The following is a 44790-nucleotide window of genomic DNA, read 5'->3' as shown; positions in this document are numbered from 1 at the left end:
CGGGGACTGCCAAGCACCCGGGCCAGGCTGCCGCCCCGCGCCTTCACCCAGGCCTCGGTCAGGGTCCAGCGGTCGCGAAAGCGCGCGGCGGCCTCCGCCGCCGGCAGCGCGGCCATAAGCTCCGCCTCCGCCGGCCCGAAACAGCGCGTGGCCAGCCGTACCAGGTCCCGCACCGGCTGCGCACCCTCGAGATCGATACCGAGGCCCATGGCCGGCGTCGACGCCGGCAGCGCCAGCCAGGCCAGGGCGGCCCAATCACCGCTGTGACTGAGGTTGAAGCAGAGCTGCGGCGCGCCGGCGACGGCGGGTTTACCGCTGGCGCCACGCTCGAAGCGCAGGGCGCTGGGGGCCACAGCGAGCACCCGCGCAAGCTCGATCCGCGCGAGGCCCCGGGCCAGCAGCATCGCCCGTCGCCGCGGCGGAGGCAGACGGTCCACCCGGTCACGGTCGGCGTCGTCGAGCACCGCGTAGTAACGCCGGGCCAGCGCCGCATCGAGGTCGCCGGCCCGGCCGAGTCGCACCTTGACGTCCATTGCTACCCCGGCAAGGAGAAAAGCGGGCATTATTACACTCCCCGGGGCGCAAGACAGGTTCAGCGGAAGCGATCGCGCCCGCGCTGTGATACTTTCGTCGACCCAGGCGATCACAGTGATTTCGCGCATGTCCCGACTCCTGCCGGCTCTGCTCTGTCTGCTGGCGGCCTTCATGGCCCCGGCAGGGACGGCCTTTGAGCTGCCAGCCTGGCAGCAACTGGCCTTCGAGCAGCGCAACTTCTGGGCCACCGCCCGGGGCGAACTCAGCCTGAAGCATGGTGTGGCGCCGCTGTTCCCCGAGAGCGAAGCGGCCCCCTTCCTGCGCCTGGAGGTCCAGAACACCGTCGGCAGCACCATCGAGTCCATCGTCGTTGACCTGAATGCCGGCGATGCCGCCAGCATCGGCCGCTGGCGCCTGAGCCGCGGCCGCGATCAGCGTCTGAAAACCCATCAGTACCTGCCGGACCTCATCAAGCGCCAGCGCCGGGAGCCCGCCGCAGACGGCAGCGGCCCCGGGGGCGGTGTCGGGCAAAGCGGCTGGGTAACGAGCGGGCCCGGCGAGGTTGAGCTGCCGCCGGAGGCTGCGGGCCGGGTGATCATTGCACCGCACGCCCTGTTCCTGCTCCTGCCGGCACTCCTCGAGGATCCGTCCCGGGCCGAGGGCTACCTGGTTCACACAGACCTCAATTTTTACCGCCTCGTGGCCAGCCCCGGGGCTACGGAAACGATGCGAGCTGACTTCCGCCTTGACGAGGGCCGGGTCGAAGGGCGGCGCAGCACCCGCACCCTGGAGCTGCGCACCGAGCCCCTCACCGGGAACCCGGAGGGGCAGGACTTCGAACTCATGGGGCTGTCCGGCCCCATCGTGTTCTTCGTCGACCGTGCGACGGGACTACCCCTGCGCGTTCGCGGTGAAGCGCCCCGCATCGGCGGCGCCGAGCTCAATCTGGTCGAGGCCCTCTCGCGTCCGGCGCCGGCGAGGACAGCGCCGGCCGCCGCGATACCATGAGGGACGGCGGTGCGGGGATCGGCATCATCAGCAACCCCGCCAGCGGCCACAACCGGGACCACTTCCCCGCCCTGCGCCGGGAGCTGGAGCGCTGCCCGGGCGCCCTGCATCGGGTGACCGGCAGCCCCGGCGATGTGCCGGCGGTGCTTGAGGAGTTTGCCGGCGCCGGCGTGGAGCTGCTGGTGATCAACGGTGGCGACGGCACCGCCGCCGCCGTCCTCGGCCAGCTCCTTGAGCGCTCTCCCTTCGCCCGGCTGCCGCTGGTCACACTGCTGCCCGCCGGCACCGCAAACATGAACGCCGGCGATGTCGGCGTCCGCGGCAGCCTGCGCCGCGCCGTCAGCCGCTTCCGGCGCTGGGCGGAAGACCCCTCGCGGCCGGCGGAACGGCTGCAGCGACGGCTGCTGCGGGTGAGCATCGACGATGAGCCCGCGGCGCACTACGGGATGTTTCTCGGTGCCGGGGCCGTGGTGCACGGCACCGAGTACGCGCACCGGGAAATCCACGCCCGCGGCCTGCGCGACGATTTCAGCCTGTTCCTCGGCACACTGCGCACGGCCTGGGGAGTCGTCCGCGGCGAAGAGGCCTTCACCCGGCCCACGCGCCTGGGCCTGACCCTCGACGGGCGCGCCGCCGGCGAGGCGGACGCACTCATCCTCGCCGTCTCCACGCTGGAGCGCCTTGCCTTCGGCATGCGACCGTTCTGGGGCCGGGGGCCCGGGCCGCTGCGGCTGACCCTCATTGAACAGCACGCGGCGCGTTTCCTGCCCACGTTCCTCTCCATTATTGCCGGCCGGCCCTCACGGCGGGCGCGCGCAGACGCCGGCTACCACAGCCACAACGCGCAGCAGCTCGAACTGGCCCTGGCCGGGGACCTGAACCTCGACGGCGAGCTGCTCACCGTACGCCGCTGCGCCCTGATCGAGGCGAGCGCAGCGCTCGTTTTCCTGCGGCCGTGAGCCCCTGGCCGGAGGTCGCCGGACCCTCGCCGGCAGAAGAGCCTGCCCTGGCAGCACTGCTCGCACGACTGCGCGCCGAGCACCGGGACGCGGTCCAGGCGGTGCTGCTCTACGGGTCCTGCCTGCGCAGCGGCGATCTCTTCGACGGCCTGGTGGACCTTTATCTTGTCGTCGACAGCTACCGGGATGCCTACGGCGCGGGCTGGCTGGCGCTGGCAAACCGCCTGCTGCCGCCGAACGTTTTCTATGCCCAGTGCGAGGTCGACGGCCGGGTCCTGCGCAGCAAGGTGACGGTAGTCTCACTGGCGGACTTCCGCCGCGGCTGCAGCCGGCGCTGGTACCAGTCTTACCTCTGGGGTCGCTTCAGCCAGCCCGTGCGCATCATCCACGCCCGCAACGACGCCGTAGCCGGCGCAGTGTCAGAAGCCTTCCGCCGGGCGGCGACCACACTGCTGACCCGGGCCCTGCCGGCACTCCCGGCCAGCGGCACGCTGGCAGACCTTTGGGAGCAGGCCCTGGCTCTCAGCTATGGCACGGAGCTGCGCACGGAGCGCCCCGGACGGGCCCGGGAACTCGTGAGCGCCGCCCTGCCCTTCTACGCGGCGGTGACGCAGCTGGTGGCCCCGGACCTGCCCCACACACTGTCCCTCAGCGACAGCGGCGAACGCTGTCGCTACCGGGCGACGGTGGCAGCAGGTCAGCGCCGCCTGGCGCCGGTAGCCTGGGGTCTGCGCCGCCTGCAGGGCAAGAGCCTCTCCGTGGCCCGCCTGGTGAAGGCTCTTTTCACCTTCTCCGGAGGCCTCGATTACATCGCCTGGAAGCTGGAGCGACATTCCGGCGAGCCCATCGAGATACCCCCGCGGGTGCGCCGGCATCCGCTGCTGTTCAGCTGGGGGTTTTTCTGGCGCCTGTACCGCCGGGGGGTCTTCCGCTAGTGTCCACGGTCATCGCGGAGCAGCGGGACGCCATGGGCACGGCGGGCCTGTATCTCTTTGCTTTTTCGGCCTGGTCCCTGCGGCCCCTCGCCGTTGTCGGCTGCCTGCTCATGCTCTGGGCCCTGTGGGCGGACCGGGCTGCCTGCTGGCCCCGGCTCCGCCGCGATCCGCTGACCTGGGTCCTGCTGGCGATCGCCGGCTACGCCGTTGTCTACGCGCCCGTGGCGGCCCTGGGCGGTCCGGACGCCTGGGAGCAGCAGGTCAAGCACGCGGCGCGGGTGGCCTACTACGCCGGGGTGATCCCCGTCGCCTGGTACCTGCGCGGCGACGAGGGGCGAATCCTCCGGACCTGGCTGATCGCCTCCGCGGGCTTCCTCCTCACCCGTCTCTTTTTCATCGGTGAGCTCGACAACCTGGACGGCCCCTGGTGGGAAGCCCGCCTGGGGCTGGGGCTGGAGCCGATTTCCTTCGCCTATTACGCGGGCACGGTGCTTCTCGCCCTTCTTGTCTTTGCGGGGCGGTGTCTGCGCTTCCTGAACGGGCGCCGCCTTGTACTGGCCATCGCCGCCCTGGTGGTGCTGGCCACGCTGCTGTTCGAAGGCGTCGTGCTGTCCCAAACGCGCGCAGCCTGGCTCGCGCTCCTGCCGCTATTACTGCTCGTCGGCGCCGTCGGCATCGCCCGCGCGCTACGCACCCGGGATGTAAGAGCCCTCGTCGCCCTGAAGGCAGCGGTTGTGCTTGCCGCCGGCGTGCTGCTGCTGGCGCTGCCCATGATCGGTGAGCGCCTGGCGATGGAGCAGCACACGCTGGCAGCGCTACAGGCGGGCGATTTCGACCGCATCGCCACCGGCGACGCCCGGGGGCACCCCAACAGCATCGGCACCCGGGTCGTCATGCTCCGGGAGGGCCTCGCCCGCTGGCGCGAGGCGCCGCTTTTCGGCCACGGTCCCGCAGCCGCCAAGCTTACGCTGCGTGACAGCGACGTCTTCCTGCTGTCGCGCTTCAATGACTATCACAACGTGCAGCTCGATATCCTGGTGCGCTACGGCGCGGTGGGTCTCGGCCTGTTCACGGCGGCCCTGCTGCTGACTCTCGGCGGCTTCTACCGCGGCTGGCGCACCGGCGCTCTCAGCGGCGACACGATGCTCTTCCTGGGCTGCGTCATGGCCCTCCTCCTCGCAAGCACGCTCACCAACGTGCGCCTTCTGAACTGGGACTTCCGCTACTGGGTTTTCCTGGTCGCCGGGCCCATGGCCAGCTACCGGTACTATTGCCGCCCGTAACCTCCCACATAGAAAACGGCTGCGCCTTGCTTTATGCTCGCCGCCAGACAGCTACCCCGGAGTCCTCATGAAAGCCGGCGTCTTCATCCAGACCAACCACAAGCAGCTCACCGGCGCCATCGTCGCCGAGCATGCGCTGCGCCGCTATTCATCGAATAACGACAAGTTCGATGTCACCATCATGGACCTGGGCGACTACCCCTTCTTTGCCGAGCACGAAGGCAGGGAATACCTGCGCGACGGCGTGCACCGGGTCTGGCTCAACGACGACCTGCAGTCTTTCACCCCCACCCGCTTCCTGCCGCCGAAGCTCATGGGCTATGAGGGCCGCGCCGTGGTCATTGACCCGGACATCTTCGCCGCCGCCGACATCTGGGAGCTCCTCTCCCGCGACATGCACGGCAAGGCGATCATGTGCCGCATGCGCTCAGGCCCGAAGGGCCTCGTCGACAAGTGCATGGCCTCGAGCGTGATGCTGCTGGACTGCGCGAAGCTGACGCACTGGGACCCGGAGAGCACCTTCCGAAAGATGTTCACCTTCGAGCAGGACTACCAGCCCTGGATCTGCCTGAAGGATGAGCCCCGGGACAGCATTGATTTCTTCGAGGCCGAGTGGAACGACTTCGACAAGTTCACGACCGGGACAAAAATGCTGCACACCACCCGCCGCCGCACGCAGCCCTGGAAGACAGGCCTGCCGACGGACTGGCGCCCCGCGGAGCGCTTCCGTCTGTTCCCGCCGGCAGCATGGATTCTTCGCGCCCGGCGCAAACTGTTCGGGGAATACGCCTTCCTTGGCAACTACAAGCAGCACCCGGACCGGAACCAGGAGCAGTTCTTCTTCGGCCTGCTGAAGGAGTGTCTCGCCGAGGGCAAGCTCAGCGAAGACTTCCTGCGCGAGGAAATGGCAAAGAACCACGTGCGCCATGACGCCTTCGAGGTTCTCGCGCGCACCCCGGACCTGCCCCCGGCGCCCACGCACCCCTTGGCGGGCTTATCGCAGGCGGCCTGAGCCGCGGCAGCAGAAGCGCCGCTTGCGCCATGCGGCGCGCGTTCAGCCCCCCTGAAACAGGGCGCGCACCGCCGCCGCCGAGGCAGCCAGCTCCGCGGCGCAGACCCCGTCATTGGCGGCAACGGCGGCTGGAAGCGGCGCCGAAGCAGACGCCTCGTCCAGCCACTGTGCTGCCCCCGAGGCCACCAGCGCCGCCTGGATACAGCCGATATCCCGGCGCATGCGCTGCGGAGCAAAGCGCATGGCAAGGCGATGACTCAGGGGCTTGTAGCGCCAGCCGTGGGGCAGGCGCCACCAGGGCGTTGCGCCGTCGCCGGGGTCGAAGATGTAGACCGGCCGCCCCCGGGTCTGCGCCTCCGCCAGCATCGACATGGATTCGCCGGAAACCACAAACGCATCTGCCAGAGCGAGGGCACCCCGATAGGGGTTCTGCCCCTCGCCCCAGTGGTGAACCAGCCCCGGCCTGCGAAGCTCGCCGGCGAGGGCGTCGAGGGCCGCCGGCGGGGTTCGCGGGCTGCCCATAACCAGTAGTGATCCCTCATTCGTCGCCGCGAGGCGTTCTGCCAGAGCACCGAGGCGCTGCCCCTTTGCAGCGGTGTAGACGTATTTTCCGCTGTCGCCTCCCACGAGGACGGCAATCCAGGGCCGCGGCAGCGACGCCAGCTGCGGCGCCAGTGCCTCGCCGGCGGCTGCGAGGGCCTCGGCCCCGAGATCGCAGAGCGGCAGGGTGTTGTGGCGGATATTCGGCGCAGCGGGCAGGAAATACTGGGGCGTGGTAACGACCAGGTCCCAGCTGCCGGGGGGCGCCCAGGGGCGGCCCAGGTGCACGAGCCGCGTGGCGCCGCCGCTCTGGCGGCGAAGCCAGCGCGCCACCGGTTCGTTGCGCCGGCCGGCCGTCAACACCAGCTCCGGCCAGGGGGGCTCAAGCCTCGACGAGGCGCCGCGGTCGATCCCCGCCAGGGTGACACCCAGGGCAAGGTGCGGCAGCAGCTCCCAGGGGTGCGCCACGATATGGCGCTCCTCCCAGGGCCAGCCGAGGGCGCCGGCCAGCGCCATCACCTGCGCGTTGTCGCCGGCCTTGCGGCCAAGGAGGCACCAGGTGCGCGGGGCGCGCCGGGGCGGCGTTTGCAGCAGGTCGTTCATGAATCGTCCGGGCCGGGGTCAGGAATATTGCCAGCGGGCGTCGTTCAAGTACGCAGCTGGCGCGCGTAAACTAGCACGATCGCGACCGCAACGGGGCAGGCCACCGTGAAACCGACCGTTTTCATCCACACTAATCACAAGCAGATGCTCGGCGCCCTCGTCAGCCGTCACTCGCTGAAGAAGCGCTCTGCGAACCCGGATGCCTTCGACGTACGCTTCATCGAGGTGAAGGACTTCCCTTGCATGGCTGAGCGCGAGGGCGACCTTTACCTGCGCGACGGCGACAAGCGCCCGTGGCTCAACGACGACCTGCAGTCCTTCACCCCACTGCGCTTCGCACCGCCCGGCCTCATGAACTACGAAGGCCGTGCCGTGGTCATGGACCCGGATATCTTCGCCGTCGGCGACATCAACGAGTTGCTGAACCGCGACATGGACGACAAGGCCATCGTCTGTCGCCCCAAGGCCGGCGCCAAGGCCCGCAAGGGCGCCTGGGCCTCGAGCGTCATGCTCCTCGACTGTGCCAGGCTCACGCACTGGGAGTTCGAGCGCGAGTTCAACGAGATGTTCATCCCCGCAAAGCGCGACTACATGGACTGGGTCTCGCTGAAGCTCGAGAACCCCGCCACTATCGGTCTCCTCGAAAGCGGCTGGAATGACTTCGATCACCTCGACGAGCACACGAAGCTGCTGCACAACACCAAGCGCAAGACCCAGCCCTGGAAGACGGGCCTGCCCATCGACTACCGGCCGGCGGACACGTTCCAGCTGTTCCCGCCCCGGCACTGGCTGCGCCGCGCCCGCCGCGTCCTCTTCGGCGACTACAAGTTCGCCGGCCGCTACGCGAAGCACCCGGACCCGGCGCAGGAGCGGTTCTTCTTCGATCTGGTGCGCGAGTGCATGGAGGACGGCGTGATCACGGAGGACCAGCTGCGCGACGAGATCCGGCAGGGGCATGTGCGGGAGGATGCGCTGCAGCTGGTGGGGGCCTGAATCAAGGGCCGTTTTCGACCGGTGGTGGCGCCGTCGCGCCCAGAGCGCCGGTCGGGACAAGCTACAAGCACGTCCCTGTGCACTCGACGCGGGCCATCCCTGGCCCGCGACGGTCCCGACCGGCCCTCCGGGCGCGACGGCTTCGCTCCGACCGTTTCGGCCAGCCCGACCGGACTGCTCGTTGAGAGTTCATAAGGCGGCATGACTGATCCTCACTATCTGGACCAGTGAGCTACAGCGCATTAGCGTTGGAGCGAAGCCGAGGGTCCCGGAAGATTGACCGGGACCGTCGCCGGCCAGGGACGGCCGGCGTCGAGCGCACATGGATGTGCTTGTAGCGTGTCCCGGTCAATCTTCCGGGAGCTTCGGCGCCACCCATGCCCATGGAGCTTACGGCGTAAAGCATTCATCCCTGTCCAGGGACAAATGAACATCCCGCCGATCAATGATACCCGTACAGCGGATCCAGAGACTCGGCCAGCTGCCGATCGATGGCCTCGGCTTCCTCGTCGCTGAAGTAGTCTCGATAGCCGCCGACCTTGGCGCGGCGGACCTTGTAGGAATCCGGGTTGTCCTTGTCGCGGGCGCGCATGCGGCCGGCGAAGCGGAAGGTGTCCGAGCTTTCCATCTTCTTCATGTTCTCGAAGGACGCATGCTCGATGGCCGACGCCTGTTCCTCGGGGGTGGCTTCCACGCCCATGAAGGCGACGAGCTTTGCCAGCTCGCCCTGCGGGTCCACGCGCAGATCCTCGTAGCGCAGGAGGTGAAAACGCTGGATGTGCTCGCGCTCGGCGGCCCAGGTGTTCAGGTAGTCGACCACCGCGCGCAGGCTGCCGCCGTCGTTATCGCCGGTGACGAAATCGTAGACGCTGATGTCGTCATCGCGCGAAGGGTAGTTGTTGAGGACGACCTTGTTCGGCTTCAGGCGGAACCTCCACTGGAAGAACTGCGAGACCGCCACGTCACGCGGGTCCCGGGCCATGAGCACCACCGGCTTGTCGTAGAACGGCGCCTTGCTGCCGGGCTCGCCCGTGTAGTCCTTGATGTAGTTGTCGTGGGTAAAGAAGATCTTTGGCACGGCCGCGTTCATGGAGTGGAAGTTGTCGAAGCCGAGAAGTGCGTTTTCGGGCAGGTCGTGGCGGATCCGGAAGAGCTGCGACAGCATCACCCTGAGCCAGGTGCGGCCGCTCTTGCCGAAGGAGACGATGACGATATCCGCCTCGCGCAGGCGGGCGAGCTGCTCCCGGCCACGCAGCCGTCGCTCCTCGGCGATCAGCTCGGCCTGCGGCCGGTTGCGGTTGCGCCAGTTGAGGAGGCGCCGTGCCGCCTTTTTGCGCAGCGTGTTGGCCGCGTGGCGCAGCTGCTGCAGGGCGTACTTCATGCCGGCGCCTGCTCCGGCACTTGCCCGTAGCCAAACTGCGGGTCGAGCTTCGCCACCATGGCGTCGAGCACCGCGCACTGTGCGTCGTCGAAGTGCTCCCGATAGCCGCCGACCTTGGCCTTGCGTACCTTGAAGGAGGCCGGGTTATCCTTGTCGCCGGGCTTCACCCGGGCGCCGGAGCCCTTGAAGTACTGCTCCTGCTCCATCTTCTTCATGTTGTCGTAGGCGGCGAACTGCACCGCCTCGGCCACCTGCGCCTCACTCACGGCGGTGCCGGTGAAGTCGAGAATGCGCTTGAGCACCGCACCGGGGTCGGCACGCATGTCCTCGTAGCGCACCACCAGCAGGTCATCGAGCTGATCCCGGGAAGCAGCCCAGTCGTTGAAGTAGTCGACGATGCGCGGCACACCCACCGCCGGGTCCTGCACAAACTGCCAGACGTCGACGTCACTGCCGTCGGCCGGGTAGTCGTTGATGAACTTCTTGCGCGGGCGCATGCGGTACTGCCATTGGAAGAACTGCGATACCGCGACGTCCCGCGGATCGCGCACCAGCAGCACCATGCGCCGGCCGGCAAAATGCGCCTTGCTCTGCCAGTTGCCCGTGTAGTCGCGCAGGTAGTTATTGTGGGTGAAGAAGACCGCCGGCAGCTGCCGGTGCTGCGCTTTGAGATTGTCGAAGTCGAGGAGTTCGCTCGCCGGCAGGTTGCCCAGCTGCGTGTAGGCCCGGGACAGCATGACCCGCAGCCAGGTGCGGCCGCTTTTGCCCCAGCTCATGAGCACCCAGTCGGCGCGCTGGAGCTTCTTGTACTCCTCGCGGCCGCGCAGCCAGCGCTCCAGGGCCTTGCGCCGGGCGGCGGGCAGCCAGCGTAGCAGCGAGAGTATGACGAAGCGTGCGGCGACGCGAGCCTTGTCGGCCATGCGGTGCGGGCCTTCGGAATGCGGTTGGTAAGAGGATCGCGATCATACCCGATTAGCCGCCCCGCCGCAGCCGGGCGGCATTTTTCACGTTTCCTCCGGGCAACCCGACCCTGCCGCCGGGCGGCGCCAGGGAGTATCATGCAGCCCATGAATTACGCCAACCTTGAAGCGCTGCGCGCCGCGCCCCTGTCGACAGACCCGTTCCCGTTTCTTGTGGCCCCGGGCTTTCTGTCACCGGAAGGTCTCGCGGCAGTAAACGCAGACTATCCGGTCATCGATTCCGCAGCGAACCACGCCCTCGAGGACCTCAGCTACGGACCGGCTTTCGCCCGCTTGGTCGAAGATCTCGAAAGTGAAGCCTTCGCCCGCGTCCTCGGCGAGCGCTTCACCATGGCCCTCGCCGGCCTGCCATCCACGATCACGGTGCGCAAGTTCTGTGAGCGCACCGATGGCAATATCCATACGGATCACAAGAGCAAGATCATTACGGTGCTGGTGTATTTCAACGAGCACTGGGACAGCACGGACGGCCAGCTGCGCATGCTGCGCGGCAAGGGCGATATCGAAGACTACGCCGCCGAGGTGCCGCCCCTTGGCGGCACGCTCCTGGCCTTCAAGCGCACGCCCCACTCCTGGCACGGCCACACCCGCTTCGTCGGCGAACGCCGCATGCTCCAGCTCAACTACCTCGACCGAAGCCCTCTCGCCATCGCCACGCAGCGCATGGCCCGCGCCGGCACCCACTTCGCCAAGAACGTCCTGGGGGTGCGGTAGGTCTCTCGCTACAACGGCCCTGCGCTTCAGTTGACGTCGTGGCTTGGCAGTTCTGCGTTGACGATGGAGGCTTGGAGGTTCTGATTTGGCGGTGGTGGCGCCGCCACCGCCGGGAAACCCTGGCGGAACCGCTACAAGCACATCCATGTGCGCTCGACGCGGGCCATCCATGGCCCGCGACGTTCCGCCAGGGTTTCCCGGCGCCGTCGGCTTAACGACAGACTTAGGTGATCGTAGCTACGCAAGTGGGCCCGAGTCGTTGGGACTTGACTAAAGCCAGGGGCAGCACCCTTTCCACGGAGGTAAGTTGGTGTTGTAGCGGTCGAAATGAAGCCGGCGGGCCGGGGGAGGCCCTCCCGGACCGTCGGCGGCCATGGATGGCCGACGTCGAGCGCACATGGATGTGCTTGTAGCGTGTCCGGGAGAGCCTCCCCCGGATCGCAGGCGCCACCCGCACCCGCCTACGAAGCCGCAGAAGAACCCTCTGGAAACAACGCCCGAACCCGCGCTACCGCCACCGAGAGGTCATCCGGCAACTCGCCGGCAGGCTCCACCAGTGGCTGGCCGGCCCACACCGCCAGCCCATGGTCGATCAACAAGCGGTGGAACGCCTGGAAATCCCGCGTGGAGGAGAAGAGCTTGAAATAGTCGACCCGGTAGATCGCCCGGGCCAGGCGCTGGCGCCAGCGGTCGGCGGGGGTGGTGCAGCGGGGATTGTTGAGCCAGCTGGCGAAACCGCGGCGCCAGAGATCCGGGGCGCCGAAGCGGCCTGCGGGGAGCGGGAAGATGGCCAGGGGCCTGCGCAGCCGGGCGACCTCCACCTGCATCGAGATACTGTCGCCGGTGACCACGAAGGCATCGGCGCTGCCGAGGAGTGCGCGGTAGGGGTTGTCGGCCGGGGGGGCCTCGGCGGACCACGTGAACAGGCGGGCCTGCGGGGGCAGGTCGCGCTCGAGGACCGCGACCACGTCGGCGGTCGTGCGCCGGCTGGTCGTGATCCAGGGGGTGCCGCCGTCGGCGACCACGCGCTTCGCCTCAGCGACCAGGCCGTGGGCGACGCGCTCGTCCATGACGAAGGGGTTGGTCTCGCCGCCAACCAGGAACGCGACCAGCGGCCGCGGCAGGTCGGCAAAGCGCGGCGCCCAGGCCACGGCCGCCTCGCGGACCGCGTCTTCAGCCACCTGCATGAACGGCAGGGCCGTGACCAGCACGTTGGGCAGCGGCGGCATCTGGTTCTCGCCGCTGGCGATCACCAGGTCGAAGTCCTCGAGGAGGCCCGAAGGCTTGCCGACCAGGGCGATCTTCGTGCGACCGCCGCTCTGCGCCTTGACCCAGAGCGCGGCCATGGAGGGGCGACGGCCCACCGTAAGAATAAGCTCCGGCCAGGGCGCTGCGAGAGCATCGGAGCGCGAAAGGTCGAGGTGGTCCAGGGTGGGCCGGTAGCGGGGCTTGCCGTAGACCCACTGCGGCAGCGGCTGCACGAAGCGGTGCTCTACCGGCCAGCCGAGGGCATCGACGATTGTTTCCACCTGGCCGTTGTCACCCCGTTTGTCGCCGAGGATGACCCAGGTGCGCGGCGCCATGGCTCAGCCCTGGCCGGCGGCGCTGCCGTAGCCGAGCGCGGGATCGCTGCGGGCGTCGAGGAGGGCCTCGAGCTCTGCGACCTGCCCGGGGGGAAAGTCCTCGCGATAGCCGCCGACCTTGCCGCGCCGGACCTTGTAGGTCGTCGGGTCACCGGCATTCACCAGCTTCATGCCGCCCTGGCTGAAGGTGCCGCTGGTCTCCAGCTTGCGCAGATTGTCGAAGGAACCCCAGTCCACCGCTTCGCGGATTTCCTCATCACTGAAGATCTCACCGACGTGGGCGAGGACCCGGCCGAGGGTTTCCACGGGTTCGGCGCGCAGGTCTTCGTAGCGTATCAGGAGGCCCTGCGGCAGCGCGCGCACGTTGCGGGCCCAGCCGTTCTCGTAGTCGATAAGGAATTCAAGGCCGATGTCCGAGTGACGCACGAAGTCCCAGAGTTCGACGCTGCGGCGGTCGATGGGATGGTCGATACTGGCGTTGATGAGTTCCTGCTTGGCCCGGGACTGGCGCTTGGTGAACTGGTGGTACCAGGACACGGCGATGTCGATCGGATGGCGGGCAAGGAAAACCACAGGCTTGTGCCGCAGCGGGTTGTCCGGTGCGCCTTCGGCAAGCAACCTGCCCACCTCGCCCTCGTAGCTGTAGCAGCCGTTGGTGGCGGCCAGCCGCGGGATCTCCGGGATCTTGCGGGCAAACTCGTCGGTGTTGATGAGCTTTGATTCCGGCAGGTTATAGCGCAGCTGGTACAGCCGGCTGATCATCGCCTTGAGCCAGGTGTTGCCGCTTTTCGGGTGTCCGATGATCAGAAAGTTGGCCCGGTGGGCCTTGGAGAGCTCCAGCTGCGCGAGGTACTTCCGCCGTAGAGCGACCCGCGCGCCGGCGGGCAGCAATTCCGTGGGGGCAATGATCAGCGCCTTCTTGACGCCGTCGCTCAGGTTCAGCATGACGATTCTCGGCCCGGGGGCCGTCAGAGCGGCCGGAAAAGCCGCGAATTATGCGCCATGGGGCCGCCCTTCGCCACCGGCGAGCCTGTTAAATAAGACCGCGCGGCGCCCGCGGGGACGCGGATCGGGCTACAATCGCCGCCATGATCATCGAGCGCTACCTGAGCCGGGAGATCCTGCACCCCTTCGGCCTCGGCCTGGGGCTGCTGGTGCTCGTGTTCGTGGGCTACTCGCTGGCGCAGCAGCTCACGCTGGCCGCCGCCGGCCAGTTCGACCTGCTCACCGCCGGCCGGCTGGTGCTGCTGCGCACCCTCGTGGTACTCGAGGTGCTGCTGCCCTCGGCGCTGTTTTTTTCCGTGCTCGCGGGCCTTGGACGGCTCTACCGCGACGGCGAGATGAGCGCCCTGTATGCCGCGGGCGTCAGCCGGGGCCGGATCCTCGCGGCGGTGTTCGGCCTCGGCCTGGTCATCTCCGCGGTAACCGGCCTGATCTCTGTCGAAGGGCGACCCTGGGCCTACCGGGAGAGCTACCGGCTGCAGGCACAGGCCGCGGCCGAGTTCGACCTGAAGAAGATGGCTACCGGCGAGTTCGTCACCATGGGCGAAAGCGACTACACCTTCATTGCTGATGATCTCGACCTCGAACGCGGCCTGCACAAGGCCGTCTTCCTGCAAAAGCCTCACGAAGACGGCGCCCGGGCCGAGCTCATCTACGCGGCCAGCGCCGCCCTGCCCACCCTGAACCCCAGCGAACCGCTTACCGCCACCTTCTACGATGGCTACCATTACCTGCTGGACAATCGGGAGCAGCTGGATGTGACCATGAACTTCGGCACGCTCACCATCCGCCTGCCGGGGACCGAGGCGCAGGAGCGCTATCGTCGCAAGGCCGAGCCCACGGAAGCCTTGCGCCGCTCCGATCGCCCCAAGGACATCGCCGAGTACCAGTGGCGTATCACCACGCCCCTGGCCACGGTGCTCCTCGCCCTCATCGCCGTGCCCCTGGCACGCTCGGCGCCGCGGGAATCGCGCACGCGCAGCTTCCTGGTCGCCATCGCCGCCTATGTCTGCCTGTTCGCGATCACCAGCGCCGTGCGCACGGGCATGGAGCAGGGCACAGTGCCGGACATGCCCGGGCTCTGGGGCACCTATGGGGTCTTTGCGCTGATCCTGCTGGTTATGCTCCGCCCACCGCGGCTGCGCCGGCGCCGGCGCCCATGAGCATCCTCACCCGCTACATCACTGCAGCGCTCCTGCGCGGCTGGTTCATCACCTTCCTGGTGGTGGCCGCCGTGTTCGGGCTGCTGGCCTTTATCGACGAACTCGACGCGGCCCACGGTGATTACGGCGCGGTGGCTGTCGCACGGTTCACGCTCATGGTGCTGCCGCAGCAGCTGCTCTCCCTGGCGCCGGTTATCCTGCTTCTGGGCACGATCATCGCCCTGGCGGGACTGCAGAAGGGGTCCGAGCTCACGGTGATCAGCTGCGCCGGCGTGCCCATCAGCCGCCTGCTGCTCGCCATCGCCGTGCCCACCGGCGTCGTTACCCTGCTGCTGTGGGTAGGCATGGAGACCGTGACCGCGCCCCTGCACCAGCGAGCCGAGGCCCTGCGCCTGGCGCTGCGCTATAACAACCCGCACACCCTCCCCGCCGGCGGCGTCTGGTCCAAAAGCGGCCGCCGCTATATCCACCTGGGTACCATGCGCGACGAGCGCGTACCGGCAAACATCGCGCTTTACGAGTTTGACGCCGAGGGACGTCTTGAGCGCGCCATCCACGCCGCCACAGCGACCGTTGGCGACGACCGGCAGTGGCGCTTCGAGTCAGTGCAGGAAAAACGCCTCGAGGGTGGACAGCTGGTCACCCGCCGCCTCGACAGCCTGGCGATAGACAACCTCTGGGCCCGGCGCGAACTGCCGGTGCTATCCCTGTCGCCGGAGAGCATGCGCCTGTCGGTGCTCTATGGCTACGGCACCTACCTCGCCGCCAACGCCCGCGATGCGCGCAGCTATCTGAACACGTTCTGGCAGCGCCTGGCGCTGCCGCTCACTGCCGCCGCCATGGTGCTCCTCGCGACACCGATCAGTGCCCAGCTCGGGTCGCGGCGCGGCAGCGCTGTGGGCGTCAACCTGGCCATCGGCGCGCTCATCGGCATCAGCTTCTACCTCGGGTCGCAGATCATCTTCGCCCTGGGCACGCTGCTCGGCCTGCCGCCGCTGCTGGTGGCCCTGCTGCCCGCGCTGGCCACCGCTGCCTGCGCCGCCCTGCTGCTGAAGCGCATGCACTGGTAGACTGACGCCCCCGCCCAGCAAGGACCCGCCTCACCATGCGCCTGATGCTCAGCTTTTTCCGCAGCTACCGCGGCCCCACGCTGCTTATGCTGCTGGCGCTGCTGCTTTCGGGGCTCGCCGAGGGGGTGGGCCTGTCGGCGCTGCTACCGCTGCTGAACATCGCCCTGGGCAGCGGCCGCGTCACCGGGGAGGCCAGCGCACCGCCGTCCGGTTATGAACAGGTGGTGCTCGATGCCCTCGGCGGGCTCGGCATTGCCATCACCCTCGGCAACATGCTGCTGATCGTGCTCGCCGGTGTGTTCCTGAAGAGCCTCTTCCTCCTCGTTGCCCAGCGGCAGGTCGGCTACACCGCGGCACAGGTGGGCACGGACCTGCGTCTGCAAATGCTGCGCGCGGTATTGCGCAGCCGCTGGGAGTACTTTCTGCACCAGCCCGCGGGCAAGCTCACCAACGCCCTCGCGACGGAGGCGGAGCGCTCGTCCCAGTCTTTCGTGCATGGTGCAACGGCGATCACCTTTCTCATTCAGTCCCTCATCTACGGCAGCATCGCCTTCGCCCTGTCCTGGCGGGCGTCGCTGGTGGCCATCGTCGCCGGCGCCATCGTCATCGGCCTGTCTCATTTCCTCGTGCGTATCACCCGCCGCGCCGGCCGCAAGCAGACCCGCATGCTGACCTCCCTTGTGGGCAACCTCACGGACATCCTGCAGTCCGTGAAGCCCATCAAGGCCATGGCCCGGGAAGAGCGGGCGGACCAGGTGCTCGCCGAGGACACGCGGCAGCTGAACCGTGCACTGCGCCGCCAGGTCCTGGCCTCGGCCCTGCTCGACTCGGCACAGGAACTGATGTTCGCGATTTTCATCTGCCTGGGCATCTACGTGGCCCTTGAGGTCTACCAGATGGAACTGCCCAAGGTCATGGTCCTGGTCGTCGCCCTGGGGCGGGCCTTTTCCTTCCTCGGCAAGGTGCAGAAGCAGTATCAGAAGCTCATGCAGGGCGAAAGCGCCTACTGGGCCATGCTCGACAGCATCGCCGAGGCCAGTGGCGCGGCGGAGGCGAGCGGTGGCGCGGACCCGGCGCCCCTGGCCGAGGGTATTGCGTTTTCCGGCGTCGGCTTTGCCTACGACGAACGGCACCCGGTCTTCGACGGCCTGAACCTGGAGATTCCCGCCGGCTCCCTCACCACCCTCGTCGGGCCTTCCGGGACCGGGAAGACGACCCTCGTCGATCTCACCATCGGCCTGCTGCAACCGTCTTACGGCGAGGTCTGCATCGACGGCACCGCCCTGGCAACCCTCGATGCCCGGGCCTGGCGTCGACAGATCGGCTACGTGCCCCAGGACACGGTGCTCCTCCACGCGACCATCCTCCAGAACGTGACCCTCGACGATCCGGCCCTCAGTCGCGAAGATGCGGCGCAGGCGCTGCGCGACGCCGGCGCCTGGGAGTTCGTCACGGCGACGCCCCTGGGCATGGACACAGTCGTTGGCGAGCGCGGCGGCAAGTTGTCCGGCGGTCAGCGCCAGCGCATTGTCATCGCCCGCGCGCTGATCAACCGCCCGCGGCTGCTGATCCTGGACGAGGCCACCAGCGCCCTCGATCCGGCCAGCGAGCAGGCGGTGCGCCAGACCATGGAGCAGCTTAAGGGCCAGCTGACGATCCTCGCTATCTCCCACAACCGGGCCATGATCGACGCCGCGGACCGGGTCTACCGGTTGCAGGACGGGCGCGCGGAGCGCGACGGCCTGGCCTGACAACCGCACCTGGCGCACGCCCTGTGGCAGGTGCGTCCTCGCGCCGACGGGGGCCGGTAAACGGTCCTGAGAAAGGTCACGGTGAGGACGCGGGTCCCACAGCAAGCCATTACCGGCAGTCGTCGTTCCCGGGCGGAGCGGCCCCCACCAGTTCGCAGATGCGTACCACGGCCCGCTCGAGGTCCGGGGAACGCGCGGCCGCGCGCACACCGGGGGCGGCGACCACGGGCCCCACGTCTTCCAGCCACTCGGCGCGGCCTGCGTCTACGAGGGCGCGGTGTACCAGGGTGATGTCCCGGCTCAGCGGCTGCGGAAACCAGCGCATGAGCACACGGTAGAGCGCTGCGCCAGGGCGCCGATCGACGGAGCCGGCCGCCCCGCTGGCCGCGCCTGCGTCCCGGCGCATGCCGCCGAGGTCGAAGAGGGCCATGGGGCGGCCCGTGCCACAGGCCTCGGAGAGCATGGCGATGCTGTCGCCGGTCACCACGAAGGCATCGGCAAGGGCGAGAATACCGGCGTAGGGATTGTCCGGGGACGCGCCATAGCGGTGCAGGAAATGGGGGCAGGCATCCACACCGCCGCTGCCCGCCAGGCCCCGCTCCAGCACCTCGCTCACCGCCGGCCGGGTGCGGGCGCTGGTGGTCACCAGCAGCGAACCCCCGCAGTCCCGGGCCCGGGCCACCGCCCCCTCGAGGAGCCGCACCGCCGCACGCCGGCCGAGGGTATAGGGGCCGCTGTCGCCACCGACCAGTACGCCGATCCATGGCCGCGGCAGCGGTGCGAAGCGCGCCGCCCAGGTCTCGCCGGCACGCTGCAGCCGCTGACCCTCGAGCCCATGCACGGTCAGCGCATTGTGCAGGACCCGGGCATGTACCGGCACGCGATACTGGGGCGTGGTAACGAGCAGATCGAAATCATCGAGGCGCCCCCAGGGCTTGCCCACGTGGATGTAGCGCGTCGCGCCGCCGGAGGCGTTGCGAAGCCAGCGGCCGAGGGGCTCGTTGCGCACGCCGGCAGTGATCACCAGCCCGGGCCAGGGGGGAGCGAAAACACAGCGCGAACGGTGCTGCAGGCCGGCCAGGGACGTCTGCCGGAACAGGTGCGGCCAGACCGCCCAGCTGCGGTACCGCGGGGTGATTGTTTCCAGCGGCCAGTCGAGCGCCGCCGCGGCGGCCTCGGCGAGAGCGCGCACCTGCCCGCGCTCACCGGCCCGGTACGCGTCGATCAACCAAATGGCTGGCATTGGGGGAAGTCCATGGGTATAGTCGCCGGAATCTAGCGCCTGGGCGGCGCCTGCGCAACCCGCGCAACCCGCGCAAGGAGGACGGCCGTGGCCGATTACCAGAGCTGCCTCGCGTTCCTGTGTGAGCTTCTTCAGAAGTACAACCGGAAGCGCGTGATGATCAACGAGAACACGGGACTGGTCACTGACCTGGGCCTGAGCTCTCTCGAGGTCATGGAGGTAATCGAGCAGATCGAGGACCACTACGATATCTCGATACCGCTCAATATCCTGCCGGACGTCAATACGGTGGCGGACTTGGCCCGTAAAATCCGCGACATCAACTCCTGAGCCGCCCGGCGCCCTCAGCACCCGGGCGAGGGCAACACCATGCTTCTGGACAAATTCAAGGAAATGGCGGCGTTCCAGGCGGAGCTCCGTGACCGCAAGCTGAAGGCCTTCGGCGCCGTCACCGAAGAGCTTCTTTCCGCCACCGAGGGCGTCGTTGAGGGCCGCCGGGTCATCCTCGCGGGCACCAACAACTATCTCGGTCTGTCTGCGGACCCGCGCTGCATCGAGGCCGCCCGCGAGGCGACCAGCCGCTGGGGAACCGGGACCACCGGTTCACGCCTTGCCAACGGCAGCTTCAGCGAACACCAGGCTCTCGAAGCCGAACTGGCGGCTTTTTTCGGCGTCGGGCACGCCATCACCTTCTCCACCGGCTACGCGGCGACCATGGGCACCTGCGCCACTCTCGCGGGCCCCGGCGATGTCATCCTCCTCGACGCCGACAGCCACTCGAGTATCTACTCCGGGGTGAAACTCTCGGGCGCGGAGGTCATCCGCTACCGGCACAGCGACCCCGCCGACCTCGCCAAACGCCTGCGCCGTCTCGGCGACCGTGCCGCAAACACGCTCATCGTCGCCGAGGGCATCTACAGCATGCTCGGCGACATCGCACCGCTTCAGGAGATCGCCGACCTCAAACGGCAGTACGGCGCCATGCTGCTGGTTGACGAGGCCCACTCCTTGGGCGTGCTCGGCGAGCGCGGCCGCGGCGCCGCGGAGGCGGCTGGCGTTGAGGACGCGGTGGACTTCATCGTCGGCACCTTCTCCAAGAGCCTCGGTGGCATCGGAGGCTACTGCGTCAGCCAGCACGCGGAGCTCGAGGACGTACGCTACTGTATCCGCGCCTACATCTTTACCGCCTCGCCAACGCCTTCGGTGGTGGCCTCGACGCGTCGCGCTCTGCAGATCCTGCGCGACGAACCGGAACTGCGGGAGCAGCTCTGGGACAATGCCCGGCGCCTCTACGACGGGCTCAAGGCCCTCGGCCTCGCCGTCGGCCCGGCGCCGAGCCCGGTCGTGGCCGTCGAGTTCGAGGACCGGGAGGCAGCCATGGCGGCCTGGCAGCAGCTCTTCGACAACGGCGTATACGTCAACCTGGTCGTGCCGCCGGCCTCGCCGAGCACAAACTACCTGCTGCGCAACAGCATGAGCGCGGCACACACCGCGGAACAGGTGGACCGGATCATCGGCGCCTACCGCGACCTCATCGACGCGGGCCTCGTGACCCCCAGCGCCGCCTGATGGACCGACTCCTCGTTACCGGCAACGGCCCCCTCGCCGGCGAGGTGGCCATTGCCGGCGCCAAGAACGCCGCCTTGCCCGTTCTCGCCGCTGCGCTCCTCGGCAGCACGCCGCTCACGGTAAGCAACGTGCCCGCCGTCCGGGATATCGACACAGCCCTGCGGCTGTTGGAACTGCTCGGCTGCCGCATCGACCGGGATGGCAGCACGGTGCAGATCGACGCGGGCAGCGTGCACAGCGTGCGCGCTCCCTATGAGTTGGTGAAAACCATGCGCGGGGCCATTCTCTTTCTTGGCCCGCTGCTCGCCCGCTTCGGCAGCGCCGATGTCTCCCTCCCCGGCGGCTGCGCCATAGGCTCGCGGCCGGTGAACGAGCATATCGAGGGGCTGCGCGCCATGGGCGCGGAACTCCGTATCGACAGCGGCTATATCAAGGCCAAGGCCAGCCGGCTACGCGGCTGCCACTATGCGTTTGACGTGCCCTCGGTCACCGGTACGGAAAACCTGATGATGGCCGCGGCCCTCGCCGACGGCGAAACGGTGCTCGAGAATGCCGCCATGGAGCCGGAGATCGGCGACCTCGCACGCCTGCTCACGGCCATGGGCGCGCGCATACAGGGCGCCGGCTCCAGCGTTGTGCGCATCGAAGGGCGGCCGTCCCTCACCGGCGCCAGGCATCGGGTGCCGCCGGATCGCATCGAGACCGGCACCTTCCTCGCCGCAGCCGCCGCTACACGAGGCAGCGTTACGCTGCGCAATACCGACCCCTCCTTCCTGCAGCACGTGCTGGCCAAGCTGCAGGCCAGCGGCCTCGAACTCAGCTGGGGCGAAGACTGGATCACCCTCGATAGCGGCGGCCGCCGCTGTCGGGCGATGCACATCTCCACCGCGCCCTACCCGGGCTTTCCCACGGACCTGCAGGCGCAGTTCATGGCGGTAAATGCCCTGGCCGAGGGCAACGCCACGGTGGTGGAGAACATCTTCGAGAACCGCTTCATGCACGTGGCGGAGCTGAAGCGCATGGGCGCCGCCATCGACCTGCAGGGCAACACCGCCATCGTCCAGGGCCGAGAAGGGCTCCAGGGCGCCCCGGTGATGGCCACGGACCTCCGCGCCTCCGCCGGCCTGGTCATCGCGGCGCTGGCTGCCGACGGCGAGACCACCATCGACCGGGTCTACCACCTGGACCGCGGCTACGCCGGCATCGACGACAAGCTCGCATCCCTCGGCGGCATGATCCGCCGAATCCATTGACCGGCAAGCCGCGGCTGTGGCCCAGAACTTCATCCATCTCTCCGACCTGCACCTGACCTCCCTCGCCGGGGTGCAGGCACGGGAGCTGTTTTCAAAGCGTTTTCTCGGCTATCTCTCCTGGCGCCGCCGCCGGCGCCTCGAGCACCGGCGGGAGCGCCTCGATGCGCTGGTTGCCGACTTCGCCGGTGACGGTGAACCGGAGCTTGTGATCACCGGAGATCTCACCCACATCGGCCTGGAGCGTGAGTTCCAGGCTGCCGCCGAGTGGCTGGCGGCCCTGGCGCCACCATCGCGGGTCGCGCTGGTGCCGGGCAACCATGACGCCACCGTGCCCGCAAGCCTGGACTACCAGGCGCGCTACTGGGGGGCTTACCTCGCGGGGGACGACGGCCCCGGGTACCCCACGCTGCGGGTACGTGGCACCCTCGCCTTCATCGGTCTCAACAGCGCTGTGGCCACGGCGCCGGCGCTGGCCACCGGCCGCGTCGACGGGGCCCAGCTCGCCCGGCTGCCGGCGCTGCTCGCCGCTTGCCGGGAGCGCGGACTGTTCCGGGTGGTGTACCTGCACCACTGTCCCCTCGCGGGGGTAGACTCCCGGCGCAAGCATCTGGTGAATCATGCGGCGGTCGCCGGGACCCTCGCCGCAGGCGGTGCGGAACTTATCCTGCACGGCCACGGCCACCGGGATCAGCGGCACGAGCTGGAAACCATCGACGGCGTAGCCCCGGTCATGGCGGCGCCGTCGGCCTCTGCCGCGGGCCGCGGCGACAAGCCGGCAGCGACCTATCACCGCTTTGCGGTGACCCGGGGAAAGGCTGGCTGGGAACTGGCGATCACTACCCGCGGCTTTGCCGCCGGCGCGGAGACCGTGGCTACGCTGGCCGAAGAGAGCCGGACGCTCAGCCGTTCTCGCTGAGCGCCTCCCCCAGGGCCCCGACCAGCTGCTCGATCTCGTCCGGCTCGATCACAAAAGGCAGGCCGAGGGCGATGCAGTCGCCGCTATAGCGAACGTAATAGCCCTTCTCCCAGAGGCGCATGGCGATCTCGAAGGGGCGGCGGGTGGGGTCGCCGTTCTTCGGTGCCAGGGTAAGCGCCGCGGCGAAGCCATAGTTGCGGATGTCCAGCACGGCGGGCCTGCCCTTGAGGCCGTGGATCGCGTCCTCGAGCACTGGCGCCAGCGTGGCCACCCGCTCCGGCAGTTTCTCCTTCACCAGCAGGTCGAGCGCGGCAAGACCCGCCGCACACGCTACCGGGTGCCCGGAGTAGGTGTAGCCGTGGGCGAACTCCAGGGCGTGGTCGGGCAGGTCCTGACCCATGAAGGTGTCGTAAATTTCCTTGCTGGCAATCACCGCCCCCATGGGCACGGCACCGTTGGTCATCTGCTTGGCGACGTTCATGATGTCCGGCACCACGCCGTAGGCCTCCGCGCCGGTCATGGCGCCGCAGCGACCGAACCCGGTGATCACCTCGTCGAAGATCAGCAGGATGTCATGTGCCGTGCACAGCGCCCGCAGCCGCTCGAGATAACCCACCGGAGGCGGAAGCACGCCGGCAGAGCCGGCCATGGGCTCGACGATCACCGCGGCGATGTTGCTGGCGTCGTGCAGCGCGATGAGATCCGCCAGTTCGTCGGCAAGGTGCGCGCCGTGAGCGGGCATGCCGCGGGAAAAGGTGTTCTCCGGCAGCAGCGTATGCCGCAGGTGGTCTGCCTCCACAGCCTGGCCGAACATCTTGCGGTTGGCGCCGATGCCGCCGACGGAAATACCGCCGAAGTTCACGCCGTGATAGCCCTTGATGCGGCCGATGAGCCGGGTCTTCTCGGGCCGCCCCTTCGCCCGCCAGTAGGCCCGGGCCATCTTCAGGGAGGTATCGGCGGACTCGGAGCCGGAGTTGGTGAAGAAGACGTAGTCCAGCCCGGCGGGCGTGAGCCCCTTGAGCACGTTGGCGAGCTGGAAGGACAGGGGCTGGCCGAACTGGAACCCCGGCGAGTAATCGAGAGTCTTGAGCTGCCGGTAGACCGCCTCGGCGATCTCCGGCCGGTTGTGGCCCAGACCACAGGTCCAGAGCCCGGAGAGACCGTCGAGAATGCGCCTGCCCCTGTCGTCGATGTAATGGATGCCCTCGGCACCGACGATCATGCGCGGATCGTTCTTGAATTGGCGGTTGCCCGTGTAGGGCATCCAATGCGCTTCGAGATCCGCCCGGGTCAGGGCCGGGCGGGTGTTCGGTACCGAGGTCATGGGCGGCCCTCCCGCGGAGGTTTCGGCTGATAAGCCAAGCCTAGCGCAAGGCCGGGGCGAGAGACACTACTACTCCGGGGGGAGGCCCCGACGCCTCAGCGCGGGTCGTCGATGGTGGTCTTGACCAGGTCGAGATCGGCGATGGAATCAACGTCGATGGCGGCGTTGGCGTAGGGCAGCACCACTGCACGGATGCGCAGGCCGAGACGCTTGCCGAGTTTGGCAAGAGCCTCTTCCAGCGGCAGCAGGCCCAGGCGGTAGCGGATCACGGCCCACCAGCCCAGCATACTGATGACCCTGAGCGGTTTCTTGCGCTGCTGCTCGATACGGCGCCAGAAGTTGGCCACGCTGCGCCCCTCCGGCGTGAGAAAGGCAAAGAGGTTGCAACCACAGAACTCGCCGTCGCTGAAGCGCAGCACGGTTTTGCGGATGCCCGGGTAGGCCTCGAGGACCAGCGCGTGGGGCGCCAGGCCCACGGTCACATCAACGTCAGCGGCAAGGCTCTGCCGGGCAAAGGCATCGACGATCTCGGCAGTAAGTAAGGGATGATCAGCAGTGGTGAGGAGAACCGGCTCCTCTGCGGGAAGCTGCTGCATGACCTCGAAGGCGCTGGTGCTCGGAGAGAGCTGCGGCGGCTGCCACTCTACCGCGGCCCCCTCGAGGTACTCGACAAGCGCCGGTGCACGGTCCACCGCCTCGCGTTCCGGCCCGGCGAGCACCACCCGGCGGACTCCCCGGGCCTCGCCGAGGGCGCGCAGTACACGCAGGACCATCGGTTCGCCACCAAGGTCAAGCAGCGCCTTGGCACCGGCACCGGAGCGCTCTACCAGCGCATCGCTCTTGCTTCGGTCGCCGGCAAGGACGACGGCGGTCATGGGGTCTTGGCCTGGGTCGAAGGGCATGGGGCTCACAGATCCTTTTCATAGACGCGATAGCGCTTGTACGCTTCGCCGCCAATGGTTTCGATGATATTGCGCATACCGGCATTGTCCTCGAGGATCCAGCCCATCTCCACCGCTGTCACGCCGCGGCGATGCAGCGCCTTGCGCACAGCGTCGATAATCATGAAGGCGACGGTGGGGCCGAGGCGTGAATGCTGGTAGGCCCGGGTCACACCCATGAGAGGTACCCGGGCGCTCTTCACGCCGCTGACCTTGAGGCGCCAGAGGAATCGGAGCCAGCCGAAAGGCAGCAGCCGGCCGTCGAGATCCCGCGCCGCCTCGTTGAGGTTGGGCAGCGCAACGATGAAGGCGATGGGCTCGCCGTCGACCTCGGCAAACTGGATGTAGTCCGCCGGCAACAGCTTCGCCAGGGTCTTTACCGTATCCGCCCAGCCCGCAGGGTCCAGCGGCGCGAAACCCCAGTTGTTTACCCAGGCGTCGTCGAAGATCCAGCGCATGGTCTCCGTTTCGGCGTCCAGTGCGCCGCGACGGAGGCTGCGGATGCTGACCCGGCGCGAGGCGCGCTCGGCCAGCCGGCTCATTATCTTCGGCGCCGCAAAATCGGGCCGCGTGCGGTAGGCGAGGAGGTCTTTGACGCCCTCGAAGCCGGCCTCGCGCAGCGCCCCGTCGTACCAGGGCCTGCCGTGGCCCATGAGGACCACCGGAGGCGTGTCGAAGCCCTCTACCAGGAGCCCCACCTCCTCGTTGATGTGCAGATTGAGGGGCCCGCGGACCCGCGTCTTGCCCTCGGCACGCAGCCAGGCTGCGGCGGCCGCCACCAGCGGGGCGACCGCATCGGGACGGTCGGCCTCGAGCATGCCGAAATAGCCGAGCGCGGGGTCGCGCTCGAGGCTGTCAACCTGGGCAGTGATGCGGCCCACAGGACGCTCGCCCGCCAGCGCCAGCCAGCCCTGCCAGCGCGCATGGGCAGCGTAGGCACTGTCGGGCGCAAAGCGCTGGCGCTGTTCGACGGCGAGCGGCGCAATAAAACAGGGATCGTCGGCGTAGAGCTGCCGCGGCAGGTCAATGAAGCGATCGAGGTCGCGGCGACCCGCCAGGGGCACCACGGTCAGGGACCGGTTACCTGCCTGTGTCTGCGCGCTCACACCCGTCTCCCGCGTCGTCGAGGCGCCGAGTATACCCGCCAGCGTAGGGAATTGCCGCCGCCCCCGGAACTTTCCCGGCAGCCGTGCTGTCACATCCCCCTAGTGCGTTGCCACCCTCCCCCGCCGGCAACGCCAGAGGGGGCAGCCAGGCTGCCGGAGAAGTTCATGTAGAGCTTCCCTGGATCGAGATAGGTTATTGACTGGCTTGGTATTATTTCCTGTTTCCGCAGCTTGGCGGAATGCTAGTATGGCGGCCCGAGACGAAGTGTTATGACGTTGCGTTCCCGCGGGATCGCAGCGGCAGAGGGATATTGCAGCAGCACGTCCCGCCGGCGCGCGCATCATGGCGTCGCGAGACGAAGTCAAGACCGAAGGGAGACGGATCGTTGCACATTTCAGCCACACCCACGGAACAGTCGCTGCCCTTCCGGCCGGCAGACTTCGCCACCCTGACCGAGGCTCTGGATTACGCCGCGCAGGGGGAGACGGGCTGCAATTTCTTCAATGGTCGCGGGCGCATCTATGATCGCCTGAGCTATCGCAAGCTGCGCGAGCAGGCGCGTGCGCTCGCCCGGCAGCTGCTGGGGCTGGGGCTCGCCCGCGGTGACCGCGTCGCCCTCGTCGCCGAGACCGATCCTCACTTTGTCCGCTTTTTCTACGCCTGCCAGTATGCCGGTCTCATCCCGGTCGCACTCCCCGCCTCCGTGAAAATCGGCGCCCACGAGGCCTACGTGGCCCAGCTGCACCGCCTCCTCGAGGCCAGCGACGCCAACGTCGCCGTGGCGTCCGAGGGCTACCTCGGCTTCCTCAAGGAAGCCGGTGAAGGCCTGTCCGTGCGCATGGTCGCCACGCCGGAGGCCTTCTATGCGCTGGAGGAGCCGGCCCTGGAACTCCCGACCATCGAGGCCGGCGATATCGCCTATCTGCAGTACACCTCCGGCAGCACGCGCTTCCCCCGGGGCGTGATCATCCGCCACCAGACCGCCATGGCGAACCTGCACGGCATTGTCGCTCACGGTTTGCACATCACCGGCAAGGACCGTCTTATGTCCTGGCTGCCCTTCTACCATGACATGGGTCTGGTAGGCTTTGTGCTGACGCCGGTCGCGGCACAGATTTCCGTCGATTATCTCGACACACGCGAGTTTGCCATGCGGCCGCGGCAATGGCTGAAGATGATGACCCAATCGAAGGCCACCATCGCCTTCGCACCCAGCTTCGGCTACGACCTCTGCGCCCGTCGCGTGCGCCCCGGCGACATCGCCGAGTACGACCTCAGCCACTGGCGCGTGGCCGGCATCGGTGCCGAGATGATCCGCCCGCAGACTCTCCAGCACTTCGCCGACATACTCGAGCCCGCAGGTTTCGACCGTCGCGCCTTCGTCGCCTGCTACGGCATGGCCGAATGCACTCTCGGCGTGAGCTTCTCGCCGCTCTGGCAGGGCTTCAGCACCCACTACATTGACAGCGATCACCTGTCCGACCAGCACGAGGCCGTGCTCATGGACACGGGCGAGACCGAGGGCCGGGGACGCCACTTCGTCAACTGCGGCGTGCCCCTGCCGAGTTTCGAGGTTGAGGTGCGCGACGACGACGGCAACGCCCTGGCCGACTGGCAGAGCGGCGTCATCCATCTGCGCGGCCCGAGCGTCATGTCCGGCTACTTCAATCTGCCGGAGGAAACGTCTGATGCGCTCTGCGGCGGCGGCTGGCTGAACACCGGTGATATCGGCTACCTCGCCGACGGCATGCTCACGATCACCGGCCGCAAGAAGGATCTCATCATCATCCACGGCCGCAACATCTGGCCTCAGGATCTCGAGCACCTCGCCGAGACCCAGCCGGAAGTCCGCGTCGGCGATGCCCTCGCATTCTCCGCGCCGGATCACGAAGGCGAGGAGATGTGCGTGCTGGTCGTCCAGTGCCGCGAGCGCGACCCGAACAGGCGCCACAGCCTGGTCCGCCGGTTGACGGCCATTGTGCGCACGGAGCTCGGCCTTGATTGTTACGTCGAGCTGGTGCCCCCGCATTCGCTGCCCCGCACCTCCTCCGGCAAGCTGTCCCGCGCCAAGGCGCGGCTCGACTTCATCGCCGCCCATGACGAGGAGCGCCTGAACGCGGTCGCCGAGGAACTGCGCGTTCGGGTCGCCACGGCCTGAACACCCTGCCAGGGCCCCGGCCGGGGGCCCGCATTGCCCTTACCGGGGCCACCGGTTTCATCGGCCGCAATCTTGCTTTGACCCTGCGCCACCGCGGCCACCCGGTGCGTGCGCTGGCTCGCCGACCCGGCAGCGCCGGCGAGCTCGCCGCCGCCGGCTGCGAGCTCCTTCGCGGCGACCTGAACGACCGCGATGCCCTGCAGGACCTTGTTCGCGACTGCGACTACGTGGTTCACCTCGCCGGTGCTGTGCGCGGCGCGAGCTACCGCGCGTTTCACCGTGTGAACGTCGAGGGCAGCCGCAACCTCTTTCTTGTGCTTGCCGGCCAGCCCGCGCCGCCGCGGCTGCTGTTCTACTCCTCTCTTGCCGCCCGGGAACCGCGGCTGTCCTGGTACGGCCGCTCCAAGAAAGCAGCCGAGGATGCGCTGCGGGAAACAGCGGTGGCCACGCTCCCGTGGACGATCCTGCGGCCGCCGGCGGTCTACGGCCCCGGCGACCGGGAGCTCCTCCCCCTGCTGCGCACCATGGCCCGCGGTGTTGCGCCGCTGCCCGGCGCAGCGTCGTCCCGGGTTTCACTGCTGCATGTCGATGACGCCGTGAGCGCCACCCTTGCCTGCCTTGGCGCGGACGGCGCCCTCGGCGGGACCTTCCCCCTCGACGACGGCCGCGAGGGTGGCTACAGCTGGCGCGACATCGCCGAAACCGTAGGGGGACTCAGGGCGCGCCGGGTTCGGCTGCTGTCTCTGCCGCGGCCGCTGCTGAACCTGGTCGCCGGCGCCAACCTGCTCAGCGCCCGCCTCCTGGGCAGCGCGCCGATGCTTACCCCCTCGAAGCTGCGGGAGCTGCGCCACCCGGACTGGGTCGCGGACAACGCGGCGATCAAAGCCGCCACAGGCTGGCAGCCCACGATCGGCCTCAGCGCCGGACTAGCGACGCTGCCGGGGATCGGCTGATGGCGGAGTTCATCATCGGCGCGCCCCTGAAAGGCCCCGCGCAGCGCTACCCCTGGCTGCGGCGGCTGCTCTGGCGCATCGATTTCGTTTTTGTCTGGCTCCTCCTCCGGGCCTTTCGGCTGCTGCCTGTGGACCTCGCTTCCCGCCTCGGGGCGCGGCTTGGCGGCTGGATCGGACCGCGGCTGAAGAGCAAGCACCGGCTGGTGCGCAACAATTTCGCCATTGCCTTCCCGGCACTCAGCACCGGCGCCCTCGAGCACCTGGCCCGCGACTGCTGGCGCCAGGGCGGGCGCATCCTCGCCGAGTATCCGCACCTGGACCGCTTCGCCCGGGAGGCGGAGCGTCTCAGCATCGACACCGCAGGCGTCAACCCCGTTGAGCTGCAACCCTGCGTCATTGCCTGCGCCCACCTGTCCAGTTGGGAAGTGGTCGGCAGTGCCCTTACGCGGCTGGGGATCCCCAACGCAACCCTCTATTCGCCGCCCAGCAATCCCTACCTGAACCGCATGCTGCTGAGCTCCCGCGCCGTACTCAACTGCGAACTGGTACCCCGGGACAACAGCGCGCGGGCCCTGGTCCGTGCACTACGCGGCGGGCGCAGTGTCGGGGTAGTGGTCGACCGCCGGGTCGACGACGGCGAGGACGTGACCTTCTTCGGACAGCCGAAGGCGACTTCCATGATGCCGGCCAAGCTCGCCCTCAAGCAGGGTTGCGCCCTTGTGCCCGCGCAGGTGCGGCGCCTGCGCGATGCCCGCTACCAGGTCAGCTTCCACGCCCCCATCACCCCGCAGAACCCGACTGCCAGTGAGCGTGAGCAGGCTCTGGACATGATGCAGCAGTTGCACAACCGCTTCACCGAATGGATCCGCGAAGAGCCCTCGGACTGGCTGTGCAGCAAACGCCTCTGGCCCCGGGGCACGGTGCCACACGCCGCGGAGGACCGCTGAACAACCTGCTTCGTGCAAAATTGCCGAAGGCACCGGGCCCCGGCGGTCGTTTCGGCGGCCAACTAGGGGTAAAATACTGGACTGGTCAATTACTTACACGCCGCGAGGGCGCAATGGCGAACACCCGGCACGAATCCATCCGCCTGTTCGAGAACGACCTGCTCGAGCGGCTTTCCCATGTGCACCCGCTGACTCCGCTGGTGTTCTGGGGCCCCATTGCCACCTGGCTGCTGTGGAGCGGTCTGCACAGCGACGCCCTGTCCCCGGGCGTCGTTGCCATGCTGGCGCTGGCGGGCATCGCAACCTGGTCTCTCACCGAGTATCTTCTGCATCGCTACCTGTTCCACTTCCCGGCGAAGAGCCGCTTCGGCAAATGGCTGGTCTTTCTGTTTCACGGCAACCATCACGATGATCCGAAGGATAAGACCCGCCTGGTCATGCCGCCCGCAGGCGCGATCCCCATCATGGCCGTGCTCTACCTGCTGTTCCGCGCTGTGCTGCCGGCGCCCTGGCTGGCGGTGTTCACCGCTTTTTTCATTGTCGGCTACCTGGTCTATGACTACATTCATTACGCCACGCACCACTTCCCCATGCGCAATCCGGTGGCGAAACACCTCAAGCACTACCACCTGAAGCATCATTTTTCCGGCCAGGGCGGTCGCTACGGCGTCAGCAGTCCTTTGTGGGACATCGTTTTCGGTACCCGGCCGGCGGAGCCCCCCCGCGCCGGCCGCTGAGGCGCGCCGTGGCACAGTATTATCTGGTCCCCAAGCCCCTGGCCGAACGCTTCCCGGCGCTCGGGCGCACCGCCCAGAGGCTCGAGGCGGCTCTCCTTAAGAGCCTGTTCTGGTGTGTACAGCGCCTTGAGCCCGAGCGCGCGGCCCGCGTCGCCGGTGCTCTTTTCGCTGCCGTCGGCCCCTGGACGCAGAAAGCCCGCAAGGCCGATGGCAACCTGGCCACCGCCTTCCCGGAGCGGAGCGCCGCCTGGCGCAAAAGCACCGTCAGGGAGGTCTTCCACTCCCTTGGCGTTGCCGCGGCCGAACTGTTGAAACTCGAGCAGCTGTGGCAGGAGCGGGACCGGCGCATCGCTTTCGCCTGGTCCGACGCCGCCCTCGCCGCCACCGGACCCGGCAAACCGGCAGTCTTCGTCTGCGCCCATGTGGGCGCCTGGCAGCTCACCAACCTCATTGCCCAGGAGCGCGACCTGCGGATCAGCACCGTCTACGCACCGGAGTCAAACCCGGCCGTGCACGCGCTGGTCCAGAACCTGCGCCAGGCCTTCGGTGTGCGCCTGGTGCCTACGGACGCGGGGGTCCGTCCGCTCCTGGGCGAACTCAAAGCGGGCCACGGTGTCGGCCTCGCTACCGACACGCGGCTCGCCAGCGGCGAGCTGCTGCCGTTTTTTGGCCGCGAGGCGCTGACCAACACCACCGCCGCGCGCCTCGCCCTGCGCACGGGCGCCGCGCTCATACCGATCCGCTGCGAGCGCCTCGGCGGCGCCCGCTACCGCGTTGAAGTCCTGGACCCGCTTCAGCCGACCGAACCGGACGCGGACCTCGACACCCGCGCCCTGGACCTGTCACGCCAGATGAATGCGCAGTTTGAGGCCTGGATTGGCGAAACGCCCGGACAGTGGATCTGCCTCAAACGGCGCTGGCCCAAGGCACACAAGTTGTGAGCCAGTACCGCCCTGCCCTGTATCTTGCGCTTCTCACGGCCCTTGCCGGCAACGCCGGCGCGCTCCCCGGGGACAGTGAACAGCCCATCACAATCCGCACCGACGAGGCCATCCGCGACGAGACCCGGGGAAAGACCCTCTACCGCGGGGACGTCGAATTCCGCCAGGGCAGCCTGCTGATCCGCGCGGACGAGGTCACTCTCGTCGAGCGCGCACGGACTGCGGCACGCCCTGGATCACGTGACCCCCTCGCCGGGACCGGTGTCCTTAACATCGAGGCTCGCGGTGCCCCCGCCTATCTCACCCAGCAGTTCACTGCCGAGGGAGAGCCCGTGCAGGCCAGAGCTCGCGTTGTGGAGTACTTCCAGCCCAGGGCCCTGGTGCGGCTGCGCAACGCGGCCCGGATCCGCCAGGGCAACATGACGTTGCACGCGGCCCAGGTGGACTACTACATCGACAAACAGGTCATCCGCGCTTTCAGCAACCCGGCCACGGGCAGGCGGGTGACAACCAGCATCCCGCCCGAGCGGCTTCCCGGAGACTGAGCGGCCGACCCGGGGGCCGCTCTGGGCCCGGGGTGTTGACGCGGGCGCCCGAGGTGCCAGGTTACCCTCAGGGGTCCAGCTGGACGCTCTCGTCAGCTGCACGTTCAACCCCCGGGCAGGAGCACGCCATGTCTGAACGCCTGATCATTGTCGGCGGCGTCGCCGCCGGCGCGTCTGCAGCTGCCAAAGCGCGCCGCATGAACGAGGCCCTTGAGATCGTCATCTTCGAGGCCGGCCCCTACCCCAGCTTCGCAAACTGCGGCCTGCCCTACTATGTGGGCGGCGAAATCACCGAGCGGGAGCAGCTCTTCGTAGTCGACCCGGCGCTTTTCGGCAACCGGCTGGCGGTAGACCTGCGCCTCAATACTCGTGTGACCGGCATCGACCGCGCCAACAGCCAGGTCACCTTCACCGATGCCGAGGGCGTGCCGGGCACCCTGGGTTACGACCGCCTGGTGCTGGCAACGGGCACGGAGCCGCTGGTTCCGCCGGTACCGGGCATCGATGGCGACACTATTTTTACCTGCCGTACCGTACCCGATGTCGACGCCATCAGCGCTCGGCTGACCAGCGTCACCGAGGGCGGTGCCGACCGCCCGGAGATCCTCATCATCGGCGGCGGCTTCATCGGCCTTGAATGCGCCGAACAACTCATCGGCCGCGGCTGCCGGGTGACCCTCGTCGAGCTGGCGCCGCAGGTGATGGGCCCCCTCGATCCAGAAATGGCCTGGCCCCTGGAAGAGGCATTAACGGCTGCCGGCGGCACGGTGATCACCGGCGACGCTGTGCAGGCAATCGAGCACAGCGACGGCCGCAGCGTTGCCATCCTCGGCAGCGGCCGGAAGCTGCCTTTCGCCTTCGCCGTGCTCGGCACGGGGGTTCGCCCCAACGTGGCCCTGGCCAGAGCCGCGGGGCTGGAGCTGGGGACCACCGGCGCACTCCGGGTGGATTCGCAGCAACGCACCTCGGACCCCGCCATCTACGCCGCCGGCGACAACGCCGAAGCCGTCTTCCTGCCCACCGGTACGCCGGTCAACATCCCCCTCGCCTGGCCGGCCAACAAGCAGGGCCGCGTCGCCGGCTGTAACGCGGCGCTGGACCTCGCCGGGGCACCAGCCGACGATCCGTTACGTCTGAGGAGCACAGCGATCAACGGTACCAGCATCGTGCGCGTCTGCGGCATGAACGCCGGCGGCACCGGCCTGACCGAAAAGCAGGCAACGCAGCTTGGACGCACGGTAGCAGTGGTCTATCTCGGTGGCCCGCATCATGCCAGCTACTATCCCGGCGCGAAGCCGATGATGATCAAACTCATCTATGATCCCGCCGATGGGCTCGTTCTGGGCGCCCAGGCCTATGGCGAGGGTATCGACAAGCGGCTGGACGTCTTCAGCGTGGCCATCCGCGGCGGGCTCACGGTAGAGGACCTGGAGGAGCTCGACCTCACCTATGCGCCGCCCTTCGGCAACGCCAAGGACGCGGCGGTACTCGCCGGCTTCGCGGGCGCCAACGCCCGCCGGGGCATCGCCCCGGGGCTCGCTCCGATGGATTATCTCGAAGGCCGGGGCCTCGACGACGCCACGGTGGTGCTCGATGTGCGCAGCGCCCGGGAGTTCGACGAGGACCCCCTGGAAGGCGCGAAGAACATACCCGTCGATGAACTGCGGCAGCGCCTGGATGAAGTGCCGAAGGGACGGCCCCTGGTGGTCGTCTGCGCCAGCGGTCAGCGCAGCCACCTGGCGCAACAGCTTCTGCGACACCACGGCTTCCAGGATGTACGCAATCTCTATGGCGGCTACCGCCTTCTCAGCCAGCTCCACAGGATGGCAGGCTGAGCAGCGCAACGGGGGCCTGCGGCTCCCGCGGCTCCCCCGTCCCGTGTCCCGGGGCGTGCGGTGCAACGGCTTCGACCGGCGCCTGAACCCGCGCACGATCCGCTTCCCGGTCACCGTCAACGGACGCATCCCCCGCGAGGACCGGCGCCGCCGGCCTTGACTTGCCCGCGAGAAATGGACAGAATTCGCGTCCCTCGCCGAGGGTGGCGGGGCCGGTGCACGATCGTGGCTACGTAGCTCAGTTGGTTAGAGCACAGCATTCATAATGCTGGGGTCGCTGGTTCAAGTCCAGCCGTAGCTACCACCTTCTTCCCGGCACCACGCCACCCCGGGGCACCCGGACAGTTTCACCCGGGGCCGCGGCAATCTCCCGGAGACTACCCATCGACACCCGTGTCCTCATCGTCGACCCGGAACAGCCGGATGCCGGAGCCATCGCCGAGGCCGCACGCATCCTGCGTGCCGGTGGCCTGGTAGCGTTTCCTACGGAGACAGTCTACGGCCTCGGCGCCAACGCCATGGACGCGGTCGCCCTGAACCGTATCTATGAGGCCAAGGAGCGCCCGGCAAACGACCCGATCATTGCTCACATAGCCCGCCCCGAGCAGCTCGACGAGCTGGCCCGGGACATCCCGCCGGCGGCGCGCCACCTTGCCAACGCGTTCTGGCCCGGCGCGCTGACCCTGGTCCTGAAACGCGCGCCCGGCGTGCCGGAAAACATTGCCGCGGGCCGCGACACTGTGGCCGTGCGCATGCCTGCCCACCCCCTGGCCCGGGCCCTGCTGCTGGCAGCCGACGTCCCCGTGGGTGCGCCGAGCGCCAATACCTTCACCCGGCCCTCAGCCACCACCGCAGCCCATGTACTTGAGGACCTCGATGGCCGTATCGACCTCGTGCTCGACGGCGGGCCCACGACCATCGGCGTCGAGTCCACGGTACTGGACCTGACCGGCACCGCGCCGGTGGTGCTGCGCCCGGGCGGCGTGCTGCTCGAAGAGCTGCAGGCGGTGCTCCCGGAAACCACCCTCGCCCCGCGCTACCTGGCCGAAGACAGCGCCAGCGACGCGCCCGGACAGCTACTCAAGCATTATTCGCCACGAGCGCGGGTACGACTGTTCACCGGGGAGCCGGCCGCAGTACGTGCGCGCATGCGCGCCGAAGCCAATGCCCTGATCGCGGCCGGGGAGACACCGGGCCTGCTCCTCGCCGAGGAGGACATCACCGAGCTGGGAGCCTTCACCGATCGGGAAATCCTGGGCAGCGAGCGGGACCTCGCCGCCGTCAGCCGACGCCTTTTCGAGGCCCTGCGCGCCCTGGACCGACGCGGGGTTGATGCGATCCTCGTGCGGGACTTCGGCCGCGAGGGCCTCGGCGCGGCACTCTGGGACCGCCTGCTCCGGGCCGCGGAAGGCCAGGTCATCGACACAGCCGCCTCCACACCCGGCGCCGGCTTCACGGCTGACGAAGGCTAGTGTCCTGAGGCAGCAGCCAGCTTTTGACTCAGGAAGCTAGCGCCGCTGGTAGAGTCCCACGTGCACATAGGGCGCCGGAGCCGGTTCCCCCTCCGCCACCGGCGCAGGTACCTGGTGCGGGTTGGGCGCAAGGCGCTTCAGGTAGCGGGCAATGGCCGTTGCATCCTCCGGCGTGAGCCGGGCGTAACTTTGCCAGGGCATGACCGGCAGCGCGCGGCCACCGTGACGGCCCATACCCTCCAGAAGCAGGCGGACGATGTCTTCCTCGGGCCATTCGCCGATGCCCGCTTCCGGGTCCGGCGTCAGGTTCGGCGGGTAGACCACCGCGGGGTAGCGCACTCGCAGTGGATCTGAAATGGCAATACCCACGCCGGAGCCGGCGAGGGCCCTGGCCTCCTCCGGTGCGCCGAGGAGCGCACCGTCCGTATGGCAGCTGGCACAGCCGAGAAGGTTGACGAGGTAGCGGCCGCGCTGCACCGCCGGATCGGCGGCGTCCCGCGCCGGCGCGGGAGCGGCAACCACAAGGGCATTCTCGACCGGCTCATAATCATCGAAGGGGTCGGCGGCGAAGGCGGGCAGGGCCGCTGCGAGCAGGCACAGGCTGAGCCGGCGCATGGCAATCTCCTCGGTCGGGTAGCTCTGCGCTACTGTAGCGCCTGAGCCCCGGCGGTACCACCGGGGGCTCCCTCAGAAATCAATGTGGTCGTAGCGGGCCGGGATCTCCGCCTCAATGCCCAGTTCGCCACGCAACCGGGCCGCCAGCGCCTGCTGGGCCCCTACCTCGCCGTGGACGAGCACGGTGCGCGGCGCCGGCTCGAAGGCCCCGAGCCAGGACACGAGACCGCTCTGCCCGGCGTGCGCCGAGAGGCCGCCCAGGGTCTCCACCCGTGCCTTGACCACGAAGTCGTCGCCGAAGAGGCGGATGCGCGGCACACCATCGACAAGGAGGCGCCCGAGCGTACCGGCAGCCTGGAAACCGACGAAGACCACGGTATTGCGGGCGTCCCAGATACGCTGCTTGAAATGGTGCCGGATGCGGCCACCGGTGCACATGCCGCTGCCGGCGATAATCAGAGCGCCGCGGTCGATACGGTTGATGGCCATGGAGGACTCCGTGTCCTCGGTCAGCCGCAATGTGGGCAGGAAGGTCTCCAGGGAGCGTCGCTGGGGTTCGCTGAGCGCGTGCACGTCATCTTCGTCGAGGAGTTTCAGCCAGTGGTCATAGACGCGGGTGACGGCGATCGCCATGGGACTGTCGAGGAAGATCTGCCAGGGGTCGAGCTCCCCGGCCGAGTAGAGGCGCCCGAGATGGAAAATGATCTCCTGGGTGCGGCCCACGGCAAAGCTCGGAATCATCACGTTGCCACCGCGGCGCCAGGTCTCCCGGAGCACATCCCGGAGTTCCGCAAAGGTATCCTCCTCGCTCTTGTGCTCCCGGTCGCCATAGGTGCTCTCAAGGAGCACGATATCCGCCGAGCGCAGCCGCTCCGGCTCGCGCATGAGCACGGAGTCGTGCTTGCCGAGATCGCCGGAAAAGACGAGGCGGCGCGGCCCCTCCTCTGCCTCAAAGGACAGCTCGCAGATCGCCGAGCCGAGGATGTGGCCGGCGTCGTAGAAGCGCAACGTCGCTGCGGGCCCGAGGTTGATCGACTCCCGGTAGCGGTGTCCGACGCAGGCGTCGAGCACCGCGGCCACGTCCTCCGGCTCGTAGGCCGGCGGCTCCGCCGGGCGCCCGCGGCGGGCGTTGCGGAGATTGGTGCGCTCGAGATCGCGGAAGTAGAGCCCCGCGGCATCCTTGAGCATCACCTCGAGCAGCTCGGCGGTCGCCGCCGTGCAGTGGATGGGCCCGCGAAACCCCTGGCGGTAGAGCCGCGGCAGCAACCCCGAGTGGTCGAGATGAGCGTGGGACAGCACGACCGCATCGATAGTTTGCGGGTCAAAGCCGAAGTCGCCGTCGTTGCGGTCGACGGCATCGCCGCCCTGGTGCATGCCGCAGTCAAGCAGCACCCGCCCGATGGCCGGGGCCTCCAGGAGATGGCAGGAACCCGTCACCTCGCGGGCGGCCCCATAGAACGTCAGCCGGGCCATAGGGGCTCTCCAGGAAAAGAGTCAGTGTAGCAGCAAGGCAACCGGCACGAACGCCGCCTCAGCGAGCGCGGCACTCCCCGTCGCAGCTGCAGTGCACGTTCGGGGCATCCCGGGAGGGGTCGATCACGCTCTCGAGCCAGGCGACGGCACGCACGCCGGCGGTGCGGCGCGTATAGAGCTCGTCGAAGCGCAGCAACGTGTGAAAGTCGCCGCCGGCGACATAGCTGCGCAGGAACGGCAGGTCTCCGTGCAGATCGTCGAGGTTGGCATCCAGCCCTGGCAGCAAAGCGGCCGGGTGTCCGAGCAGAGCGAGGAACTGCTCCTGCACGGCGTCATAGGCGTTGTCGTAGCTGTGGAAACGGATACGTGGTGCGGCCGCTGCCGCCAGCCGGTACAGATCTGTTATCCGCAGGGTGCCACTGGTAACAGCCCTGGCATCCAACACGGCCGGTAGCGCCGGAATCACGCCCCAGGACTCCCAGAGCATCGTGGGGGGTGGCAGGCGATAGCCCGCGCCGCCGCCGCCGAGCTGGGTCACGCGAGCCTCTGGATAGCGCTCGGCCAGCACCGCCGCATAGACCGGGGAGGCCAGGGCGCCGGCGCTGCCCCCGGCTACCACCACCTGCTGCGCCGCGGGAAAACGCGCGTACGCCTCCTCAAGGGCAGCATCCGCGTTAGCCCGACCGGCGTGGCGCATGACGACGTCGCCGCCCGGACCGGCATAGCGGGTTGTGGCGTCACCGAGGTGTACGTCTCCGGAGCAGTAGCTGACAAACACCTGTGACCAGTCGCGGAAGGGGTTCTCCGCGTTCTCAAGGTCAAAGGCGCCGCCGTAGGCGCGCGGGTCGTTACCGGACCCCTCGCCGGTGTGGAACCGGTAGGTCGGCCTTCCCGCCGGGTCGCAGGTCTCGGCGCTCCAGCAGGCGCCACCGCCGTTGAAGAAAACCAGTAACCGGGACGGATCCGCCTGGCGCACATGGAAGCGATAGGGGCTGCCGTCGGCGCAGCGGGTAGCCCCTGCGGGCTCTACCGTCTGCCAGGGGTCGTCGGCAGCGACGGCCGTCGTAACGACACCGGCCGAGAAGGCCGCTGCGAGACAGGCCAGGCGCCAGCGAGCGGCGACAGAAGCCCGCCTCGACGTCACTGCACGACCAGCTCGACGCGACGGTTCTGCTCACGGCCCTCGCGGGTGTCGTTGCCGGCTACCGGCTCGGCCTCTCCGCGGCCCGAGGCGACCAGCGCATCGGGGGCGACACCCTGAGAAACAAGGTATTCGCGCACGGCCCCTGCGCGACGCTCGGACAGCCTCTGGTTGTAGGCCTCGGGACCGGAGCTGTCCGTGTGCCCGATGACGCCGAGGGTCACGCTGCCGTGCCCCTTGACGGTCGCGACGATACGATCGAGCGCGCGTCGGGAGGCTGCGTCCAGCTCGGCGCTGTCAAAAGCGAAGTTCACTGCGTTCACGGTGAGAACCACCTCGTCCTTGACGGGACATCCGACATCGTCAACGGTCACCCCGGCCGGGGTGCCGGCGCATCGGTCGCGGTAATCTGGTACACCGTCGCCATCGCTGTCGAGGGCGCAACCCTGGGCGTCGACACGCGCACCGGCAGGGGTGCCGGGGCAGCTATCGCTGCCTTCGGCCACGCCATCACCATCGCTATCCGCCGGCGGTGGCGGCGGCTCGGCCTCCACGCAGAAGAGCGTGGATAAGGCGGCGCCGCCCGCCGTTCCGGGCAGTACGCCAGAGCCGCCGGAAACACCGCCCCCCACCGCGCCGCCAGCGGCGGTAAAGCCGACAATGCAACGCTCGTAGCCACGCTCGGAAAGGTTCGAACAGGCGCCCAGGGCCAGCAACAGCGGCAGCAGTACAAGGCGGCGGAGCGGGGTCTTCATAATGCTCTCCTCGATAACCGTTTTTGGGGCTTCATCTCCCCCGAAGGCCCTAGCATAGACCCCGGAGCGGCACGGTGCCTAGTATCCCGCGCAGCGCCGGGGCGGTGCGATCAGTCAGTAATTCCCAGCCGCCCGAGGTTCACGGTTGCGGCGTCGTAATTCGCCCGGGCTATGCGCGTCCGGCGATAGGCATCGAAATAGCGCACCCGGGCGTCAGCCGCGGTTTCCTCGCGGATGTTGACGAGGAAAAAATCACTGGCGCCGCTCTCGAAGCGCGCCACCTCGGCCCGCCGCATGGTCTCGGACTGATCCACCTCGAGCGCCGCGAGCGCCATAAGACGCACGGCAATATTGAGCTCGAGCAGAATATTGCGCAGCTCGATTTCCACCTGGTCCTCAAGGCGCCGGCGCTCAGCGCGCAGCGCCGCGAGCCGGGCCTCGGCCTGAGACAATTTGCCGCGCGCCGCACGGCGCTCGAGAGGCACGGAGAAGGTCAGGCCGACAATGGTGTCGGTCTCGTCCCGGGACACACCGCCCTCACCCAGGTCGCCGAAGGGCTGGGACAGTTCGAGGTTCAGGTCAAGCTGGGGCAGCAGTGCATTTTCCGACAGCTCCACCGTGCGCAGCGCGCGCTGCATGGCTGTCTGCAGAATCCGCAGCTCCGGCCTTCGTTCGAGGGTCATGGGGATGTCCAGGGGCGGCACGGCTGCGCTCTCCCGCGGCGTGGCTACCTCCGGGCGCGGCAGCCTGGCCGGATCCGGCACGAGGGGCAGGCCCCGGTCATCGCGCAGAAAGAAAGCGAGCCGGTTACCGGCCCGACGGAAGTCTCGCTCTGCGGTAGTCACCAGGGTGCGGCGGCGTGTGATGTTCTGGGCATTCTCGGTGAGGAAAATCTCGGCCCGGCGTCCGGCCTTTACCTGCCGCTCCAGGCCCTGCTCCCGCTCCAGGGCGATGGCCAGAAGGTTTTCGTAAATCTCCAGCTGCTGCCCGGCCGCGACCCATTCCCAATACGCCACAAGCGCCTGCTGCTGCACACCCACGCGGGTGAGCAGGACCTCCAGATCGGCCTGCTGCAGGGCGAGGCGGCTGTCACGTTCGCGAAAGCGGCGCTCATCGATATCCCGGTCCCGCAGCAGGCTGAACAGCACACCGAGCTTGAGGTCGCCACCCTCGTTGGTGAATTGCTCGTCCTGGTAAATGGGGAAATCGCCCCGGGAGAGGCTGTACTTGCTGTAGAGCTCGGCACCGAGGGGTCGCAGCGCGCGGCTAACGCCGCCCTCGGCATAGCGCCCGTCGTAGTAACCGTCGGCCCAGGTGGTGCTGTCGCCCTTGAAAAGGAGGTCAAAAGCACCGAGGGCCTCGGTCACCTGGCCCTCGGCGGCCCGGCGCTCGGCGATGGCCTTGAGAATGCCGGGAAAGTGCTTGCCGGAGGCGGCCAGCACCTCCTCCGGCGCAAGCGGCGTGGCAAGGTCCTCCTCAGCGGCAGAGGCGCCTGCCACCAGGCCCAGCAGCAGGATGGAGAACCAGAAGCGCATCACGCCCCCCCGCCCGCCGGCGATTGCCCGCCCGTCGGGAAGTTGGGCGGGAAGTTGTTCAGCTGTCGCCAGATCTCGAAGCCTACGGGTACCGTATCGAGCAGCACCCAGCCCCGGGCCTTGGAACCGAAACGCACGAAACTCGCTGCGGGCCAGGGATCCTTCCAGTTCTTGTCCTCCTCCACGAGGATACGGAAGCGGCCATTGGCCTCGGCCGAGGCATCGATGGCCACCACCCGACCGGCGAAGGTGCCCACGGCCTTCGACGGCCAACCGCTGATCTGGATCACCGGCCAGCCCTCGAACTGAATGCGCACCGGCGCACCGACCCGGACGATGGCAACATCCCGCCCGTCGATATAGAGCTCCAGGGCGCGCTCGACGTTATCCGGCACGAAGGTAGCCACGACCTGCCCCATAGAAACGAAGGTCGCGGTATCACCGGCGTTGACCCGCAGGATTGTGCCATCCCGGGGCGCACGCACAATCTGCACCGATTGACGGGAGAGTTTTACGTCGACACGACTCACCTCCGCCGCGGCCTGGGCAACGCGCGAACGCAGTTCCTCGACACGAATCCTTGCCTGCTCGAACTCCCGGCGCGCCGCGAGCCCCTGCTCGAACAATTCCTCCATGCGCCGGCGATCGATCTCGGCGATCTCCAGCGCAGTTTCCGCGGCGCTCAGGTTGGCGACCACCTGCTGCCGCTCGCTTCGCAGTCGCTCGAGGAGCTGTGGGTCGTTGTCAACGATGCGAACGATGGGGTCACCCACCTTGACCCGGCTGCCGTCGCGGACGTACCACTGCTCAATGCGGCCGGAAACCAGCGCGTTGATTTCCTGGAGACGGTCATTGGGATTGAGCGCAGTGATCTTGCCCGGCCCGCTCGCCGTCTGCACCCAGGGCACCAAGGCGAGGAACAGGATAATCCCAGCGATGAAGAGCACCAGGCTGAAGCCGATCGCCCGCGCCACCCGTGGCGTGCGGATGCCGTTGAGGGTCGTGAACTTGGCGCCGTGGACGTCGAAGTAGGGCATCTACACGCCCTCCCGGGTACCGCTGGACTCCATGCCGTGGCCCTCGACGGGCTCCCGCAGGGTGAGTCGTTCGAAACCCATTGCATCACAGAGGCGCTCGTAGCTATCGAAAAGCTGCTGCTCGTCGCGGCCCAGGTGAAGCCAGGCGGTGAAGCTGAAATCCGTGTGCTTGTTGGTGAAGTAGATCACCGTGGTCCCCGCGCGTGCCTGCAGCAGATCAAGCGACGCCTTGAGGTGCCCCTCAGGCACGGCGTCATAGACCTGCGATAGCACCAGCACCCGGGGGCAGGCGATAAGCGCTGCCGCCAGTTTCAGTTGCATGGTCTCGGTGATCGACAGTGGCCAGCCGGTCGCAACCAGAGGGGTATCGAGGCCGTTGGCAAGTTCCGTGATCGACCGCTCCAGACCTACCGCACGTATGGCGGTCATGACGTCCATAGCGTGTTCATCGTCGGCACTCAGGCGCAGGTAGTCACGAATATCCGTTTCGACTGCCGAGGGCCGATCGAGGACGATGATCTCCTGCCGGGCCTCGTGGACCTTCAGGGAGCGGAGATCCTGATCGCCGAGGGCGATGTAGCCGTTTTCCGGCGCCTCGTGGCACTTCAGGAGCTCCGTAAAGAGACGCTGGGCGAGGTGGCTGCCGGCGTAGGCGCAAACCCGGGCACCGGCCGGGATGCGACAGTCCAGCGCTACCGTGATACCACGGAAAGCGGTGCGCACGGCAACGAAGTCGAGGCGGGCGTCGAGGGCCAGGCGATGCAGGGGCTCCTCCGGCCGCTCCTGCTCTACCTGCATGAACAGCGAAAGCTCATCCACCGCGGCGCACAGATAATAGAAATAGTTGAGATAAATACCGAGCTGGGAAATGCCGTAGAGAACTACGGACAGCACCAGCTCCGCCGCCACGAGCTGACCGAGGGAGAGCTGTCCCTCGATGACCAGCCAGCCGCCGAGCCCGAGTAGGGCGGCGCTGCCTGCGGCGTAGATGAACAGGAAGCACAGGGTCTGCGAGAAATGCTGGCGGAACAGATGTCGGTGCTGCTCGATGTATGCTCCGGTGACCTGGTCCGTGCGCTCGAGCGCGTCGTCGATATGGCGCGCACTCTTGAAGAAGCCATTCGACTTGCCTAGTCCCTCCAGGAAGGCGGCCGTGACGTGCTTTCGGTGCGACAGCTCCACCGCGGAGCGGATCGCCCGCGGCCCCCAGATGAGCCACACCAGCCAGAGCAGCGCAACAATCACCAGATTGAAGACCAGCAGGAACGGGTGGTAGAACGACGTCAGGACAAAGCCGGCGGCGGCCTGCAGGATGATTGTGAAGCCGCCGATCAGGATGTCAGGCATCCGGATCATGACCTGAATGATATCGAAGTACCGGTTGAAGAGCGGTCCCTTTTGGTTGTCCTCGAAGTGGGGGTTCCGCGCATAGAGGGCCCGCAGGGAAATCTCCGACACAAGCCGCGCGTAGAAGCGCCGGCCGAACACATCCATGACGTAGATGCGCAGCGCCCGCAGCGCGCCGGCAATAAGCAGAAGACCGAAGAGCGACAGGGCCAGCACGATGAGCGGCGTCGGCAGACCGGTGGCAGCGACGCTGTTGACCAGCATCTGCACCGACACCGGCGTCGCCACGGAGAGCACGCTGATACCGATGCCATAGAGGATCGTGAGCGTGTAGAAACGATGCTCAGGGCCAAGGATAAGGACAAAATAGCGAAACAGCGTTATCAGCGAGCGCTTATCGGCGGTGGGGGACTCTGCCATCGTCGGAGTTCTAGCCAGGGGGTTGTCCAGTATACGTCGAGCCGCCACCGGGGGATGCCCGGCACCGAAAAAAATCCCTAGACCACCTCGTCGCCACTGGCCAGCAGCGGGGCCGCATCCAGCTCCTCTGCATCCATCATCGTCGCCACCCGCTCAAGGGCGGAGACGATCTGATGCTGCTCCCAGCGCGGCAGCACGGAGAAGCGCGCCGAGAAGCTTTCCTGCAGCGGCATGGGCGCCTCGCGGAGTACCTGCTTGCCAAGATCCGTGAGCTGCACCTTGACCCGGCGCCGGTCGACGACGCTGCGTTCCCGGGTGAGCAGCTGCTTGTCCTCAAGGCGATTGAGGATGGTGGTTACGGTGGCCTGGCTGAGACTGACCGCGCGCGCGATATCGCTGGCGGTCGGCAAACCTTCCTCGCCGATGGCCCTGATCACCACAAGCTGCGGCGTGGTAAGGCCCATGACCTTGCCAAGCTTCCTCGAATGAATACTCGTCGCGCGCATGATGCGTCGCAGCGATACCAGCACTTCGTCTTCCAGTTCGGCCATGATCCTTGCGTCTTGGCGTCCCGCCACGGAACCTCAGGCCCCCGGCGCCAGGCGCTCTCCGAGCGCATCGCGCAGGGGTTGTAGCCAGGGGGCGTAATTGTGCCACTGTTCCTGTGCGCTGCGGAAGATCGGCTGGCGGACCTGCTCCGAGCTTGGCGTGCGCACGGCGCGCTCCGTCTCCCAATAGCGCAGGCAGGCGGGCTCGAAGGCCAGGCCGAGGAAGTCGAGCATGCGCCGCACCTGCCCCTCCAGATCGTCGAGCAGATCCTCGTGCTGCACGCGCAGCACCTTTCCCGGGAGCACCGCATCCCAGTGGTCCATGAGTTCCACATACTCGCGGTAGTAACGCCCGGTGTCGCCGAGGTCGTAGCTGAACTCCTGCCCCTCGGCGAACAGCTGCTTGAAGTTGCTGAAGCAGCAGGCCATCGGCTCGCGACGCGCGTCAATGATGCGCGCCTGCGGCA

41 protein-coding genes and 1 tRNA gene (1 of these 42 cut by a window edge) are annotated in these 44790 nt (G+C 67.9%); 23 read left to right on the top strand and 19 right to left on the bottom strand.

Features of this window, described 5'->3' with window-relative positions; genetic code table 11:
* A partial coding sequence (locus HRUBRA_RS15370; RefSeq protein WP_161787597.1) for a 4'-phosphopantetheinyl transferase family protein occupies positions 1–563 on the bottom strand: 563 nt, incomplete at its 3' end.
* 97 nt (positions 564–660) lie between these two features.
* Here HRUBRA_RS15370 and HRUBRA_RS15365 point away from each other — a divergent pair.
* The 5 genes from HRUBRA_RS15365 (at position 661) to HRUBRA_RS04555 (ending at position 5731) form a co-directional block, all read left to right on the top strand.
* Entirely contained in the window at positions 661–1542 is an 882-nt protein-coding gene (locus tag HRUBRA_RS15365) for a hypothetical protein (RefSeq protein WP_161787596.1), read from the top strand.
* Positions 1539–2501, top strand: a complete 963-nt coding sequence (locus HRUBRA_RS04570; protein ID WP_052094385.1) for a diacylglycerol/lipid kinase family protein — start codon at positions 1539–1541, stop codon at positions 2499–2501. The genes HRUBRA_RS15365 and HRUBRA_RS04570 overlap by 4 nt, the downstream gene beginning before the upstream one ends.
* Entirely contained in the window at positions 2498–3436 is a 939-nt protein-coding gene (locus tag HRUBRA_RS04565; protein ID WP_035514911.1) for a phosphatidate cytidylyltransferase, read from the top strand. The genes HRUBRA_RS04570 and HRUBRA_RS04565 overlap by 4 nt, the downstream gene beginning before the upstream one ends.
* Positions 3436–4719, top strand: a complete 1284-nt coding sequence (locus tag HRUBRA_RS04560) for an O-antigen ligase family protein (RefSeq protein ID WP_035514908.1) — start codon at positions 3436–3438, stop codon at positions 4717–4719. The genes HRUBRA_RS04565 and HRUBRA_RS04560 overlap by 1 nt, the downstream gene beginning before the upstream one ends.
* Before the next feature lie 67 nt (positions 4720–4786).
* Complete coding sequence (locus HRUBRA_RS04555; RefSeq protein WP_035514906.1) at positions 4787–5731, top strand: hypothetical protein; 945 nt, start codon at positions 4787–4789, stop codon at positions 5729–5731.
* A 42-nt stretch (positions 5732–5773) separates the two neighbouring features.
* Here HRUBRA_RS04555 and HRUBRA_RS04550 read toward each other — a convergent pair whose 3' ends face one another.
* Positions 5774–6874: a mitochondrial fission ELM1 family protein gene (locus tag HRUBRA_RS04550; protein ID WP_052094383.1), complete on the bottom strand. Its 1101-nt coding sequence runs from the start codon at positions 6872–6874 to the stop codon at positions 5774–5776.
* A 105-nt stretch (positions 6875–6979) separates the two neighbouring features.
* On the opposite strand from HRUBRA_RS04550, the gene HRUBRA_RS04545 reads away from it, so the two are divergent.
* Positions 6980–7867, top strand: a complete 888-nt coding sequence (locus HRUBRA_RS04545; RefSeq protein ID WP_035514904.1) for a glycosyltransferase family protein — start codon at positions 6980–6982, stop codon at positions 7865–7867.
* Positions 7868–8309: 442 nt separating this feature from the next.
* On the opposite strand, the gene HRUBRA_RS04540 is transcribed toward HRUBRA_RS04545, so the two are convergent.
* Positions 8310–9248, bottom strand: coding sequence for a sulfotransferase domain-containing protein (locus HRUBRA_RS04540; RefSeq protein ID WP_035514903.1), 939 nt, complete (start codon positions 9246–9248; stop codon positions 8310–8312).
* Entirely contained in the window at positions 9245–10168 is a 924-nt protein-coding gene (locus tag HRUBRA_RS04535; protein WP_035514901.1) for a sulfotransferase domain-containing protein, read from the bottom strand. The genes HRUBRA_RS04540 and HRUBRA_RS04535 overlap by 4 nt, the downstream gene beginning before the upstream one ends.
* Before the next feature lie 138 nt (positions 10169–10306).
* Here HRUBRA_RS04535 and HRUBRA_RS04530 point away from each other — a divergent pair, with 138 nt between their 5' ends.
* Positions 10307–10942, top strand: coding sequence for a 2OG-Fe(II) oxygenase (locus tag HRUBRA_RS04530; RefSeq protein ID WP_052094382.1), 636 nt, complete (start codon positions 10307–10309; stop codon positions 10940–10942).
* A gap of 461 nt (positions 10943–11403) precedes the next feature.
* Here the strand turns inward: HRUBRA_RS04530 and HRUBRA_RS04525 are convergent, their stop codons facing one another.
* A complete protein-coding gene (locus tag HRUBRA_RS04525; RefSeq protein ID WP_052094381.1) occupies positions 11404–12525 on the bottom strand; it encodes a mitochondrial fission ELM1 family protein in 1122 nt (373 codons plus the stop codon).
* A 3-nt stretch (positions 12526–12528) separates the two neighbouring features.
* Positions 12529–13470, bottom strand: a complete 942-nt coding sequence (locus HRUBRA_RS04520; protein ID WP_035514899.1) for a sulfotransferase domain-containing protein — start codon at positions 13468–13470, stop codon at positions 12529–12531.
* Between the two features lie 143 nt (positions 13471–13613).
* Between HRUBRA_RS04520 and lptF the strand changes: the two genes are divergently transcribed.
* The 3 genes from lptF to HRUBRA_RS04505 are packed head-to-tail and all read left to right on the top strand — an operon-like array spanning position 13614 to position 17511.
* The gene (gene lptF, locus HRUBRA_RS04515; protein ID WP_035514897.1) at positions 13614–14690 is read left to right on the top strand and encodes an LPS export ABC transporter permease LptF; all 1077 of its coding nucleotides are present in this window, start codon (positions 13614–13616) and stop codon (positions 14688–14690) included.
* Positions 14687–15760, top strand: coding sequence for an LPS export ABC transporter permease LptG (lptG, locus tag HRUBRA_RS04510; protein WP_035514895.1), 1074 nt, complete (start codon positions 14687–14689; stop codon positions 15758–15760). The genes lptF and lptG overlap by 4 nt, the downstream gene beginning before the upstream one ends.
* Before the next feature lie 35 nt (positions 15761–15795).
* Complete coding sequence (locus HRUBRA_RS04505) at positions 15796–17511, top strand: ABC transporter ATP-binding protein (protein ID WP_035514893.1); 1716 nt, start codon at positions 15796–15798, stop codon at positions 17509–17511.
* 109 nt (positions 17512–17620) lie between these two features.
* On the opposite strand, the gene HRUBRA_RS04500 is transcribed toward HRUBRA_RS04505, so the two are convergent.
* Positions 17621–18754 (bottom strand): ELM1/GtrOC1 family putative glycosyltransferase, encoded by a 1134-nt coding sequence (locus HRUBRA_RS04500; RefSeq protein ID WP_035514891.1) that lies wholly within the window; start codon positions 18752–18754, stop codon positions 17621–17623.
* A gap of 87 nt (positions 18755–18841) precedes the next feature.
* On the opposite strand from HRUBRA_RS04500, the gene HRUBRA_RS04495 reads away from it, so the two are divergent.
* The 4 genes from HRUBRA_RS04495 to HRUBRA_RS04480 are packed head-to-tail and all read left to right on the top strand — an operon-like array spanning position 18842 to position 22492.
* Entirely contained in the window at positions 18842–19084 is a 243-nt protein-coding gene (locus HRUBRA_RS04495) for an acyl carrier protein (RefSeq protein WP_035514889.1), read from the top strand.
* 39 nt (positions 19085–19123) lie between these two features.
* Positions 19124–20323 carry a serine palmitoyltransferase gene (gene spt, locus HRUBRA_RS04490; RefSeq protein ID WP_201771533.1) on the top strand — a complete coding sequence of 400 codons (1200 nt, stop codon included), beginning with the start codon at positions 19124–19126 and terminating at the stop codon, positions 20321–20323.
* On the top strand, positions 20323–21576 hold the full coding sequence (gene murA / locus HRUBRA_RS04485) for a UDP-N-acetylglucosamine 1-carboxyvinyltransferase (protein WP_035514887.1): 1254 nt from the start codon (positions 20323–20325) through the stop codon (positions 21574–21576). Before spt ends, murA begins: the two co-directional genes overlap by 1 nt.
* Positions 21577–21592: 16 nt before the next feature.
* Positions 21593–22492, top strand: a complete 900-nt coding sequence (locus tag HRUBRA_RS04480; RefSeq protein ID WP_035514885.1) for a metallophosphoesterase family protein — start codon at positions 21593–21595, stop codon at positions 22490–22492.
* Here HRUBRA_RS04480 and HRUBRA_RS04475 read toward each other — a convergent pair.
* From HRUBRA_RS04475 to HRUBRA_RS04465, 3 genes are all read right to left on the bottom strand, one after another.
* A complete protein-coding gene (locus HRUBRA_RS04475) occupies positions 22476–23816 on the bottom strand; it encodes an omega-aminotransferase AptA (RefSeq protein ID WP_035514883.1) in 1341 nt (446 codons plus the stop codon). The two genes, HRUBRA_RS04480 and HRUBRA_RS04475, sit on opposite strands and share 17 nt — an antisense overlap.
* Positions 23817–23911: 95 nt before the next feature.
* Positions 23912–24691, bottom strand: coding sequence for a nucleotidyltransferase family protein (locus HRUBRA_RS04470; protein WP_035514944.1), 780 nt, complete (start codon positions 24689–24691; stop codon positions 23912–23914).
* A gap of 32 nt (positions 24692–24723) precedes the next feature.
* Entirely contained in the window at positions 24724–25863 is a 1140-nt protein-coding gene (locus HRUBRA_RS04465) for a hypothetical protein (RefSeq protein WP_201771532.1), read from the bottom strand.
* 386 nt (positions 25864–26249) lie between these two features.
* On the opposite strand from HRUBRA_RS04465, the gene HRUBRA_RS04460 reads away from it, so the two are divergent.
* The 9 genes from HRUBRA_RS04460 to HRUBRA_RS04420 all read left to right on the top strand — a co-directional run bounded on the left by HRUBRA_RS04460 (position 26250) and on the right by HRUBRA_RS04420 (position 35452).
* Positions 26250–28022, top strand: a complete 1773-nt coding sequence (locus tag HRUBRA_RS04460; protein WP_201771531.1) for a fatty acyl-AMP ligase — start codon at positions 26250–26252, stop codon at positions 28020–28022.
* The gene (locus tag HRUBRA_RS04455) at positions 28019–28975 is read left to right on the top strand and encodes an NAD-dependent epimerase/dehydratase family protein (RefSeq protein WP_201771534.1); all 957 of its coding nucleotides are present in this window, start codon (positions 28019–28021) and stop codon (positions 28973–28975) included. The genes HRUBRA_RS04460 and HRUBRA_RS04455 overlap by 4 nt, the downstream gene beginning before the upstream one ends.
* Positions 28975–29922, top strand: a complete 948-nt coding sequence (locus tag HRUBRA_RS04450; RefSeq protein WP_052094378.1) for a lysophospholipid acyltransferase family protein — start codon at positions 28975–28977, stop codon at positions 29920–29922. The genes HRUBRA_RS04455 and HRUBRA_RS04450 overlap by 1 nt, the downstream gene beginning before the upstream one ends.
* 113 nt (positions 29923–30035) lie before the next feature.
* On the top strand, positions 30036–30659 hold the full coding sequence (locus HRUBRA_RS04445; protein ID WP_035514879.1) for a sterol desaturase family protein: 624 nt from the start codon (positions 30036–30038) through the stop codon (positions 30657–30659).
* A gap of 8 nt (positions 30660–30667) precedes the next feature.
* On the top strand, positions 30668–31600 hold the full coding sequence (locus HRUBRA_RS04440) for a lysophospholipid acyltransferase family protein (RefSeq protein WP_035514878.1): 933 nt from the start codon (positions 30668–30670) through the stop codon (positions 31598–31600).
* Positions 31597–32145 carry a lipopolysaccharide transport periplasmic protein LptA gene (gene lptA, locus HRUBRA_RS04435; RefSeq protein ID WP_052094377.1) on the top strand — a complete coding sequence of 183 codons (549 nt, stop codon included), beginning with the start codon at positions 31597–31599 and terminating at the stop codon, positions 32143–32145. The genes HRUBRA_RS04440 and lptA overlap by 4 nt, the downstream gene beginning before the upstream one ends.
* Before the next feature lie 128 nt (positions 32146–32273).
* Positions 32274–33980 (top strand): FAD-dependent oxidoreductase, encoded by a 1707-nt coding sequence (locus HRUBRA_RS04430; RefSeq protein WP_035514876.1) that lies wholly within the window; start codon positions 32274–32276, stop codon positions 33978–33980.
* Between the two features lie 227 nt (positions 33981–34207).
* Positions 34208–34284: transfer RNA gene (locus tag HRUBRA_RS04425), tRNA-Met, on the top strand.
* A gap of 61 nt (positions 34285–34345) precedes the next feature.
* On the top strand, positions 34346–35452 hold the full coding sequence (locus HRUBRA_RS04420) for an L-threonylcarbamoyladenylate synthase (RefSeq protein ID WP_084592443.1): 1107 nt from the start codon (positions 34346–34348) through the stop codon (positions 35450–35452).
* Between the two features lie 36 nt (positions 35453–35488).
* Here HRUBRA_RS04420 and HRUBRA_RS04415 read toward each other — a convergent pair whose 3' ends face one another.
* From HRUBRA_RS04415 to HRUBRA_RS04375, 9 genes are all read right to left on the bottom strand, one after another.
* Positions 35489–36067 (bottom strand): c-type cytochrome, encoded by a 579-nt coding sequence (locus tag HRUBRA_RS04415; RefSeq protein ID WP_052094376.1) that lies wholly within the window; start codon positions 36065–36067, stop codon positions 35489–35491.
* Positions 36068–36139: 72 nt separating this feature from the next.
* Positions 36140–37540 carry an MBL fold metallo-hydrolase RNA specificity domain-containing protein gene (locus HRUBRA_RS04410; RefSeq protein WP_035514875.1) on the bottom strand — a complete coding sequence of 467 codons (1401 nt, stop codon included), beginning with the start codon at positions 37538–37540 and terminating at the stop codon, positions 36140–36142.
* 58 nt (positions 37541–37598) lie between these two features.
* The gene (locus HRUBRA_RS04405) at positions 37599–38684 is read right to left on the bottom strand and encodes a pectin acetylesterase-family hydrolase (RefSeq protein WP_035514874.1); all 1086 of its coding nucleotides are present in this window, start codon (positions 38682–38684) and stop codon (positions 37599–37601) included.
* A complete protein-coding gene (locus HRUBRA_RS04400) occupies positions 38681–39436 on the bottom strand; it encodes an OmpA family protein (protein ID WP_035514873.1) in 756 nt (251 codons plus the stop codon). The genes HRUBRA_RS04405 and HRUBRA_RS04400 overlap by 4 nt, the downstream gene beginning before the upstream one ends.
* Positions 39437–39546: 110 nt before the next feature.
* Entirely contained in the window at positions 39547–40971 is a 1425-nt protein-coding gene (locus HRUBRA_RS04395; protein WP_035514935.1) for a TolC family protein, read from the bottom strand.
* Positions 40971–42008, bottom strand: a complete 1038-nt coding sequence (locus HRUBRA_RS04390; RefSeq protein ID WP_035514872.1) for an efflux RND transporter periplasmic adaptor subunit — start codon at positions 42006–42008, stop codon at positions 40971–40973. The genes HRUBRA_RS04395 and HRUBRA_RS04390 overlap by 1 nt, the downstream gene beginning before the upstream one ends.
* Positions 42009–43775: an ABC transporter transmembrane domain-containing protein gene (locus HRUBRA_RS04385; protein ID WP_035514871.1), complete on the bottom strand. Its 1767-nt coding sequence runs from the start codon at positions 43773–43775 to the stop codon at positions 42009–42011.
* A 77-nt stretch (positions 43776–43852) separates the two neighbouring features.
* Positions 43853–44326, bottom strand: coding sequence for a MarR family winged helix-turn-helix transcriptional regulator (locus HRUBRA_RS04380; protein ID WP_035514868.1), 474 nt, complete (start codon positions 44324–44326; stop codon positions 43853–43855).
* Positions 44327–44359: 33 nt separating this feature from the next.
* Positions 44360–44790, bottom strand: the final stretch of a protein-coding gene (locus HRUBRA_RS04375; protein WP_035514865.1) for a tetratricopeptide repeat-containing sulfotransferase family protein. It continues 1552 nt past the right edge of the window; 431 of the gene's 1983 nt are visible here — the last part of the coding sequence; its start codon lies off the right edge, out of view — the gene reads right to left on this strand; its stop codon occupies positions 44360–44362.

It is taken from the genome of Pseudohaliea rubra DSM 19751 (genome assembly GCF_000764025.1).
Taxonomy (GTDB): Bacteria; Pseudomonadota; Gammaproteobacteria; order Pseudomonadales; family Halieaceae; genus Pseudohaliea; species Pseudohaliea rubra.
This window is presented reverse-complemented; position numbering and strand designations above follow the sequence as displayed.

Excerpts from the sequence above, each read along its gene's own strand:
- HRUBRA_RS15365 (WP_161787596.1), top strand. The coding sequence starts at position 661 with ATGTCCCGACTCCTGCCGGCTCTGCTCTGTCTGCTGGCGGCCTTCATG.
- HRUBRA_RS04570 (WP_052094385.1), top strand. The coding sequence starts at position 1,539 with ATGAGGGACGGCGGTGCGGGGATCGGCATCATCAGCAACCCCGCCAGC.
- HRUBRA_RS04555 (WP_035514906.1), top strand. The coding sequence starts at position 4,787 with ATGAAAGCCGGCGTCTTCATCCAGACCAACCACAAGCAGCTCACCGGC.
- HRUBRA_RS04550 (WP_052094383.1), bottom strand. The coding sequence starts at position 6,874 with ATGAACGACCTGCTGCAAACGCCGCCCCGGCGCGCCCCGCGCACCTGG.
- HRUBRA_RS04540 (WP_035514903.1), bottom strand. The coding sequence starts at position 9,248 with ATGAAGTACGCCCTGCAGCAGCTGCGCCACGCGGCCAACACGCTGCGC.
- HRUBRA_RS04535 (WP_035514901.1), bottom strand. The coding sequence starts at position 10,168 with ATGGCCGACAAGGCTCGCGTCGCCGCACGCTTCGTCATACTCTCGCTG.
- HRUBRA_RS04530 (WP_052094382.1), top strand. The coding sequence starts at position 10,307 with ATGCAGCCCATGAATTACGCCAACCTTGAAGCGCTGCGCGCCGCGCCC.
- HRUBRA_RS04525 (WP_052094381.1), bottom strand. The coding sequence starts at position 12,525 with ATGGCGCCGCGCACCTGGGTCATCCTCGGCGACAAACGGGGTGACAAC.
- HRUBRA_RS04520 (WP_035514899.1), bottom strand. The coding sequence starts at position 13,470 with ATGCTGAACCTGAGCGACGGCGTCAAGAAGGCGCTGATCATTGCCCCC.
- lptF (WP_035514897.1), top strand. The coding sequence starts at position 13,614 with ATGATCATCGAGCGCTACCTGAGCCGGGAGATCCTGCACCCCTTCGGC.
- lptG (WP_035514895.1), top strand. The coding sequence starts at position 14,687 with ATGAGCATCCTCACCCGCTACATCACTGCAGCGCTCCTGCGCGGCTGG.
- HRUBRA_RS04505 (WP_035514893.1), top strand. The coding sequence starts at position 15,796 with ATGCGCCTGATGCTCAGCTTTTTCCGCAGCTACCGCGGCCCCACGCTG.
- HRUBRA_RS04500 (WP_035514891.1), bottom strand. The coding sequence starts at position 18,754 with ATGCCAGCCATTTGGTTGATCGACGCGTACCGGGCCGGTGAGCGCGGG.
- spt (WP_201771533.1), top strand. The coding sequence starts at position 19,124 with ATGCTTCTGGACAAATTCAAGGAAATGGCGGCGTTCCAGGCGGAGCTC.
- murA (WP_035514887.1), top strand. The coding sequence starts at position 20,323 with ATGGACCGACTCCTCGTTACCGGCAACGGCCCCCTCGCCGGCGAGGTG.
- HRUBRA_RS04475 (WP_035514883.1), bottom strand. The coding sequence starts at position 23,816 with ATGACCTCGGTACCGAACACCCGCCCGGCCCTGACCCGGGCGGATCTC.
- HRUBRA_RS04470 (WP_035514944.1), bottom strand. The coding sequence starts at position 24,691 with ATGACCGCCGTCGTCCTTGCCGGCGACCGAAGCAAGAGCGATGCGCTG.
- HRUBRA_RS04450 (WP_052094378.1), top strand. The coding sequence starts at position 28,975 with ATGGCGGAGTTCATCATCGGCGCGCCCCTGAAAGGCCCCGCGCAGCGC.
- HRUBRA_RS04445 (WP_035514879.1), top strand. The coding sequence starts at position 30,036 with ATGGCGAACACCCGGCACGAATCCATCCGCCTGTTCGAGAACGACCTG.
- HRUBRA_RS04430 (WP_035514876.1), top strand. The coding sequence starts at position 32,274 with ATGTCTGAACGCCTGATCATTGTCGGCGGCGTCGCCGCCGGCGCGTCT.
- HRUBRA_RS04415 (WP_052094376.1), bottom strand. The coding sequence starts at position 36,067 with ATGCGCCGGCTCAGCCTGTGCCTGCTCGCAGCGGCCCTGCCCGCCTTC.
- HRUBRA_RS04410 (WP_035514875.1), bottom strand. The coding sequence starts at position 37,540 with ATGGCCCGGCTGACGTTCTATGGGGCCGCCCGCGAGGTGACGGGTTCC.
- HRUBRA_RS04400 (WP_035514873.1), bottom strand. The coding sequence starts at position 39,436 with ATGAAGACCCCGCTCCGCCGCCTTGTACTGCTGCCGCTGTTGCTGGCC.
- HRUBRA_RS04395 (WP_035514935.1), bottom strand. The coding sequence starts at position 40,971 with ATGCGCTTCTGGTTCTCCATCCTGCTGCTGGGCCTGGTGGCAGGCGCC.
- HRUBRA_RS04390 (WP_035514872.1), bottom strand. The coding sequence starts at position 42,008 with ATGCCCTACTTCGACGTCCACGGCGCCAAGTTCACGACCCTCAACGGC.
- HRUBRA_RS04385 (WP_035514871.1), bottom strand. The coding sequence starts at position 43,775 with ATGGCAGAGTCCCCCACCGCCGATAAGCGCTCGCTGATAACGCTGTTT.
- HRUBRA_RS04380 (WP_035514868.1), bottom strand. The coding sequence starts at position 44,326 with ATGGCCGAACTGGAAGACGAAGTGCTGGTATCGCTGCGACGCATCATG.